The organism is Amycolatopsis sp. NPDC058986 (assembly GCF_042741125.1).
GTDB lineage: Bacteria > Actinomycetota > Actinomycetes > Mycobacteriales > Pseudonocardiaceae > Amycolatopsis.
The window spans coordinates 1-45,117 of the sequence record NZ_JBHYJW010000071.1 but is presented as its reverse complement, the minus strand read 5'-3'; the positions used below and the strand labels follow the sequence as shown (position 1 = coordinate 45,117).

The following is a 45,117-nucleotide window of genomic DNA, read 5'->3' as shown; positions in this document are numbered from 1 at the left end:
TTCAAACAATAAGCTCTACTGGCTTAGTTCACTAGCACACTGTTGAGTTCTCAAGCAACACACTGAATTGCTTCAAGCGATATTCATCAAGCTTTGTATCCCGAGGGCGCACCGTATACCCCGCGAAACTCGCGCTTCTCAAGGGTTTGGATGTGCTCTCCGGTTTGGGACCACCCACTCTACCACTTGCGTGGGAGCTTGGTTCGTGGCCCCGGTGGCCGCCCGGTCTCCCTGGCGACTTGAAGAACTTTACACGCCCTCGGAGGGGCCTGAACAGGGGGGTCCCTTAAGTACGCGCCGACGCGCTGACCTGCGTCGATGTCACGGCTCGGGCTCCCCGTGGGTCGCGACGACGGTGAGACCCACGAGCGCGGCGGCCAGCACCGCGGTCACGTGGATCGGCGCCGGCGTGAACGAGGCCGCGAGCACGAGCACCGCCGTCACCGGGAAGCCGATGGCGATCGGGCGGCATTCGTTGGTCGGGCCGATGTGCAGCAGCCAGACGCTGAGCAGGAACAGCGCGACCGGCACGGTGGTCACCAGAGCGGCGGCGAGTCCGGCGATATGCGTCTGATGGGTGTCGTAGTCGACGGCGACCTCGAGACCGGTGCCGACCGCGGCCGCCGCGGCGAAGATCAGGTAGTGGCCGTAGCCCCAGCTCATCGTCGTCAGCATGCCGGGGTTCCCGCTCAGCCTGCGGTGTCCCGGCTGGTCGAAGTACAGCCACCACAACGAGAACACCAGGACCAGTCCGGCGACGGCCAGTCCCACCAGGTTCCCGACGTGCCCCTCCTTGATCCCCTCCCGGATCGCGTTCGTCGCACTGAGGACCGTCTCGCCGAGCACGATCAGGGTGAACAGGCCGTACCGCTCGGCGATGTGATGCGGGTGCCACGTGGTCCCGGCCCGGCTCTCGGCCAGCATCGGCACGGCCAGTTCCGCAAGCACGATGACGAAGAACGCCGGGAACGCGATCGCGTCGGGCAGTGCGAGGCGCACGACCCACAGCACCTGGCAGATCGTGATCCCGGCGGCGTACCACAGGGCCGTGACCCGGAGCTCGGGCGAGGACCGGGCGGCACGCAGCCATTGGGTGACCAAGGCCAGCCGCATGACCACGTAGCCGATGACCATCACCCGGAAATCGCCGTCGAACGCGCTCTCCACGCCGGCCGCGACGGTCAGCCCGCCGCCGATCTGCACCAGGGTCGTGACGCGGTAGGGCACGTCGTCGGTGTCGAACGCGGACGCGAACCAGCTGAAGTTCAGCCAGGCCCACCAGATCCCGAAGAACACGAGCGCGAAGCTCAGTACCCCGTGCCCGAAGTGTCCCTCGGTGAACGCGTGGTGCAGCTGCGCGCCCGCCTGGCCGACCGCGACCACGAAACAGAGGTCGAACAGCAGCTCCAGCGGGGTGGCGACGCGATGGTGCTCGTCACTGTCCCGTGACCGCATGGGCCGGTACCACACCCTGATCCGGTTACCCGGTCGCGCGGACTCCTCCGACATCGGCGCTCCCTGTGCTCGGGATGATCACGAACACCGCCATCCCAACACGTCCGGGCCGCGGGAGCGAGCGCGACACCGGGAGAAAGGTGAGCGGGCCCGGTTCCCCCTCACCCGGGCCCGCTCCAATGCCTTCGCGCTCACCGATACCCGAAATGGCTCCTCCGAGCTGGCGCCGGACGGTCCCCCGCGGACGCCGACGCGCTTTCTCCGGAGGTGACAGCGGTGTCCATTCCCTCGCACCCCGAACACCCCGTCGCCCAGACCGGTCACCCCATCCCCAGGAGGCCGATCGGGCTGCCACTGTAGGTAATCAAAGTGGCGCACTGAAGGCCCCGTTAGGTCTACCCGGTTGCTCTGAGTAGCACCAGTGGTTCCGGGACGCTGTCACCCGGATGGAGCAGCATGATTATGCGCTGAGTAGTTTAGGCACGCTGAGGTAAGGGACCGGACAGTTCAGCCGCGCTGGATGTCCGCGGCGGAGGTTTCCGCGTCGCGCCGATCCTTGTCACCTTGGGTGAGCACCGCCCTGGCCCGGCGGGCCCGCAGTTCGAGGACGGCGAGGACGAGCGCGGCACACGTGACGACGGCCGCGCAGCACATCGCGACGGACAGGGCGAGCGGGAACCGGCCCGGTGCCGCACCCACCACGGATTCGAAGACCGACGCGAGCACCGCCGTGCCGATCGCGGTGCCGATCCGCTGGCCGGTCTGCAACGCTCCCCCGGCCGCGCCCGCCATGCTGGGCGGCACGCATTCCAGCGTCAGCGTCGTGTTCGGCGAGATCACCATGCCGCCGCCGATACCGGCGAACAGCAGCGGAGCGATGAACACGACGCCGGTCAGCGACGGCGGGACCAGCGTGGCGAGCAGCGCGACCAGGAGCATCCCGGCAGCGACCATGGACAGCCCGGTGACGGTGAGCCGCCGTCCCCAGCGCGGTACCAGCCTGCCCGCCACGGCAGCGGCCACCGCGGAGCCGAGCGCGAACGGCGTCACCGCCAGCCCGGACTGCAGCGGCGTGTAGCCGAGCCCCTTCTGGAAGAACATCGCGAACACGAGCCAGATCCCGGCGAACCCGCAGAAGTAGAGCGTGCCGACCGCGGCGCCCGGCGCGTAGCCCGGAGTGCCGGTGAACAGCCGGATGTCGAGCAGCGGCGGTCTGCCGAGGCGGACCCTCGTGCGTTCCCAGCGGACGAACGCGAAGCCGAACACCACCGCGATGCCGAACAGCCACCACAGCCGGGACAGCCCGCCCTGCTCGGACTCCACCAGGGGCAGCAGCACGCCGAGCACGGCCACGGCGAGCAGCAGGATGCCGACGAAGTCGATCTCGCTGCGCAGCCGTACCTTGCGTGGCGGCGTCTTGGGCAGCAGCCGCAACGCGGCCCCGAACGCGACAACGCCGATCGGCACGTTGACGTAGAACACCCAGCGCCAGCCGTCCGGATCGCCGAACACCGCGAGGATGACGCCGCCGAGCACCGGCCCCACCGCCGTCGAGATCCCGACCACCGCGCCGAACATGCCGAACGCGCGTCCGCGCTCGGCACCCCGGAACAGTTCCTGGATCATGCCGCTGTTCTGCGGGGTGAGCATGCCCGCGGCGCAGCCCTGCAACAGCCGGGCCACGATCAGCGTGGTCTCGTCGGGCGCCGCCCCGGCGAACGCGCTGGTCGCCACGAACGCGGCCAGCGCGAACAGGAACATCCGGCGACGGCCGAGCGCGTCGCCGAGCCGTCCGCCGGAGACCAGGACGAGCCCGAACGTCAGCGCGTAGCCGGAGACCACCCACTGGATGGCGCCGTTGGAGGCGTGCAGGTTCCGCTGGATCGAGGGCAGCGCGGTGTTGACGATGCTGACGTCGAGCAGGCCCATGAACCCGGCCGCGAGGGTGACGGCAAGCGCTTTCCACCGTCGCGGATCGGGTTCGTAAGCCTCCGCCATCAGCTGTTCGCGGTGATCCCGCGGATCCCCTTCAGCTCACCGATGAGCATCGAGGTGACCTTGACCGGATAGTCGTAGAGCGCGAACACCGTCTGCTGCTTCTGCCCGACGAGCTTGAGGTGCACCGGGGTTTCGCCCTTGTGCGCCAGCAATGTCGACTTCAGCTCGCTGACTACCGACTGGTCGATCTTCTCGGCCGCCGCGAGGAGGACCAGCGGTGGCTCGTCCTCGCCGTTGGCGATGTCGGACAGGTCGAGGGTCGCCAGCCCGCCGCCGAACACCGACATCTTGTCCTCGCGCCAGTTCACCCTGCCCTTGACCAGGACGGCGTTGTCCTCGATCAGGTCGGCGGCGAACAACGCGTACGACTTGGGGAAGTAGAGCACCTCGATCGCGGCGTCCATGTCCTCGACCGTGCAGATGGCCCAGGGCTCGCCCTTCTTGTTGACCCGCCGCTCCAGCGACGTGATCAGCCCGGAGATCACCACCTCGCCTTCCTTCGGCGGGTCGGCGAGCAGTGCCGCGATCGGCCTCGGCGCGTGCTTGCGGAGGATGCGTTCGGCGCCGTCGAGCGGATGCGCGGAGACGTAGAGCCCGAGCATTTCCCGCTCGTAGGCGAGCAGCTGCTTGCGCGGGTACTCCTCCTCGCCGAACTTCAGGTGCGCCAGCGGCGACGAGGACGACACGCTCGCGGTGTCCTCGGCCGACTCGTCCCCGAACGACCCGAAGAGGTCGAACTGGCCCATGGCTTCCTGGCGTTTGAGCGGGACGACGGCTTCGACGGCGTCTTCGTGGACCTGGATCATCGACAGGCGAGGGTGGCCCATCGAGTCGAACCCACCGGCCTTGATCAGCGACTCGATGACCCGCTTGTTGCAGGCCACCAGCTCCGATTTGTCCAGGAAGTCGGTGAAGGAGGAGTACTTCCCCTTCTCCTCGCGGGTCTTGATGATCGACTCGACCACGTTCGCACCCACGTTGCGGACGGCACCCAGCCCGAACCGGATGTCGTCCCCGACGGCCGCGAACCGCAGGGCCGACTCGTTGACATCCGGCGGCAGCACCTTGATCCCCAGCCGGCGGCACTCCGACAGATACACCGCCGACTTGTCCTTGTTGTCACCGACCGAGGTGAGCAACGCCGCCATGTACTCCGCGGTGAAATTCGCCTTCAGGTACGCGGTCCAGTACGAGATCAGGCCGTACGCGGCCGCGTGGCTCTTGTTGAACGCGTACCCGGCGAACGGGAGGATCGTGTCCCACAGCGCCTTGATGGCCTCGGAGGAGAACCCACCGGGGACCAGCTCGCTCGCCTTCATCCCGGCCTCGAAGCCCTCGAACTCCTTCTCGAGGACTTCCTGCTTCTTCTTGCCCATCGCGCGGCGGAGCACGTCCGCGCGGCCCATCGAGTACCCGGCCACCTTCTGGCCGATGTGCATGATCTGCTCCTGGTAGACGATCAGGCCGTAGGTGTCGGCCAGGATCTCCCGCAGGGGCTCGTCGAGCTCGGGGTGGATGGGCTTGACCTTCTGCCGTCCGTTCTTGCGGTCGGCGTAGTCGTTGTGCGCGTTCATGCCCATCGGACCGGGGCGGTACAGCGCGCCGACCGCGACGATGTCGTCGAACTGGGTCGGCTGCATGCGCCGCAGCAGGTCCCGCATGGGCCCGCCGTCCAGCTGGAACACACCGAGCGTGTCACCACGGGACAGCAGTTTGTAGGTTTCCTCGTCGGTGACGTCGAGGGTGTCGAGGTCGACGTCGATACCGCGGTTGGCCTTGATGTTGTCGATGGCGTCACCGATGACGGTGAGGTTCCGCAGGCCGAGGAAGTCCATCTTCAGCAGGCCGATGGCCTCGCACGACGGGTAGTCCCAGCCGGTGATGATCGAACCGTCGTCGCGCTGCCACAGCGGGATCGCGTTGGTCAGCGGCTCGCTGGACATGATGACCGCGCAGGCGTGCACACCGGCGTTGCGGATCAGGCCTTCGAGACCGCGGGCGGTCTCGAAGATCGTCTTGCACTCTTCGTCGGTCTCGACCAGCGCGCGGACCTCGGCGGCTTCGCCGTAGCGCTCGTGCTTGGAGTCGACGATGCCGGACAGCGGGATGTCCTTGGCCATGATCGGCGGCGGCAGCGCCTTGGAGATCTTGTCCGCGATCGAATAGCCGGGCTGTCCGAAGTGGACGCGGGCGGAGTCCTTGATCGCCGCCTTCGTCTTAATGGTGCCGAACGTGATGACCTGGGCGACCTTGTCGACGCCGTACTTGTCGGTGGCGTACCGGATCATCTCGCCGCGCCTGCGGTCGTCGAAGTCGATGTCGATATCGGGCATCGAGACGCGCTCGGGGTTGAGGAACCGCTCGAACAGCAGCTTCTGCGGGATCGGGTCCAGGTTGGTGATACCCAGCACGTACGCGACCAGCGAACCGGCGGCGGAACCACGGCCGGGACCGACCCGGATGCCCACCCGGCGCGCGTAGTTGATGAGGTCGGCGACGATGAGGAAGTAGGCGGGGAAGCCCTTGCCGATGATGACGTCGAGCTCGACCTCGATGCGCTCGTGGTATCCCTCGGGCACGCCCTCGGGGAACCGCCACTTCAAGCCGCGCTCGACCTCGGCCCGCAGCCAGGACGGCTGGTCGTAGCCGTCGGGAACCTCGAAGAACGGCAGGCGGTCCTTGTGGGCGTAGACGTCTTCGTAGGACTCGACGCTCTCGGCGATCAGCAGGGTGGAGTCGGCGGCACCGGGGACCTCCTTGTCCCAGTACTCCCGCATCTCCGCCGCCGACTTGAGGTAGTAACCGTCCCCGTCGAACTTGAACCGGGTCGGGTCGTTGAGGGTCTTGCCCGCCTGCACGCACAGCAGCGCGGAGTGGGTGTCGGCCTGGTCCTTGGTTACGTAGTGCGAGTCGTTGGTGGCCAGTGGCTTGAGGTCGAGCAGCCTGCCGACCTCGAGCAGGCCTTCGCGCACGGACCGTTCGATCGGCAGGCCGTGGTCCATCAGCTCGAGGAAGAAGTTGTCGGCGCCGAAGATGTCCTTGTAGTCCGACGCCGCCTGGATGGCCTCCTGGCGCTGGCCCAGCCGGAGCCGGGTCTGCACCTCACCCGAGGGGCACCCCGTCGTCGCGATGATCCCGGAGTGGTTCTCCGAGATCAGCTCACGGTCCATCCGCGGCTTCCGGTAATACCCCTGCATGCTGGCCAGCGACGACAGCTTGAACAGATTCCGCAGCCCGGTGGCGTTCCGCGCCAGCATGGTCATGTGCGTATACGCACCACCACCCGACACGTCACCACCCTCACCGAACTCATCCGAACCCCGCTGATTCGCCTGCCCCCAGAACACCGGCTTCTTGTGAAACCGCGACTCCGGCGCGATATACGCCTCGATCCCGATGATCGGCTTGATGCCATGCTTGCGCGACTGCTGATAGAACTCGTCCCCGCCATACATGTTCCCGTGATCGGTCATCCCCACCGCGGGCATCCCCAACCGCGCCGCCTCCCCGAACAACGGAGCGATCTTCGCCGCACCATCGAGCATCGAATACTCGGTGTGGACATGCAGGTGGACGAAAGAATCGTTCGACACCAGCGAAAACCTCCCCTAAGACGGACGGGTCCCGGCGATCTGCGGCGGCTCGGGCCCTCCACCCTATGCCCTCGCCCGAGGGCCCGCGCAGGGCCTCATTCTGCGCCTCGCGGGCCGCGTTGCCCATCCGACATGCGGACCCGGACCGGCGGGAAATATTTGACTTCCAGTTCCAATATCGGCTAGCTTGCCTCCATGGCCCGCCCCAAGTCCTTCGACCTCGACACCGCCGTACACCAGGCGATGGATGTGTTCTGGACGAACGGGTACGCCGGGACCACACCTCAGCAACTGGTCGACGCGCTCGGAATCGGGCGCGGCAGCCTCTACAACGCCTTCGAGAGCAAGCACGGCCTCTACGAGCGCGCGCTGCGGCGCTACCGGAAGACCGAGACGGCCCGGCTGCTCGAAGCACTCGACGCCCCCGGCCCTGCCCGCGACCGGATCCGGGCGGCACTGCGCCTGGTCGTCGACACCGCACTCGCCGACGATCAGCGTCGCGGCTGCCTCGCCGCCAACGCCGCCGTCGAGTTCGCCGACCGGGACGACACGGTGAACATGCTGGTACGCCGCATCTTCGACGAGCAGGAGCGGGCCTTCCGCGACACGATCAAGGAAGGCCAGCGGGCCGGGGAGATCGCGGCGGACCTCGACGCCGCCGCACTCGCGGCCTTCCTGCTCACGACCATCAACGGGATCCGCGTGCTGGCCAAGGCCGACCCCGATCCCCAGCGGCTCGGCGGCCTCGCCGAAACGGCGCTTCGCGCACTCTGACCGGCTCCTGCCCGGGAGCCGTTTCAGCGCACCCTAGTTTTGTAACTCTAGTTCAAGAAAGTGGGAGAGATCATGGACCTGCGTCTGGCGGGGAAGACCGCGGTGGTCACCGGCGGCAGCAAGGGCATCGGGCTCGCCATCGTCCGCACACTGGCCGCCGAGGGCGTGCGCGTGGTCGCGGCGGCGCGCACCGTCACCCCCGAGCTGGCCGCGCTCGCCCCGGACGTCACCGCCGTGACCGCGGACCTGTCGACCCGCGAGGGCGCGAGGGCGCGAGGACGCTGGGCGCTCGCGCCCTCGACGTGCTGGGCGGCGTCGACATCCTGGTCAACAACCTCGGCGGATCCGGTCCGGGATCGGGCACGACGAGCGGTTCGCCGACATCGACGACGACGCCTGGCAGGAGACGTTCGCGCTGAACCTGTTCAGCGCGGTCCGGGTCACCCGCGCGGTCCTGCCGAGCGTCGTCGAACGCCGGGGTGTGATCATCACGATGTCGTCGATCGGCGCCCGGTTCACGCATCCCCCGATCGAGTAAGGCGCGGGCCAAGGCCGCGCTGACCAACGTCAGCAAGGCACTCGCCGAGGAACTGGGCCGCCACGGCGTCCGCGCGGTGACCGTGAGCCCCGGTCCGACCCGCACCCAGAACTGGTCGGACCCGTCGAGCATGGCCGGCGACCTCGCGAGGGAAGCCGGGCTCGACCTCGACACGTTCCTCGCCGAGCTGCCCGGGCGGATGGGCATCACCACCGGACGGCTCGCCGAGCCCGAGGGAACCGCCGCGCTGGTCGCGTTCCTGGCCTCACCGCACGCGGCGAACATCACCGGCACCGACTACCGCGTCGACGGCGGGGTGATCAAGACCGTGTGACCAGTCCGGACTCTCCGAGTTCCTCGTTCACCTCGTCGGCGCTGAAATGCTCGGGCTCGAACTCGTCGCCGTCGCAGAGACCCATCCAGTCCAGCTGCGACTCGTGGTCCGGATCGTCCGGGTCGGCGAGGGTCGCGGCGAGGTGCTCGTAGCCGCCGATCCCGCCGCAGTCCTCCGGCGGGGCGGCGCGGCGGCCGCCGGTGCAGCGCGGGTAGGTCGCGGCAGGGTCGGCGTCCACCACCTTCTCGACGAGGATCTCGTGCTCCCAGTGGTCACCGAAGTCGTAGAGGTAGCGAAACTTGCTCTTCGCCTCGGGTGCGACCTGTTCGAGAGCCACAGCGCTTTCGTCGCCGAAAGCCAGCTCCGGATCGGGAATCCCGAAATCGCCATACGGGGTCTGGAACACATGCAGATGGCTGTGCTCCCATTCGAAGGCGATCTGGACGATCTCGTGCAGCAGGGAAAGCGTGGTGTCCGCACGCACTTCCAGCCGTCGCCAGATCGGCGGCTTCGCGCCCTTCAGGCTCATCTTGAGCTGGTAAACGGGCGCGGGGCCGTCGGTCTTCTTCCGCTTCGGCGGCAGCTCCGCCGTCTCCACAGGGCCGAGATCGAGAGGCGGCCTGGACGTCAGGTACGACACGCTGTCACCGCAGTCGGCGGGATGTGGCGTCCTGGGCTTGGACGACTCCGGAAGGCCGCGCAGCCTGGCCCGCGTCAGCATGGCGTTCGCGGGGTAGGCGGGCAGCTCCGATTCCTCGTCCAGCTCGTCGTCCAGCAGCAGCGCGGCCAGCGGGTCTTCACCGTGGTCCTCTCGCACGTCCAGTGCGGTCTCGACCTGTCGGCGGAACTCGGCGGGCTCAAGATCTTCCTCGACGAATTCGAGCCCGGCCGCGACGCAATCCTTACGCATGCTGTCGACCATGCTGGACACGTCGCGGCTTTCGAGGACCATGATGTCCCTGGCGGCGCCGCAGTCCGCATTGTCCACATGGATCACCAAGCCGTGTGACCGGTCACCACGCTGGAAGTGGCCGACGAACACCGCGACAAGGCCGAGGGTGTCGCCGAGCCGCTTGCATCCGGAAACCGTCACGGGCTCGCCGAGTTCGGCCGCCCATCGAGGCTCCGGCACCCCCGCGCCCACGAGCCGGGCGGCGGCCGCCGACGCGGCTTCGCCCAGGCTGCCGTCGCCGACCGAGCCGACCGCCAGCAGCAGCGCCAACGCCCCGGGAGACGCCTCGGCTTCGATCGCCGGCAGGAGGCCGTCGAGGAACAGCTCTGCAGTGCCACCGCCGAACTGGCTGTTGGCCACGACGAGTGCTCCCGTCACCTCCGCCTGGAGCGGGTCCTCCTCCGCGCGGAGGTCCTCACCGACCGCGGCCAAGCCCTTGATCAGGGTCTCCGGGTCGATTTCCTCGCCGGTGCACTCCGGGCAGTCGCATTCCTCGACCGGGGGCACGACGGTGAGGGGGAAGCGCTGTGCCTTGGTCTTCTTCTGCTTTTTCGGCTTACGGCCACGGCTGCGAGGGCTCATTCCCCTTAGTGTGCCCGGTCACCCTGGCAGTCAGGAAAGAGGTGCCTGCGGCGGCGCGTCGGCCGGCGCGGTCCCCCAGCCGGTGTTGGGCCGGGTGCCCAGGTCGTAGGTGATCGTGCCGCCGTTCGTCACGAACGCCTCCGACACCCACGGCCGCGGCGTCGGCGAACCGTTGACCCGCACGCCCTGGACGTAGAACGTGCCGGCCGAGGCGCGCGGAGCCTCGACGGTGATCGTGGCGCCGTTGCCGCGGTGTACGACCGCCTTCGGGAACAACGGGCTCGCCAGCACGAGGTCCGCGCGGCTCGGGATCTGCGGGAACATGCCGAGCGCGGCGAAGACGTACCAGGACGACATCGTGCCGAGGTCGTCGTTGCCGGGCAGGCCGCCGGTGCCGGGGCCGTACACGGTGTTCACGATCTGGCGGACCGTTTCCTGCGTCTGCCACGGACGGCCGAGGTAGTCGTACAGCCATGGCGCGTTGATGTCCGGTTCGTTGCCAGGGTTGTAGTGCAGGTCGTCGATGCCGGTCAGCGCCCATTTCCCAGCGCTGTCGTGGAAGAACGCGTCGAGCCGGGTCACCGTGGCCTTGTCGCCGCCGAGCCCGGCGACGAGACCGCGGACGTCGTGCGAGGCCATCCAGGTGTACTGCGCGCTGCTGCCCTCGACGAACCCGGCGTCCGAAGCCGGGTCGAACGGCGTCACCCAGCCGCCGTCCGCGCGGCGGGCCTGGACGTACGGGCCCGCGGCCGTCGCCTTCGGGTTGATCAAGTTCCGCCAGTACGCCGAGCGGGCCAGGAAGTTCGTCTGTTCCGGCGCGCGGCCGAGGCGTGCGGCCCAGTCGGAAAGCGCGTAGTCGGCGACGGAATCCTCGAGTGTTTCCGCCGCCGAACCCCAGCAGTGGCAAGCGTTGTCCGGGGCGTAGTGCAGACGCAGGTACTCACCGAGGCCAGGGCGCTGGCCGACGCACTGCACGGGACAACCCGCGTCGCGCGTGTCGTTCGCGGTGGGCACGGTGGCCGCCCGGACGAGCGAGTCGAAGGCACCGCGCACGTCGAAGTCCTTGGCACCGAAGGCATACATCCCGGCGAGCGCGGGTGCCGAAGGGTCACCGCTCATCACGTGAGTGGGGCCGTTGTTGTGCAGCCACCGGTCCCATTCGCCGCCGTTCTGCCCGGCGAAGTTGGACAACGACTGGGCGTAGTCGCTCGCTCGGCGTGGATCGAGGAACGCGAGAAGCTGGACCTGCGCGCGATAGACGTCCCAGCCGGAGAACGTGCCGTACTGCGCCCGCTGTCCCTTCGCCAGCCGGTGGACCTTGCCGTCGCTGCCGAGGTATTCACCGGTGACGTCGTTGGCCAGGCTCGGCTGCTGGAGTGCGTGGTAGAGCGCGGTGTAGAAGGTCGTGAGCTGCGAACGCGTGCCGCCGCCGAGGACGATCCGGGACAACTCGCCCTGCCACGCGCGCCGGGCGGCACCGCGGACGGCGTCGAAGGACGTGCCCGCCGGGATCTCGGCGTCGGCGTTGCGCCGCGCGTTCGCCGCGCTGACATAGGAAATACCGATCCTCGCGGTGACCGGTCCCTTCGCCGGGTCGAAGGTGACGTAGCCGCCCGAGCCGTGGCCCGGCCGCGCCGCGTCGGTGAAGCCCTCGCCGCCGCTCGCCCGGCTCGTGCCGGGACGCAGCGTGCCGTCGGCCCAAGTGCCCTGGCCGACGACCGGCTTGTCGAACTGGACGCTGAAGTGGAGCGTGTAATAGGAGCGCTGGTTCTCGGCGCCGCCGTCGGTGCGTCCGCAGAAGCCGCCGGAGTCGACCGATCCGGTCACCGTGGCGTGTTCGGCGTCGATACGGATGTCGGCATTTTTGCTGCCGGGCAAGGAATTCGACGTGCGGAACAGCAGGTTCGCGGGTTCGCCCTTCGGGAAGGTGAAGCGGCCGAGCCCGGCTCGGTCGGTGACGGTGAGATCGGCGCTCGTCCCGTTGGCGAGGCCCACGCGGTAGTGACCCGGCTCGGCGGTCTCGTCGGCGTGCGAGAAGTCGCTGGCGAAGATCTCGTCCTTGCTGTCGGCCGAGGGAGACGTCCGGATTTCACCGGGGAACGGCATGATCGGCACGTCCCCGGACGCGCCGGGCGTGCAGCCGGTGCCGTTCAGGTGGGTCAGGCTGAACCCGCGCAGCCGCGTGACGTCGTACTGGTAGCCGCCCGCCGCGCCGCTGCCCGCCTGGTTGCCCTTGGTCGTGGTCGGGCTCCAGGCGATCATCCCGAACGGCTTCGTGGCGCCGGGATAGACGTTGCCCGCGTTGGTGGTGCCGATCATCGGGTCCACAAAGGACACCGGGTCGGCGACCAGCGCGACGGCGGCTTGCGCCGGGGTGATCGTGGTGGCCGCGAGTGTCGCGACGCCGAGCGTGGTGAGGAACGTGCGCAGGGTCCGGTTCGCCATGACCGTCCTTTGACATCGTTGTCAGCCTGACGGTCCGTAACGCTACCGATACGGCCGAATCGGGGTCAACGCGGCGGCGGCGTCCTGTCCCGTTGTCATGGACTGAAGGGGACGTTCGTCTCACGGGATTTGCTGAAGGGGACTTTCCTCGCATGCGACGAGAGGAAAGTCCCCTTCAGCACACGCCGCCGGAGGAAATCACGTTGACGCGAGGAGGTGCGCACGGCAGACTTCAACACTGTTGAAGTTCGAGTGAAGGAGACGGATGAAGATCGACCTGCGAGCCATGAACGAGCGTGTGATCGCCGGCTTCCGCGCGCGTGGCGGGCAGGCTGACGGGCCGCCGATGCTGCTGCTCACCACCACGGGCGCGCGCAGCGGACAACCGCATCTGACGCCGCTGCTGTACCTGCCCGACGGCGAGCGTCAGGTGGTGTTCGCGGCCAACGGCGGCGCCCCGGAACACCCGGACTGGTACCGGAACCTGCGCACGAACCCGGCGGTCACCGTCGAGACCGGCGGCGAGACGTTCCCGGCGCGGGCCACCGAAATCACCGGCGAGGAACGCGACCGGCTGTTCGCCGCGCAGGCGGCCGTGTTCGGCAGGCTGACCGAGCACCAGGCGAAGACCGGCCGCCCGTTCCCGGTCATCGCGCTGACCCGCGCATGACCACGCCGGTCACCGTCGTCCACGCGCACGGCGGCGGATTCACCTCGTACGACCCGGAACTCGGTGCCGCCAGGGCACAGGCGCTGGCCGCGGCCGGGCTCCGGGTCGTCCCGGTGGCGTACCGGCTCGCGCCGGAACACCGCTGTCCCGCGCAGATCGAGGACGTCCTCGACGCGTGCCGCGGAATCGACGGGCCGTTCGTGCTCCTCGGCGAGTCGGCGGGCGGCACGATCGTGTTGTCCGCGGTGGCCCGGCTGATCGACAGCGGCCGCGTGCCGCTGGGCGTCGCGGCGATCTCCCCGGTCACCGACCTGACGCTGCCCGGCGCGTCCTTCACCACCAACGAAGGCAAGGACATCATCGGCCGGGCCGTGCTCGCCGAGTCCGTCCGGGCCTACCTCGGCGGACTCGACCCGGCCGGCCCGCACTCCCCCGCGCACCTGCCGCTGGAAAACCTGCCGCCGCTGTGGCTCGCGGTCGGCACGGGCGAGGTCCTGCTCGACGACGTCACGGCGTTCGCCGGACGTGCCCGCGACGCCGGCGTCCGCACCGAACTCCGGCGTTATCCCGGCGCCCGGCACGGCTTCCAGTTCGGGGAAAGCACCGTCGACGCCGACCTCGCGCAATGGCTCACGAGCCTCATCGCAGCCGTGAACTGACCCACATTCCCGATGATCACCGCAGGTCAGCGACCCGTCCGACGCGCGCCCCCGCCGAGCGGCCAGCCGTCGTCTTGACAATGTGGACGGTCGAACCCGACGATCTCGCCCATGAACCTGTCTGACAGCCAGACAGCCGGACAGGGTCCGCGTCGGGTGAGCGCCATGGAAGCCGTCCTGGCCCATCTCCGGCGTGCCATCGAGCGGGGAGACTACGCGGTCGGCGACAAGCTCCCCTCGGAGGCCAGCCTCGGCAAGGAGTTCGAGGTCAGCCGCTCGGTGATCCGGGAGGCACTGCGCGGGTTGCAGGCGCTCGGGCTGACGATGTCGCACACCGGCAAGGGCACGTTCGTGACCGCGAACGGGCCGGTGGAGAACCCGACCTTCGGGCCGTATTCGGCCCGCGACCTGTTCGAGGTGCGCCGCCACGTGGAGATCCCGGTCGCCGGGTACGCCGCGCTGCGCCGCGGCTCCGACGATCTCGACCTGCTCGGCCATCTGGTCACCCGCATGGACGCGGAGACCGACAACACCGCCTGGGTGGCGCTCGACTCGCTGTTCCACATCACGATCGCGCAGGCATCGGGGAACCCGGTGTTCGGCAAGGTCATCGAGGAGATCCGCGACGCGCTGGCCCGCCAGTCGTCGTTCCTCAACCAGCTCGGCGGACGGCGCGCGCAGTCCAACGTCGAGCACCGCCGGATCGTCACGGCGATCGCCGCCGGTTCGGAGGAGGCGGCCGTGGCCGCGATGACCGCGCATCTGCAGCACGTCGAAAACGCCCTGACCACCATCGTGCGGCCGAGCCACGCGAAAACCCCGGACAAGGACGACTGACACCGTGAGCGAGACCCTCCAAACCACCGAACAGGCCGCCCCGGCGCGGGTCGACGCCGGCGACGCCGGCTACAGCAAATCGCTGAAGTCCCGGCACATCAACATGATCGCCATCGGCGGCGCGATCGGGACGGGCCTGTTCCTCGGCGCGGGCGGCAGGCTCACGCAGGCGGGCCCGGCGCTCGCCATCGTGTACGCGGTGTGCGGGCTGTTCGCCTTCTTCGTGGTGCGTTCGCTCGGCGAACTCATCCTGTACCGGCCGTCCTCGGGTGCGTTCGTCTCCTACGCGCGGGAGTTCATGGGCGAGAAGGGCGCGTACGTCGCGGGCTGGATGCACTTCCTGAACTGGTCGACCACCGGGATCGCCGACATCACCGCGATCGCGCTGTACGCGCACTTCTGGTCGTTCTTCACGCCGATCCCGCAGTGGGTGCTCGCGCTGATCGCGCTCGCGGTCGTGCTGACGCTGAACCTGGTGTCGGTGAAGCTGTTCGGCGAGATGGAGTTCTGGTTCGCCATCATCAAGGTCGCCGCACTGGTGGTCTTCATGGTCGTCGGCATCGTGCTGCTGGTGACGCAGACCCCGATCGACGGCCACGCCCCCGGCCCGCAGCTGATCGCCGACCACGGCGGGATCTTCCCCGCCGGGATCCTGCCGATGGTGCTGATCGTCCAGGGCGTCGTGTTCGCCTACGCCTCGTGCGAACTGGTCGGCGTCGCGGCCGGTGAGACGGAGAACCCGCAGAAGATCATGCCGAAGGCGATCAACTCCATCATGTGGCGGATCGCGGTCTTCTACGTCGGTTCGGTGGTCCTGCTGGCGATGCTGATGCCGTGGAGTTCCTACAGCAAGAACGAAAGCCCGTTCGTCACCGTGCTTTCGCATCTGGGTGTGCCGTCGGCGGGCAGCATCATGAACCTGGTCGTGCTCACCGCCGCCATGTCCAGCCTCAACTCCGGCCTCTACTCCACCGGCCGGATCCTGCGGTCGATGTCGAAGGCGGGGTCGGCACCGAAGTTCACCGGCGTGATGAACAGGAACCAGGTCCCCTACGGCGGGATCCTGCTCACCGCCGCGGTGTGCGTGCTCGGTGTCGGGCTGAACTACCTGGTGCCGAAGGACGCGTTCGAGATCGTGCTGAACTTCGCCGCGGTCGGCATCCTCGGCACCTGGGCCATCATCGTGCTGAGCCATCTTCTGTTCGTGCGCAAGGCGAAACGCGGCGAGGTGACGCGGCCGTCCTACCGGCTGCCGTTCTCGCCCTACACCGAGATCGCGACGCTGGTGTTCCTCGCGGCGGTCGTGGTGCTGATGGGCTTCGACGAGACCGGGCGGATCACGCTGATGGCGCTGCCCGCGATCCTCGTCGCGCTGGTGGTCGGCTGGTTCTGCGTGCGCAAGCGGATCGACATGAGCGTGCTGGAAGCCGCGGAGGAAAAGCTGTGAGAACCACGGTTCCCGCGCACGAACCGCTCGTGCACCTGATGCGCGGCGGCATGGTCGAAGGCGTGCACCACGGTTCGGTAGTGGTGCTCGCGCCGGACGGGTCGACGCTGTTCGCCGCGGGCGATCCCGACGCCGTGATGTACCCGCGTTCGACGGCGAAACCGCTGCAGGCGGCGGCGATGGCGCGGCTCGGGCTGCGCCTGCCGCCCGCCGGGTTCGCGATCGCCGCGGCCAGCCACTCCGGCGAAGGCATCCACCTCGACGCCGCGCGCGCGATCCTGGCGGCGCACGGCCTCACCCCGGAAGCGTTGCGTACCCCGGAGGACTACCCGTTCGACCCGGTCGAGCGGGACGAGTGGGTGGCCGCCGGGCGCGTGCCGAGCAGGCTCGCGCACAACTGCTCGGGCAAGCACGCGGCGATGCTCGCGACCTGCCGCAAGTACGGCTGGTCCGAGCACGACTACCTCGACCCCGGCCATCCGCTGCAACTGGCGATCGCCACCAGCGTCGAGGACCTGACCGGCGCGCCGATCCCGCACGTGAGCGTCGACGGCTGCGGCGCGCCGCTGTTCGCGATGACGCTGCGAGGACTGGCGACCGCGCTTTCGCGGATCGCCACCGCCCCATCGGGCACCCCGGAAGCCCTTGTCGCGCACGGCATCCGGGCGCACTCTGAGCTGGTGGGCGGGTCGCGGCGGGACGTCACGGCGCTGATGCGCGCGGTGCCGGGGCTGATCGCGAAGGACGGTTTCGAGTCCGTTCAGGTCGCGGCGCTGCCGGACGGGACGGCGGTGGCGATCAAGATCGCCGACGGCGCCGACCGGGCCCGGCCGCCGGTGCTGGCCGCCGCGCTCGCACTGTCCGGTGTGGACAGTGCGGCACTCGCACCGTTCGCGGGGACGGACGGACCCGACGGCCTGCGGGTCACCGGGACGCTGGCGCGGCACCTGGCCAGCGCCGCCTAGGGGGGAGAGACATGACACACCGCGTCGAGCACGATCTGCTGGGGGACAAGGAAGTTCCGGCAGGGGCGTACTGGGGCGTGCACACCGCGCGGGCCCGGGAGAACTTCCCGATCACGGGCACCGCGATCTCGGCCTATCCGCACCTGATCGAGGCGCTGGCCGCGGTGAAGGAGGCCGCGGCCCGTGCGAACGCCGAGCTGGGGCTGCTGTCGCCGGCGGACGCCGAAGCGATCTGCGCGGCCTGCAAGGAAATCCGGGCGGGCGCACTGCACGACGAGTTCGTCGTCGACGTCGTCCAGGGCGGCGCCGGTACGTCGACGAACATGAACGCCAACGAGGTGATCGCCAACCGCGCGCTCGAACTGCTCGGGCACGAGAAGGGCGACTACGCCCGGCTGCACCCGAACGAACACGTCAACCTCGGCCAGTCCACCAACGACGCCTACCCGAGCGCGGTGCGGCTCGCGACGATCATCGCGGTACGGGAACTCTCCGAGGCGATGATCGTGCTGGAACGCGCGTACGCGGCGAAGGCCGCCGAGTTCCACGACCTGCTCAAGATGGGCCGCACGCAGTTGCAGGACGCGGTGCCGATGACACTGGGCCAGGAATTCGGGACGTACGCGGTGATGCTCGGCGAGGACCGGCTGCGCCTGACCGAGGCGGTCACGCTGCTGCACGAGATCAACCTCGGCGCGACCGCGATCGGTACCGGGCTCAACGCGGCGCCGGGGTACGCCGAGGCCGCGTGCCGTCACCTGCGCGAGATCACCGGCCTGCCGCTGGTGACCTCGGCGGATCTGGTGGAGGCGACGCAGGACTGCGGCGCTTTCGTGCACCTGTCCGGGGTGCTCAAGCGGATCGCGGTGAAGCTTTCCAAGGGCTGCAACGATCTCCGGCTGCTGTCCTCGGGGCCGAGGGCGGGGCTGAACGAGATCAATCTGCCGCCGGTGCAGGCCGGGTCGTCGATCATGCCTGGCAAGATCAACCCGGTGATCCCCGAGGTGGTCAACCAGATCGCATTCGAGGTCATCGGCAACGACGTCACGGTGACCATGGCCGCCGAAGCCGGGCAGCTGCAGCTCAACGCGTTCGAGCCGATCATCCTGCACGCGTTGTCGGAGAGCATCACGCATCTGCGGTCGGGCTGCCTCGTGCTGGCGCGGCGCTGCGTCGAGGGCATCACCGCCAACGCCGGCGTCATGCGGGGATATGTCGACAACTCGATCGGGCTGGTGACCGCGCTCAACCCGAGCATCGGCTACGCGGCGGCGACCGAGATCGCCAAGGAGGCACTGGCTTCCGGGCGGGGCGTGGCCGAACTGGTCGTCGAAAAGGGACTCCTGCCCGCGGACGAGCTGGCGAAGCTGCTGCGCCCGGAAACCGTCGCGAGGCTGGTCCCGCCCGCGACGGCCTGATCGCTCGAAGTGAACGGCGGCACGGGGACGCGTTCCGCGGGTAGCGTCGGGTGGGAGAGATCACCCGGCGAAAGGCGGATCCGTGCTGGAGCGAGTTGTCGACCGACTGCTGGGCCTGCCTCCTGCCGAAGGCCCGCCGCCGGTGGTGACCAAGGAGCTGCCGATACCGATGCCCGACGGCGTCCGGCTGCTCGCCGACCGCTACGCCCCCGCCGGGACCACGTCGGCGCCGGTCGTGCTGATCCGCACGCCCTACGGCAGGGGCGGGCTGATGGGCAAGATCTTCGGCGCGGCGTTCGCGCGGCACGGCCTGCAGGTGGTCGTGCAGAGCACCCGGGGCACCTTCGGCTCCGGGGGCGAGTTCCGGCCGTTCCACCTGGAGAAGGAGGACGGGCTCGCCACCGCCGCATGGTTGCGGGAGCAGCCGTGGTGTGACGGCAGGCTGGCCATGGCGGGCGGCAGTTACCTCGGGTACACGCAGTGGGCGCTCGGGCCGTACCTCGACCCACCGCTGGAGGCGATGTGCCTCGGGATCACCGCGTCGGAATTCATCTCGACCTTCTACCCCGGCGGGACGCTGGCCGCTGACGACATGGTGTCGTGGTCCACGCTGATCGGGCGACAGGAACAGCGGTTCGCCGCGCTGCCCAACCCGTTCCAGACCCGCCGGACCCGGCGGGCGATGACGACCCTGCCGATCTCCGCCGCCGACGTCGCCGCGATCGGGAAGCCGGTACGGTTCCTGCAGGACGTCACCGCGCACGCCGAGCCGGGCGACCCGTTCTGGTCCATGGTCGACCACCGCGAAGAAGTGGCCGGGCTGAAGACCCCGGTGAGCATGGTGACCGGCTGGTACGACCTGTTCCTCGCCGAACAGCTGCGCGATTTCCGCACGCTGGCCGCGGCGGGCCGGAATCCGCGGATCACCATCGGCCCGTGGGCGCATGGCGAACCCGGCATGCTCCGGGTGCTCGTGCCCGACCAGATCTCGTGGCTGCGCGCGCACCTGCACGGTGACAGCGCCCAGCTGCGGCGGGCCCCGGTGCGGATCTACCTGCAGGGGGCGGGGCGCTGGCTCGACTTCGACCAGTGGCCGCCGGAGGAAACCACCGCGAAACCGCTCCACCTTCAGCCGGTCGGCGGACTCGGCGAGGACGTACCGCGCGATTCGGTGCCCGCGAAGTTCACCTACGATCCGGCCGACCCGACGCCGTCGGTCGGCGGGCCGCTGCTGACCGGGAAGACCAAGCAGCGGGACAACCAGGCCGTCGAAGCGCGGTCGGACGTGCTCGTGTTCACCGGCGCCCCGCTGGCGGCGGATCTCGACCTCATCGGCGAGGTGTCCGCGACCATCCACGTACGCACCGACCTCGGCCACGCCGATGTCTACGTGCGACTGTGCGATGTGGACAGTCGCGGCGTCTCGCTCAACGTCACCGAGGGCATCCTCCGGCTCCGTCCCGGCTTCCCGGAGTCCGATGTGGACGGCGTGGTGCGGGCGTCGATCGAGCTGGAGCCGACCGCGTACCGGTTCCGGCGCGGGCACCGGCTACGGGTCCAGGTCGCGGGCGGCGCCTTCCCCCGGTTCGCCCGTAACCACGGCACCGGGGAACCGCTCGTCTCGGCGGTGGCCGGAAAGCCCTGCCGCTTCGAGATCTTCCACGACCCGGCCCACCCCAGCCACCTGACCCTCCCGGTCTTCCCCGGCTGAGTCCTTTGTGGAGTGTTGGTCCGGCGGGGCTTCGCGCCGTCAGGCGATACCGTCGGCCTGCGCGGGGAAGTCCGAGGGACGCCCTCGGTGCGTTGAGTGCGACGAGGGCGTCCCTCGGTGCGGCGAGCGCACCCAATGCCACATTGGGGCGTTTGAGCCACCCCGGATCAGAGCGGGACGGAGCGCACGTGACTGGTGAGCCGCCCGTCCTCGTGCAGGACGTGGAGCAGGAGCGACGGCGGCCGGTCGTACTCGATCGGCCCGCCGTCGGGCCAGTCGCGGTCACCGCCCGGTTCGGCCGGCAGCAGGGAGCCCGAGACGACACCGGGCGCGACCCGCAATGGCAGCCCGGCGAACGTCGTCGACGCGCCGGTGTGCACGTGCCCGCACAGCAGCGCCACGACGCGGGGGTGCCGCGCGAGCACCGCGGCCAGCCGGTCCTCGCCGGACTGCCGGATCCTGTCCACGGCCGGGACGCCGACCTCGACCGGCGGATGGTGGAACGCGACGAACGCGGGCCCTTCGCCGGAAGCGAGCACCGAGTCCAGCCAGGCCAGCGTCTCGTCGTCGAGAAAACCCGCGCCGCTGCCGGGAATCGTCGAATCGCACATCGCGAACAGCGTCCCGCCCACCTCGTGCGCGCTGTTGATCGGACCGTCCTCCGGCGGCGCGTCCAGCAGCACCTCGCGGAAGGCGGCGCGGACGTCGTGGTTCCCGGGACAGGTCAGGACCGGCGAGGAATGCTTGAGCAGTTCCGCCGCGCGGTGGTACTCCTCGGGCAGGCCGTGGTCGGCGATGTCGCCGGTCACCAGCACCGCGTCGACCGGCCGCGCGAGCCCGCCGAGGTAGGCCATCACCGCCGCCACCCGCGCCTCCGCACGCTCCCCGCCGTCGAGATGGATGTCGCTCAGCTGCGCGAAAACCGCCACGGTCAACCCCTTTCCAGAAACGCCAACGTCTTCACCCAGTTCCGGACGAGCAGGTCGGACGCCGCGGGCAGATCCCCCGCCCGGATCGACGCCGCGATCAGGCGATGCTCGTCGATGCTCTCCGCCGCGCGGTGCGCTCCCCCGAAGTACAGCGTGTCATAGCGGCGCAGCAACGGTTTCGTCTGCTCGATCAGCCGCAGCAGATGGGGATTGCCGCAGCGGGACAGCAACAACGCGTGCCAGCGTTCGTCCGCGTCCAGCAGATCACCGCCGGAATCCAGCACCGAAGCCATCTCCTCCGCGACGACGTCGAGCGCGTCGGGCAGCCCGGCGAGGTCGAACGACGACGTCCAGCGCAGCGCCAGCGACTCCAGCTCCGCCACGAGCGGGTAGAGCCGCCGCGCCTCCTCGGGTTCCAGCGGCGGGACCAGGAAACCCCGTCCCGGCGCCGACACGAGCATCCCGCGATCGGCCAGCCCGATGAGCGCCTCCCGCAGCGGCGTCCGGCTCACGCCGAGCTCCCGCGCGAGGTGCACCTCGTTGATCCGCGCCCCGGCCGCGAGCCGCCCGTCGAGCACACGCGCGGTGATTTCCTGGATGAGATCGCGACGCAAGAGCTCCCTCGGCATGGGAGCAGTATTGCATGCAGCACGGCCGTACTGTATTCAGTCCGTATGACCAGTATTCAGGACCTGGACGTAGAGCGCGCCCGAGCGGAGACGCCCGGCTGCGCCGACGTCGTGCATTTCAACAACGCGGGCTCCGCGCTGCCGCCCGCCGTCGTGCTGGACACCGTGCTCGGACACCTTCGTGAGGAAGCCCACCTCGGCGGCTACGAGGCCACCGCCGCGGTGTCCGAAAAGCTCGACGCCGTCTACGCGTCGGTGGCCCGGCTGCTCAACGCCGAAGCCGACGACATCGCGATCACCGAAAACGCCACGCGGTCCTGGCAAGCGGTCTTCTACTCGTTCCCGTTCGGCCCCGGCGACCGGATCCTGACGTCCCAGGCGGAGTACGCCAGCAACGTCATCTCGTTCCTGCAGCTGAAGCGCCGCACCGGCGTGGAGGTCGAGGTGATCGGCGACGACGAGTCCGGCCAGCTCGACGTCGCGGAGCTGCGCCGCCGCATCGGCGACGACGTCAAGCTCATCGCCGTCAGCCATGTGCCGACCCAGGGCGGACTGGTCAACCCCGCCGAGGAGATCGGCGAGGTCGCCGAGCAGGCCGGGATCCCGTTCCTGCTCGACGCCTGCCAGTCGGCCGGGCAGCTCGACCTCGACGTCCGGCGGCTCAAGTGCGACGCACTCAGCGCGACCGGCCGCAAATACGTCCGCGGCCCGCGCGGCACCGGTTTCCTTTACGTGCACCCGAAACTCCGGGCCCGGCTGGAGCCCGCGATGCTCGACCTGCACTCGGCGAGCTGGACGTCCCCCAGCGAGTACACCGTCGACCCGACCGCCAAGCGATTCGAGGTGTGGGAGCGCAACACCGCGCTGGTGCTCGGGCTCGGCGCGGCTGTCGATTACGCGCTGGAGTGGGGACTGCCCGCCATCGACGCCCGGGTGAGCGCGCTGGCGAACACCCTGCGCGAACGGCTCGGTGAACTCCCCGGGGTCCAGGTGCACGACCAGGGCGCGCGCAAATGCGGCATCGTCACGTTCAGCCTCGAAGGCACCCCCGCCGCCGACGTCAAACGCGCGCTGACCGCGGCGAGGATCAACACCAGCGTGTCGAGCAGCACCTCCGCCCAGTTCGACTTCACCGCGCGGAAGCTGCCCGATCTGGTCCGCGCGTCGGCGCACTACTACAACACCGAGGACGAGATCGACCTCCTCGTGCGCGAGGTCGCGAAACTCTAGCGGCGCGACAACTCCCGCCGGCTCGGTGGTGCGTAAGGAACTCCGGTGTCCTTCGCCCGCCAGGCGAGCATCAGCGCCTCTCCGAGCAGGCTCAGCCCGATCGACAACGGCATCGGGCGGGCCTGCTCGTGCATCCCGTTCGCGACCGCGAGCGTGCCGATCCCGAAGTTGGCCGCGAGCGAAACAGCCCACACCGCGAACGTCCACCCGGTGTAGCGCTGCCAGAGGACACCGTCGCGTTCGAACAGCTTCGTAGTGCGCGCGCGAACCGCGCCGAACCCGATCCCGACCGCCGAGCCGAGTACCAGCCACAGCACGTCCACCGCGGTCAGGTTCTGTTTGAGCAGGCCACTGCCCCCGATGACGATCAAAATGAGCGGTGTCCCGTACACCTCACGCGCCACCAACGGCTCACCGCGCACCCTGCGCACGATTACCACGACCACCCCGGCGCACACGAGCGCCGCGATCACCCAGCCGTTCATGAAGACCCCCCTTTATAGCATCATCGTGCTAAATAAATTAGCAAAGACGTGCTATAAAGGCAAGGTGCCGAAGATCGTCGACCCCGAGGCCCGCCGTCTAGCCATCGCCGAAGCCGTGTTCCGGGTGATCCGCCGCGACGGCCTCGACCAGGCATCCCTGCGCGCGGTCGCGGAGGAGGCCGGGCTGGTGATCGGCTCGGTCCGCCACTACTTCGCCAACCACGAGGAGCTGATCGTCTTCGCGATGCGGACGCTCACGCGGCGCACGGCCGCCCGCATCGCCGCGCGCGCCGACCAACTGCTCGGCGACACCACACCGGGGAGCGAGGCGTCGCTGGACCAGACCACCGAACTGCTCGGCGAACTTCTCCCGCTCGACGAGACCCGCCGCGCCGAGGCCGAGGTGTGGCTCGCCTTTTCCGCCGCCGCGCGGATCCGGCCTGGAATCGCCGCCGAGACCGCTCAGCTGCACGAGGGCACGCGCCTGCTCACCCGCAGATCACTGGCCGAGGCGGAGAAACGGGGCTCACTCGGGGCCGGGCTGGACCTCGATCTCGAGGCCGAGCGATTGGCGGCCCTGCTCGACGGACTGACCCTCGGCGGCATCTCGCACCCGGACCGGGTCACCCCGGACCTGATGCGCGCCGTCGTGCGGCGGCACCTGGAAACGTTGCGCCGCTGAGCATGGCCGAACGGCTTGGCGCGCAGTTACTAATCCGACCAAAAGCAGGCGGACACGGGCCGCAGCCGACCTGCTCGCAGATACCCGTTTCCGCCGTGACAGTGGTCGGATTCGTAACTAACGGCACAGTAGCCTGGCAGGGAGGGGGCAGCCGATCACCGACAGGAGCCGCGGGTGAGCACGTTCTACGACATCGCGACCGCCGACCCCGACCGGATCGCGGTCATCGACCCCGCCGGCCGGCAGGTGAGCTTCGGGCGGCTGGCGGCCAGGGTCAACCAGCTCACGCACGCACTGCGCGCACTCGGTCTCGGTGTCGGCGACGGCGTCACCGTGATCCTCCACAATGGACTCCCCCACTACGAGGTCCAGCTCGCGACGCTCCAGGCGGGGATGTACTTCACCCCGGTCAACTACCGGTCCACGTCCGGCGAAATCGGCTACATCGTCGAAAACAGCGAGTCACGGGTGGTCATCGCGGACGCGGACATCGCCGCGGCCTGCACGTCCACTTTGGACGAACTCGGCATACCGGCCGAACGCCGATTCTCGGTGGGAAACACCGAAAACTGGTCGGACTACGCGAAATGGGGCAGCGAAGAACCGGAAACCGTGCCGGAGAACCGGACTTCCGGGGCGACGATGGTCTACACGTCCGGGACCACCGGACGACCCAAGGGCGTGCGGCGGCCGTTGAGCGGAAAGCCGCCCGCGCTGCACCCGGACTACCAGCACGTGATGGAGCTGCTCGGCGTTTCCCCCGGCACCGGGGTGCACCTGGTGCCGTGCCCGCTGTACCACGCGGCGCCGGGCGCGTACTCGCTCAGCGCGCTGCATCTCGGGCACACAGTGGCGTTGATGTCCCGTTTCGACGCCGAAGAGACGTTGCGGCTGATCGAGCGGTACCGCGTCACCACCACCCACGTGGTGCCGACGATGCTCCACCGCCTGCTGCGCCTGCCCGAAGAAGTCCGCACGCGCTACGACCTGTCCTCGCTCACCAGCGTGATGCACGGCGCGGCGCCGTGCCCGCGCGAGGTCAAGGAACGGATGCTCGCCTGGCTCGGGCCGATCGTCACCGAGTACTACGGCGCTTCGGAGGGCATGGTTTCCGTAGTACAGCCGGACGAATGGCTTGCCGAGCCGGGCACGGTCGGCCGTCCGCTGCCCGGTGTCCGGGTGAAGGTCCTCGGCGAGGACGGCGCGGAGCTGCCGGCAGGCGAGACCGGCACGCTCTACTTCAGCTCCGTGCACACCGATCTCGGCTACCACCGGGACCCGGAGAAGACGGCCGCGAACAGGTCCGGCGAGTTCCTCACCGTCGGCGACGTCGGCTACCTCGACGCCGAGGGCCGGGTGTTCCTGCGTGACCGGCGGACCGACCTGATCCTTTCCGGCGGGGTCAACATCTACCCCGCCGAGATCGAGGCCCGGCTGCTGAGCCATCCCGACGTCGCCGACGTCGCGGTGATCGGCGAACCCGACGAGGAATGGGGACAGCGGGTCGTCGCGATGGTGCAGCCGGGCGAGGGCGTCGCCGCGGACGACGCGCTGGCCGAACGGCTGGCGGCACACTGCCGCGGCGCGCTGGCCGGGTTCAAGACGCCGAGGCGGTTCGAGTTCCGGGATCGGCTGCCCCGCACCGACAGCGGCAAGATGCTCCGGCGCACGCTACGCGCGGAGTGACAGGTCGGCGGCCGGCGCCTGCCGGGGACGGGCTCCCCGCCACACGAGCATGGTTCCCGCCGCGCAGACGGTGGCCAATCCGCCCGCGATCGCCACCGAGGCCGCGGGCCCCAGCAGATCGGCGGCGACCCCCGCCCCTGCCATCGCCAGTCCCTGTGACGTGTAGAGGCACGTGGTGATCCAGCCCATCACCGTCGCGCGCCGCGCGTTGTCGACGACGGACATCACCACGGCCTGGCTGCGCACCATGTACACCGTGCACAGCGCGCCGCAGGCCGCCCACAGCGCGATGGTCCACCCCAGCCCCGGCGCGAACGCGCAAGCGGCCAGTGGCAGGCCGCCCAGCGCCATGGGCAGGATCACCGAACGCGCCCCCGGCGCCGAAGCCCGCCTTCCCGCCCACCACCCGCCGACGACGCTGCCGACGGGGTCGGCCGCCATCAGCAGTCCGACCATGAACGGCTTCGCCCCCGCGGCGTTCGCGTAGGGAGCCGCGAGCGCTTCCGGAACGACGAGCAGGCCCATCAGCGACGACAGGATGACGATCGCCACTATCCGGCGGTCGGGTTTCCCGCGCGGCCGGGCTCCGTCCTTCGACGGCGAGATGTCCCGACGCGCCGCCGGGCGCGCCCGGACACCGAAGAACACCGCCAGCGCGCCGATCAGGAACGTGCCGCCGTTGAACAGCAGTACGGCGCCGGGGCCGACGGCGGTGACGAGCACGCCGCCCAGCCCGAACCCTGCCACCTGCGCGATCTGGATGGTGACCTGCCGGAGCCCGAGGCCCGCCTCGTGACGTCCCGGCGGAAGGACGTCGGGCAGCAGGGCCAGCTGCGCGGCCTTGAACGGCGCGCCCGCCAGGGTGAGCAGCGCGACCAGGCCCCAGAGCGCCCCGAGCGGGAGCCCCGGAATCGCCATGGCCGCGGCCAGGCAGGCCCGGAGGACGTCCGTCACGACGATGACCGTGCGCCGGGGGAACCGGTCCCCCAGCCCGGAAAGCAGCAGCCCGCCCAGCAGCGACGGCAGGAACGTCAGCGCGTAGGTCAGCGCCGTCAGCAGCGCCGAGTCGGTCCGCCCGAACACCAGCAGGGCCAGCGCCACCCGCGCGAGCTGGTCCCCGACCTGGGACAGGGCTTCGGCCAGCCACATCGCCCGGAATTCGGCGCTGGCCAGCGCGCTGGTGAAATGCCGATGCCCCGTTTCGCGCACTCGACACCCTCCCCGGTGGTGAGCCGGACGACGGCTCCCCCTTGCACCGGCCCCCGGAGAACTCCAAGGTATGGCCGGAGTGTGCCCGCGTGGACACAGCAAGCGACGATTCACCCGAACGCACCAGCCGTGCCGCGCGCCGCGTCCACAGTGGACATTCGAGGGGTCAGCCGCCGAACCACCCGGCGACGTCGAAGCCGAACCCGCCCGGCGCCACGACGGCCCGGAGTCCGTCCTCCATCGCCCGCACCCGGTCCGCCCCGATTTCCGCGACCCAGTGCGCACGGAGGTCGTCGAAGACGACGGCCGACCGGGCCAGCGCGTCGAGTCCGCGTGGCGTAAGGCGGACGACCTTGCGGCGGGCGTCCGCGGCATCGTCCGCGCGTTCGGCGTAACCCAGTGCCACCAACCGGTCGACGGTCTTGCCCGCGGCCTGTTTGGACACTCCCAGCCTGCGCCCGAGCTCGGTAGCCGTCACGCCGTGGACGCCGATCGCCTGCATCGCGAACCCGTGCGCGGGGCGGACGTCCGGATGTCCCTGCCGCGCCAGCTCGGCGTGCAGCCGGTCGATGAGCGTGCGAAAGCCGGCGAACAGCAGCAACGGCAGCTCGTACCCGGGCGGACCCTGTTCGGCCATCACTGCCCCTTGCACAAATCGACAACCTGGTTTACGTTTTGGTCAACCACGTTGACTACTTTAGCCGGGAGACACCATGACCGCCTTCCCCGATCACACCCTCGACTCCGCCCCGGCCGCCGCGCGCGCCGCGATGGCCGCGACCGCCCGCCACCGCGGTTACGTGCCCGCGCCGGTCGGCAGACTGGCGACGTCGCCGGAACTGCTCGGCGGTTTCCTCAAGCTGAGCGGCATCTTCGAAACCACGACACTGGCGCCGGTCGAACGCGAGGTCGTCGTCATGACGGTGGCCGCCCGCAACGAATGCCACGTGTGCGTCGCGATGCATTCGGAGATCCTGGCCGCGAAGGAGGCGCCGTCCGCGCTGATCGAGGCGCTCCGCGCCCAGGAGCGGCTGCCCGATGCCCGCCTCGACGGTCTCCGCGTCTTCACGCTCGCGGTCATGGACACCGCGGGCGCCGTTCCGGAGGAGACGTTGCAGGCGTTCCTGGCCCACGGCTTCACCGCCCGCAACGCGCTGGAAGTGGTTCTGGGCGTCGGCACCTACACGTTGTCGACGTTCGCGAACCGGCTCACCGACGCCCCTTTGGATGAGGCACTGGCCCCGTTCGCGTGGCACGCCGCGTGATCATGGCCCACCGGCCGTAGAGTCGGGTCACCTTCGATCCAACGCCGGGGAGTACCGGACGAGTCATGAACTGGTGGGCCGGATACACCGTGGCCGTCATCGGCCTGCCGGTGCTGCTCGCGCTCTGCTGGCTGGCCGTCGACAGCCTGCGTGACCGCCGCCATGCCCGCCACCGCTCGATCCGCCGCAGCGTCACTCGCATCCGCACCCGCCGCTCCCGCTCCACCACCCCCACCGAAATCCCCTGGCCCACCACCGACCAAGACACCGTCCGCCAGTAAAAAGCGAGCGGCAGGCAAAAGGTAAGCAACGGGCTCCACAAGGACGCAAAGCGGAACCGGACTACGAAACGGACCCACCGGGTGGCAGCACGCTCCGCGTGCGACCCACGCTGGTTCAGGAACCGACCGCACCGTGGGGGGTGTGGGGGGCTCGGCCCCCCACGGCGAGACAGGACACCGGGAGTGGTGGCCGCCAGGCCACCCGAACAGGGTGGGCGCAGTAGGGTTCGAACCTACGACCGCTCGGGTGTAAACCGAGTGCTCTCCCGCTGAGCTATGCGCCCTGATCGGCGGCCGCCCCGCCAGGGGACGGCCGCCGGGAAGACTCAGGCCAGTTCGGCCACGGCCTTCTTCCAAGCCTGCTGGTCGCGTGCCTCGCCGGGCGCGTTGACCTCGGCGAACTTGACGACGCCCTCGGTGTCGATGAGGAAGGTGCCGCGGACGGCGAGCCCGGCGTCTTCGTTGAACACGCCGTAGGCCTTGGCGACCTCGCCGTGCGGCCAGAAGTCCGACAGGAGCGGGAACTGGTAGCCCTGCTGCTCGGCCCACGCCTTGAGCGAGAACGGGGTGTCGACGGACACGCCGAGCACCTGGACGCCCTTGCCGTCGTAGTCGGCGAACTCGTCGCGGAGCTGGCACAGCTCACCGGTGCAGATGCCGCTGAACGCGAACGGGTAGAACACCAGCAGCACCGGCTTGTCCCCACGGAACGACGACAGGGTGACAGCCTGCTTGTTGTAGTCGTTGAGCGTGAAGTCAGGGGCCTGCGAACCGACCTCGACGGTCATACCGCGCTTCCTCTCCATGGCGAACACGTGCCTGTGAAGTCAACCCTATCGTGTCGGCTTCCGGCGACCGGGCTCACCGCTTGGACTGCGACTTCGGCGACACCAGCCGTACGCCGATCCAGTCGGATCCGACGCTGACGTTGGCGGTCTGCGCGAGGCCGACCGCGGACACCGCCTCGGCGATCTCGCTCGGCTCGACGTGTCCCGGCTGCCCCGTTTTGGGGGTGAGCACCCAGATCACGCCGTTCTCGTCCAGGGGGGTCCGGACGTCGATGAGGGCGTCGCCGAGGTCACCGTCGTCTTCCCGCCACCAGAGCAGGACGACGTCGATCACCTCCTGGGCTTCCTCGTCGAGGATCTCCCCGCCGATCTGCTCCTCGATCGCCGCGCGAACGTCGTCGTCGACGTCCTCGTCCCAGCCGATCTCCTGGACCACCATGTCGGGCTTGATGCCAAGCCTTTCGGCGACGCTGCGCTGCTCAGCGTCTCCCGCGGCGACCACTGCTTTCACTCCTCCAACTACGACGGAGCGTGGCGGCCCATCCGCTGCGCGGACCTCGCGGCCACCACACTCGGCTACACGGTTGGAGATAGCGAACACTGGCGCGGCGCTGCGCGCAACCGTCCACACCGGATCTTTGGCAACTCGTGTCACGTCGGCACGGCGTGCGACGGGCTTCGGGCGGCCCCGAAGGGACCGCTCTGCCACCCTCGCGGAGCGCCTGTCCTAGGGTGGGGAGGAATAACGCGCGCGCGATACAACGGCGCGCGCGGAGTGGTGAGACCGGGTCGGCGAACGTTACCGACGAGTAGAGGTGACGGGAGCGGAAACGGCGACGACGATAAAAGTCGGAACACCCCACGTACGAGCACGACCCAGCTACAACGTTTCACAAGGAGACCCCTTGGCCCCGCAGAACGACGGCGCCTCCGGCAAGGAGACCCCGGCACGCGTACGCGTCATCCGTGACGGACTCGCGGCGCACCTGCCCGACATCGACCCGGAGGAGACGGCCGAGTGGCTGGACTCCTTCGACGAGGCGCTGGCCAGGGGTGGTCAGCAGCGCGCCCGGTACCTGATGCTGCGCATCCTGGAGCGCGCCAGGGAGCGGCACGTCGGGGTGCCCGCGCTGACGTCGACCGACTACGTCAACACGATCCCGACGGAGAACGAACCCTGGTTCCCCGGTGACGAGGAGATCGAGCGCCGCTACCGCGCGTACATCCGCTGGAACGCCGCGATCATGGTGCACCGCGCGCAGCGGCCCGGCGTCGGCGTCGGCGGCCACATCTCGACGTACGCGTCCTCCGCGGCGCTGTACGAGGTCGGGTTCAACCACTTCTTCCGCGGCAAGGACCATTCCGGCGGCGGCGACCAGATCTTCATCCAGGGCCACGCCTCCCCCGGCGTCTATGCCCGCGCGTTCCTCGAGGGCCGCCTGACCGAGCAGCAGCTCGACGGGTTCCGCCAGGAGTACTCGCACGCCGGCGAGGGCGGCGGCCTGCCGTCGTACCCGCATCCGCGGCTGATGCCGGAGTTCTGGGAGAACCCGACCGTGTCGATGGGCCTCGGCCCGATGAACGCGATCTACCAGGCCCGGTTCAACCGCTACCTGCGCGACCGTGGCATCAAGGACACCAGCGACCAGCACGTCTGGGCGTTCCTCGGCGACGGCGAGATGGACGAGGCGGAGTCGCGGGGCCTGATCCACGTGGCCGCGGGCGAGGGCCTGGACAACCTGACCTTCGTGATCAACTGCAACCTGCAGCGGCTCGACGGACCGGTGCGCGGCAACGGTAAGATCATCCAGGAGCTGGAGTCGTACTTCCGCGGCGCCGGCTGGAACGTGATCAAGGTCATCTGGGGCCGCGAGTGGGACTCGCTGCTGCACGCCGACCGCGACGGCGCGCTGGTCAACCTGATGAACGTCACCCCGGACGGTGACTACCAGACGTACAAGGCCAACGACGGCGCCTTCGTCCGTGAGCACTTCTTCGGCCGCGACCCGCGCACGAAGGACCTCGTCAAGGACCTCTCCGACGCCGACATCTGGAACCTCAAGCGCGGCGGCCACGACTACCGCAAGGTGTACGCGGCCTACAAGTCGGCGCTGGAGCACAACGGCCAGCCGACGGTGATCCTGGCGCACACCATCAAGGGCTACGGCCTCGGCCCGGCGTTCGAGGGCCGCAACGCCACGCACCAGATGAAGAAGCTCACCCTCGACGACCTGAAGCTGTTCCGCGACTCGCAGCGGATCCCGATCAGCGACGAGGAGCTCGAGCGCGACCCGAAGCTGCCGCCGTACTACCACCCCGGCAAGAACTCGCCGGAGATCGAGTACATGCTGGGCCGCCGCAAGGCGCTCGGCGGGTTCCTGCCCGAGCGGCGCCCGAAGGCCGCGAAGGCGCTCGTGCTGCCCGGCGACAAGGTCTACGAGGGCATCCGCAAGGGCTCCGGCAAGCAGGAGGTCGCCACCACGATGGCGTTCGTCCGGCTCATCCGCGAGCTGGCGAAGGACTCCGAGATCGGCCGCCGGATCGTGCCGATCATCCCGGACGAGGCCCGCACGTTCGGCCTCGACTCGATGTTCCCGACGGCGAAGATCTACAACCCGCACGGGCAGACCTACACCTCGGTCGACGCGAGCCTCATGCTGGCGTACAAGGAGTCCGAGAAGGGCGTCATCCTGCACGAGGGCATCAACGAGGCGGGCTCGACCGCGTCGTTCACCGCCGTCGGCACCTCGTACGCCACGCACGGCGAGCCGATGATCCCGATCTACATCTTCTACTCGATGTTCGGGTTCCAGCGCACCGGTGACGGCCTGTACGCCGCGGCCGACCAGATGGCGCGCGGGTTCGTGCTCGGCGCCACCGCGGGCCGGACCACGCTGACCGGTGAGGGTCTCCAGCACGCCGACGGGCATTCGCTGCTGCTGGCCGCGACCAACCCGGCCGTGGTGGCCTACGACGCGGCTTACTCGTTCGAGATCGCGCACATCGTCAAGGACGGCCTGCGCCGGATGTACGGCGAAACCGGGCCGGACGGCAACGGCGAGAACGTGTTCTACTACATGACGATCTACAACGAGCCGTACCAGCAGCCGGCCGAGCCGGAGAACCTCGACGTCGAGGGCCTGCTCAAGGGTCTGTACAAGTACGCCGACGCCCCGGCGGGCGACGGTCCCGAGGCGCAGATCCTGGTCTCCGGCGTCACGATGCCGGACGCGCTCAAGGCCCAGAAGCTGCTGGCCGAGGAGTGGGGCGTGCGGGCCGCGGTGTGGTCGGCGACGTCGTGGACGGAGCTGCGCCGCGAGGCCGTCGAGGTCGACCACGACAACCTGCTCTACCCGGGCAGCTCGCCGCGCGTGCCGTACGTGACGGAGAAGCTGTCCGGCGTGAACGGGCCGGTCGTGGCGGTGTCGGACTGGATGCGCGCGGTGCCGGACCTGATCCGCCCGTGGGTGCCGACCGACATGCTGACGCTGGGCACCGACGGGTTCGGCTTCTCCGACACCCGCCCGGCCGCGCGGCGGAAGTTCCTGGTCGACGCCGAGTCGATCACCGTCGGCGCGCTCACCGCGCTCGCGCGGCGCGGCGAGGTCTCCCGCGACAAGGTGATCGAGGCGACGCGGAAGTACCGCATCGACGACGTCTCGGCCGCGGGTCCGCAGACCTCCGACTCCGGCAACGCGTGACCGAGTGCTAGAAAGGGACCCGGCAGACATCCGATGTCTGCCGGGTCCCTTTGTACATGGAGGTGGTCTTGTGACGAAGCGCCAGCTGCCGCGGCCGAGCGAGTTCAAGCAGATCCTGCGCCCGAAGCCGGTCGTGCTCAACCCCACCGACCGGCGGCTTGCGAACGCGCACACCATCGCCGACCTGCGGATGATCGCCCGCAAGCGCACCCCGCGCGCGGCGTTCGACTACACCGACGGCGCCGCCGAGCTGGAGGACAGCCTCCGCCGTGCCCGACAGGCGTACCGCCGCGTCGAGTTCCAGCCGAACATCCTGCGCGGAGTGTCCGATGTGGACACCAGCAGGGAGATCCTCGGCAAGCGCTCGGCACTGCCGTTCGCGTTCGCGCCCACCGGGTTCACCCGGATGATGCAGCACGAGGGCGAGCGCGCGGTGGGCCGGGTCGCCGAGCGCAACGGCATCCCGATAGGGCTGTCCACGATGGCGACGACGTCGATCGAGGACCTCGCAGAAGCCGCGCCCGGTGCCCGCAAGTGGTTCCAGCTCTACGTCTGGCACGACCACGGCGCGGGCGAAGATCTGATGAATCGGGCCTGGGAGTCGGGCTACGACACGCTGATGCTGACCGTGGACACCCCGGTCGCCGGCGCCCGGCTGCGCGACGTGCGCAACGGGCTCACCATCCCGCCCGCGCTGACGCTCAAGACCGTGCTCGACGGTGCGATGCACCCGGCATGGTGGTTCAACCTGCTCACCACCGAGCCGCTGAGTTTCGCGTCGCTGAACCATTTCGGCGGCACCGTGGCCGAGCTGCTCGACCTGCTCTTCGACCCGAAGCTGAACTTCGACGACCTCGACTGGGTCCGGCAGACCTGGCCGGGCAAGCTCGTCGTCAAGGGCATCCAGAACGTCACGGACGCGCGCGACGTCGTCAAGCACGGTGCCGACGCGGTGCTGTTGTCCAACCACGGCGGCCGCCAGCTCGACCGCGCCCCGACGCCGCTCGAACTGCTGCCCGCGGTGCGCGACGAGATCCAGAGCAGCGCCGAGGTCTGGCTAGACACCGGCATCCTGTCCGGCGGGGACATCGTGGCAGGGATCGCCAGTGGCGCCGACGCTGTGCTCATCGGCCGCGCGTTCCTCTACGGCCTCATGGCGGGCGGCGAGCGCGGCGTCCAGCGCTGCGTCGACATCCTCCGCACCGAAATGGTCCGCACCATGCAGCTGCTCGGCGTCCGCGCCGTCGACGACCTCCGCCCCACCCACGTCATCCTGCGCTGACCCAGCGATCTCGCGTGATCGAACGCGCAACTCACGTGATTGAACGGAGATCTCGCGTGATTGGACCGGTGTCGCGTCCAATCACGCGAGATCGTCAGTTCGAGGGGGCCAGGGCCTTGCCGGTGCGGGCGGCGCGGACCTGCTTCGCCGACCGGTTCCAGCTCCACCAGCCGTGGATCACCAGCCCGGCGAACACGACGTAGATCGCGGCCGAGAAGTACAGGCCCGACGAGATCTGCAGCGGCACGCCGATGGCGTCGACCACCAGCCAGACCAGCCAGAACTCGACGAGCCCGAGGCCCTGCGCGGCGAAGGCGACGAGAGTCCCGATGAACAGGGCGGCGTCCGGCCACGGCGCCCACGAGGCGTGCAGTGCGTCGAGGACCAGCGCCATCGCGGTGGTGCCGACGGCGAACGCGGCGATCATGCTCAGCCGTTCGGCGAGCCTGCCCTTGCGGACCACGATCCCGAACACCGGGTCGTTGTGCCGCGACCACGCCCACCAGCCGTAGATCGAGATCACGAGGATGGCGATCTGACGCGTGGCGAGCCCGCCCAGATGCGCGGAGATGTACACGGCGAAGAGCAGCACGGTGGCGCCGACCTGCACCGGCCACGTCCACAGCGTGCGACGTTGCGCGAGGAAGACCACCGCGAGCGCGAACAGCTGACCGGCCAGCTCCGCGATCGAGATCCACTGGCCGAACACCGTGATCCCGTGGTGCAGCAAGAAGTCCACGAGCGCCCCTTCCGTCTACCGCTCCCAACATGCTCCCCCGCGGCGGCATTCCCCAGAGACTGTGAGGCGCGGAACACCCGGATGAGGGGGGCTCAGCAGGTCACGTGGGCACCGGCACGGATCACGCCACCGCGGACCACCCGCGCGTGCACGCCGAGCATCCGCTCGTTGTGGGTCACGATGGTCTTGAACAGCCCGCGCGCCGGGGGCAGGTCCGCGCAGGGCAGGTCGACCATCACGCAGCGCTGAGCCCGGCGCAGGATCTCCAGCTCGACGTCGCCGATCCGGACGTGATCACCGATCCAGGTCTCCTCTGCGAGGCAGGGCGACGAACCCGTGTCCACCAAGAGGTTGGGCCGGAACCTGCGCTCGTCGATCGGCACGCCCGGCGCGCGCTCCCGCAGCCACGCGAGGGTGGACGTGGTCACCAGGTGCACCGGGGCCTCGTCGTGGTGCGGGATCGAGGCTTCCTTCACGAGTGTCACCGACGGCCGGTCCAGATGGCTGGACAGCAGGCCGTGCACGGCATCGTCGTCGCCGCGTACCGACGCTCCGTCCGGCGGTCGCCGTCGACGCCGCGTTCGCCGAACTTCGCCGCGCGCAACCATTCGCCGCGCATCGACTTCACCGGATACCGCCACAGTGCCGAAACCACCCCTCGTCCCATCGGACCAGCCTATTGACCGACCACTCACCACCCGACAAATTGCGCGGGAAAGCTTGTCGCGCAACGAAAGATGCCGCTACCGTCGCCCGCGCAAGACGGACACCAAGAGTGCCCGCTCGACTGCGCATCGTCCCGGGCGTGCTGTATCGCGACGGCAAGGGAATCGGCCGGACATCGCGGCCGGGACAGGGGCGGTTCACGGTCCCGGCCGAGCCGGGCGCCTACCGGTTGACCACTGAGGCGAGCAGCAGCGGTGCCGCCGGTCTCAGCAGCCGGGTCAGCTCCGCCTGGACGTTCGGCTCCCGGCACACCGACGGCCCGGAGCGGCTCCCCGTCGGCGTCATCCGCTTCACGCCCGATCTCGACGCGGACAACGCCGCGCCGGCGGGACGTCCGTACCTGGTTCCGCTCGCGTACTGGCCACAAGGCTCGAGCACCGGCGAAGCGCCGAAACAACTCACCGTGGAGGTTTCCTACGACGGCGGCGTCGTCTGGACCTTCGCGCCCGTCCTCGCCAACGGGGTCGCGCTGCTGCACCACCCCACCGGTGCGAGCGCGGTGTCCCTGCGCGCCAAGGCCGCCGACCGCTACGGCAACACCGCCGAGCAGACCATCATCAACGCCTACAACCTGAAATGACTTCTGGTGCCCCGTGCGGGCCCGGTGCCTTCCTCGACCACCGGGCCCACACGAGGAGCCTCACTCGTCCAGCCGGTGAATCCCCGCGGGCGGCGTCGGCGTCTCCGAACCGACCGTGGGCTGCTGCTTCGGCTTGCCCACCTGTCCCTGCAGATTCGCCAGCCAGCCGTGCCACCGCTCCTGCGCCGGCTTGATCAGCCCACCACCGAACCCGACCACGATCACGCCACCGATCGTCGCCAGCACCGTGATCAGGATCGGCCCGGTGATCGCCGTCGCGATGTTCACCTGGCCCAGCGCCGCGATGATGCCGAACGCCATGATCAGCCAGTAACTGATCGTGCCCAGCAGCCGCGCGGCGGGCCGCGTCGCCAGCGCACCCGTCACCGCGCCGCGCACCACGTTCGCGATCGCCGCCGCCACGATGATCAGCACCAGCGCCACCACCACCCGCGGCAGGAACGCGATGATCTCGTTGAGCAGCTGACTCACCGGGTTGGTCGGCCCGAACACCCCGAACGCGAGCTGCAGCGCGATCAGCAGAATGAAGTAGTAGACGATTTTGACCAGGATTCCGGCGGCGTCGACGTTCGCCTGCCCCAGCATTCGGGTCAGGCCGGTCTTCTCGATCAGTTTGCTGAAACCGAGTTTCCCGAGCACCAGTTCCAGTGCCTTCGCGATGCCCTTCGCGATGAGCCACCCGATGAACAGGATGATCAGAAAAGCGATCAGTTTCGGAACGAACGTCGCGACCAGGCCCCACGCCTGCCCGAGCCCGTCCTTGAGCTGCTGGCCCACGACAACTCCTTCCCGCCGATTCGTTGCACATTCGCTGCGTGGATCGTTGATCAGCGAGAGGGGCCCGGCAACTCGGGAGTTCCACGATCGAGTGAGTCGGCTAGCGCGAGAAGATCAACGCCATCCATACTTGAGCTACCGGTGGGGACCGGGGAGACGAGGCCGTCCGGCGCAGCGAAAACCGCTCAGCGCCGGGCGGCCTCGATCGTATCTGCGTCTTCTGGGGTCGAACCCCAGACCCCGCCGGGTGGGGGCTTCGCCCCCCGGCCCCCCGTGGTAGTCGCCTTTCGTAGTTCTGTCCCGTTGATCTCGTGGCGTCCCGGCTTATTGGTGAGACGGTTGTGCGTTTGTCGCCTTGTGAAGGTGTTTCGGCTTTTGGTTGTTTTGTTTGCCTGGGGTTTGCGTTTCCCCTCCCCGCGGAGGGTTACCGCGGGGAGGGGAGAGGGGGCGGTGAGGTGCGTGTGGGTGAAGTGCTCCGGGCTGGTCTACTAGGCGGCGCGGAGGGCGTCTCGGAGTTTGACTTTGGCGCCGGTGCGCATCACGGCGTTGCGATAGATGCGCGCGGCCAGCCAGATCAGCGCGGGAATCAGGGCGATCACCAAGGCGATGGAAAGGACGGCCTCCCAGACGGGAACCCCGCCCATCGCCAGGCGGATCGGCATCACCGTCGGCGCGAACACCGGGATGATCGAAAGCACCTCGGCGAAACTGTTCGACGGATCGCTCGGCAGAATCGAGATACCGACCAGATATCCCGCGATCACCAGCATCAGCGCGGGCATCGTCGCCCCGCCCACGTCTTCCTGCCGCGAAACCAGCGCGCCGAGCGCGGCGAACACGATCGCGTACATGAAGAATCCGAGCAGGTACCACACGATCAGCCACACCACGGTCCCGACCGCCGCCGAAACCGACAGGTCCAGTGCCCCGGTCGCCCGGCCGGAAATCACCCCGACCACACCGATCAGCAGCATCTGGACCAGCCCGACCGTGCCGATGCCGAGCACCTTCCCCGCCATCAGCTGCCACGGTTTGATCGTCGACAGCAACAGCTCGACGACCCGTGACGTCTTTTCCTCCACGACGCCCTGCGCGACACTCTGGCCGTTGATCATCAACGACAGATAGATCAGGATCCCCGTGACAATGCCGAGGAACAGTTGCTGGCCGTCGTAGTCGTACGGCTTCTCCATCGGCGAGACGGCCACCGCCGCGCCCGCGACCGCGGCGTTCACCTTCGCCGGGTCCCCGCCGAGACCGGTGATCTGCTGGTTCAGCGCGACCTGCCCGGCGAGCACGTTCAGGACGTTCTTCAGCTTCCCGTTGATGTCCTTCTTGACGACCACCTGGAGCTTGCCGTCCGCCGCGCTCGTGAGCAGCGCGTCCAGCGAGCCGTCGGCCACCTTCGCCCGGCCCGCCGCCTCGTCCGGCACCGGGCTCGTCGCGATCTTCTCGTCCAGCGTCTTCCCGCTCGCCTCCAACGGGGCCGCGAGCGACGAGGTCGCCGGGAGGACACCCACCGTGGCGTCGGCGCCACTGCCGCCGCTGAACAACTTGACGACGATCGTCGCGGCGACGATCAGCAGCAGCATCACGGCCGTACTGACGCGATAGGCCTTGGAACGGAACCGGGTGCCGATCTCGCGTGAGGCCACGAGGCCGACAGCCGACAGCGGACTCATCCGGACATCCGGGCCGGAAACGGGCGCGGTCATGCCGCCACCTCCTGGGTCACCACGGAACGGAACAACTCGGTCAAGGAGGGCTGTTGCCGGGCGAACTCGCGCACCGGGCCGGTCGCCAGCGCCGCCCGCAGCACGGCCTGGTCGTCCGCGCCCTCCCCCAGCTCGACCTCGGTCACGCTGCCTTCCCTGCCCAGCACCTTCACGCCCGGCAGCGCGCCGGCCCAGCCGTCCGGCGCCGCCGGCGCGTCGATCAGCAACCGCACGGCGCCGCCCGCACGCAGCTCGGTCACCGTGCCACTGGCCACCATCTGTCCACTTCGGACGATCCCGACGCGGTCGCAGAGCCGTTCCACCAGATCCAGCTGGTGACTGGAGAACACCACCGGGACGCCCTCGGCCGCCTTCTCCTTGAGCACCTGGCTCATCACGTCCACCGCGACCGGGTCGAGCCCGGAGAACGGCTCGTCCAGCACCAGGATCCGCGGTTCGTGCACGAGCGCCGCGGCGAGCTGGACCCGCTGCTGGTTGCCCAGGCTCAGCTTCTGCACCTCGTCGTCGCGGCGGCCGGCGACACCGAGCCGTTCGGCCCATTTCTCCGTCGACGCGCGAGCGGCGGGAGCGGACATCCCGTGCAGCCGAGCCAGGTAGGTCAGCTGTTCGGCCACCTTCATCTTCGGGTACAGCCCGCGCTCCTCCGGCATGTAGCCGATGTGCCTGCGCGTCTCGTGCGTGACCGGCTCGCCAGCCCAGCGCACCGCGCCGGCGTCGGCGGCCAGCACGCCGAGCGCGATCCGCATCGTCGTGGTCTTGCCCGCGCCGTTGCTGCCGACGAACCCGAAGAGCTCGCCGGGCCGCACGGAAAAGGTCATTTCGCGCAGCGCGACGACGTCGCCATAGCGCTTGGAGATCGCGTCGATCTCCAACCCGGGTTCTCGCACGGTGTTCTCTCCCCACTGTGTCGGCCTGTTTCCCCTGGTTACGGATAGTAGAGAGATCGCGACGGAGCCGCCTACCGACTCCGGTTGCGGATCCGCCGCCGAAAGTTGCGGATGACCGGTCCCCGTAGGATCGACCGGTCATGGCGGAAACGAACACCGGACGCCGGGTGGCGAAACACCACGGCCTGTCCGCGAAGACCCTCAACCGGCTGGAGCACGCCTCCGGGCGGCTCGCCAGCGCGAGCGTCGCGGTGATGGAACAGCGGCTGTCCTGGTTCGCCCGGCTGCCCGCCGACCAGCGCGCCAGCGTGCTGCTGATCACCCAGACCGGCGCGTCCGGGTTCGTCGCCTGGCTGCGCGACGACAAGGAGTCGCTGCGGCTGACCACCGACGCCTTCCGCGACGCGCCCGCCGAGCTCTCGCGCTGGGTCAGCCTGCGCCAGGCCGTGGGCATGGTGCGGCTCGCGATCGAGGTGTTCGAGGAGCAACTGCCCGAGTTCGCCGCGAACGAGACCGAACGCGCCGCCCTGATCGAGGGAATCCTGCGCTACGGCAGGGAAATCGCCTTCGCCGCGGCGAACTCCTACGCCGCGGCCGCCGAGGCGAGGGGCGCGTGGGACGCGCGGCTGGAGGCACTGGTCGTCGACGGGATCGTCCGTGGCGACGCCGAGGAGGCCGTGCTCTCCCGCGCGGCCGCGCTCGGCTGGGACCCGGCCGCCGCGGCGACCGTCCTGGTCGGCAACCCGCCGTCGGAGGATCCGCCGACCGTGGTGTTCGAGGTCCGCAGCCGGGCCGCGCGGGTGGGCCGCCCGGTGCTGCTTTCGGTGCAGGGCTCGCGGCTGGTCGTCGTCGTCGGCGGGCCGACCGAGGGCGGGATCAAGGAACGGGAAATCCTGGCGAAGATGTCGATCGCCTTCGCCGACGGCCCGGTCGTCGCGGGACCGACGGTGCCTTCGCTCGCCGAGGCGCACCACAGCGCGTCCGAGGCGCTTTCCGCGCTGCGCGCGGTGGTCGGCTGGCCCGGCGCGCCCCGTCCGGTCCGTTCCGACGACCTGCTCCCCGAGCGGGCCCTGTCCGGCGATCCCGAGGCCGAGCGGCTGCTCGTGGAGGAGATCGCGCGGCCGCTGGAGGAGGCGGGGCCCGCGCTCCAGCGCACGGTCGAGACGTACCTGGAGAGCGGCGGCGTGCTGGAAACGTGCGCGCGCACCCTGTTCGTGCACCCCAACACCGTCCGGTACCGGCTGCGGAAGGTCGCCGAACTCACCGGCAGGCACGCCACCGACCCGCGCGACGCGCTGGTGCTGCGGATCGCGCTGACCGTCGGCCGCCTCGCCCGCGGCCGCGGCCTGTGGTGACCGAGTTCATAGCGAAAGGTGGTTGAACCCGACAAGGCTTCCGGGTTAAGCGCGGCGATCCTCCCCGTGCCTTTGGAGGTTTCCTCCAATAACGTCGGCCGGACTTGGTGAGCGTCGACATCCCCGCGAAGGGGCACCGGCGTGTTGTCTTGAGGGGTGACAGTCGCAGTCCTCGCTCCCGGCCAGGGGTCACAGGCCCCCGGCATGCTCACGCCCTGGCTCGAACTCGACGGCGCCCGCGCGCTGCTCGAAGACTGGTCCGCCCGCTCCGGGCTCGACCTGATCCGGCTGGGCACCGAAGCCGAGGCCGACGAGATCCAGGACACCGCCGTCGCGCAGCCCCTGATCGTCGCGCTCTCGCTGCTCGCCTTCGACCAGCTGCGGCGCACCGCCCCGGTGCCCGACGACGCCCCGGTCGCCGGGCATTCCGTCGGCGAGCTCGCCGCCGCCGCGATCGCCGGGGTGCTCCCCGAGGCCGACGCGGTCGCGCTGGCCGCGGTGCGCGGAGCGGAGATGGCGAAGGCCTGCGCGCTGGAACCGACCTCGATGGCCGCGGTCATGCTCGGCGATCCCGAGCAGGTCACCGCCTGGCTGGCCGACCACGGGCTGGCCGCCGCGAACCGCAACGGCGCCGGGCAGATCGTCGCCTCCGGTGCGGCCGACGCCATCGAGCGCATCGTCGCCCATCCCCTCGAGGGCACGAAGATCCGCGCGCTCAAGGTGGCCGGTGCCTTCCACACGCACTACATGGCGCCCGCCGAGGAGACCCTGCGGAAGTACGCCGTCGAGCTGAGCCCCGCCGACCCGGCGCGTCCCCTGCTGTCGAACGCCGACGGCACGGTGGTCACCAGCGGCGCGGAGTACCTCGATCGCCTCGTCTCCCAGGTCACCCGCCCGGTGCGCTGGGATCTCACCATGGACGGCCTGGTCTCGCTCGGCGTGACCAGCACCCTCGAACTCGCGCCCGCGGGCACGCTGACCGGTCTGGTCAAGCGGCAGCTCAAGGGCGTCGTGACCACTACCACCGCGCTGAAGTCGCCCGCCGAGCTTGCCGCGGTGCAGCAGCGCCAGGAGGACGCTCAGTGACCGACCCTCGCCCCACCCTGCGCCAGCCACAGAGTGTCACCGGGAGCCGCATCCTCGGTGTGGGGAGCGCGCAGCCCGACAAGATCGTCACCAACGACGACCTGTCGCAGATCATGGACACCAGCGACCAGTGGATCCGTGACCGCGTCGGCATCATCGAGCGCCGCTTCGCCGAGAAGGACGAGCTGCTGGTCGACTTCGCCGTGGCGGCGGGCACGGCCGCGCTGGCCGACGCCGGCGTCGATCCGTCCGAAGTGGACACCGTGATCCTGCCGAACTGCACGATGCCCTCGCTGATCCCGAACGCCTCCGCCCAGGTCGCCGCCCGCATCGGGATCCCCAACCCCGGCGCGTTCGACCTCAACGCCGCGTGCGCCGGGTTCTGCTACGGCCTCGGCGTCGCCTCCGACCTGATCAAGGCCGGTTCGTCGAAGAAGGCGCTGGTGATCGGCGCCGAGAAGCTGACCGACTCGGTGGACCCGACCGACCGCGCGAACGCGATCATCTTCGCCGACGGCGCGGGCGCCGCCGTGGTCGGCGCGGCCGACGAGCCCGGCATCGGCCCGGTCGTCTGGGGCAGCGCCGGTGAACTGGTCGACCTCATCTACATGCGCGACCACAAGTACATCTATCAGGAGGGCCAGTCGGTCTTCCGGTGGGCGACCACGCAGATCGCGCCGATCGCGTTGCAGGCGCTGGCCGCGGCAGGGCTCGATCCGTCCGATGTGGACGTGCTGATCCCGCACCAGGCCAACCTGCGCATCGTCGAGGCGATCGCGAAGAAGCTGCGTGCCAAGGGCGCCCGCGAGGACATGGTCGTCGCCGACGACATCAAGTACTCCGGCAACACCTCGTCGGCCTCGATCCCGCTGGCGCTGGACCACATGCGCAAGGCGGGCACCGCGAAATCCGGCGACCTCGTGCTGGCCGTCGGCTTCGGCGCCGGCCTCTCCTACGCGGGCCAGGCGTTCGTCTGTCCCTAGTGGATACTTTCCCCGCGGGCGCCGTGCCCGCGGGGCACACGAAAGAACACCGAGAAGGGAACAACCCCATGGCTGACAACACTGAGATCCTCGCAGGCCTCGCCGAGATCGTCGAAGAGGTCGCGGGCGTGGCTCAGGACGACGTCACCACCGAGAAGTCGTTCGTGGACGACCTGGACATCGACTCGCTGTCGATGGTCGAGATCGCCGTGCAGGCCGAGGACAAGTTCGGCGTCAAGATCCCGGACGACGAGCTGGCCAACCTGAAGACCGTCGGCGACGCGGTCAACTACGTGTCCGCCAACCAGAACTGAGGCCTTTCGTACCCGGATCGGGGCCCGCCCGGTCCGGAGCCGACCTTGGGGAGTTCTCCATGAGCACCAACGACGTCGTGGTCACCGGCCTGGGGGCCACCACCCCGCTCGGCGGGGACGTCGCGTCCACCTGGGACGGTCTCCTGTCCGGGAAGAGCGGGGTCCGCACGATCGAGGCCGAGTGGGCCGAGAAGATCGACCTGCCGGTCAAGATCGGCGCCCCGCTGGCGGTCGAGCCGTCCGAGATCCTGCCGAGGGTGCAGGCCCGGCGCCTGGACCGCTGTGAGCAGATCGCGCTGATCGCGGCCCGGCAGGCCTGGGCCGACGCCGGTTTCGCGGAACAGACCGACGAGCACACCGACGTCGAGCCCGAGCGGCTCGGCGTGGCGATCGGCACCGGCATCGGCGGCCCGGTCACGCTGCTGCACCAGCACGATCTGCTGAACGAGCACGGCATCCGCAAGGTGTCGCCGCTGACCGTGCCGATGCTGATGCCCAACGGCCCCGCCGCCCACGTGGGCATCGAGCTGAAGGCGCGGGCCGGGGTGCATTCCCCCGCATCCGCGTGTGCTTCGGGTGCCGAGGGCATCGCCGCCGGGGTCGAGATGATCCGGTCCGGCAGGGCCGACGTCGTGGTGGCCGGTGGCGCCGAGGCGTGCATCCACCCGATCACGCTGGCCGGTTTCGCCCAGGCCCGCACGGTGTCCACCCGCAACGACGACCCGGCCGCCGCGTCGCGGCCGTTCGACGCCCACCGGGACGGGTTCGTCCTCGGCGAGGGCGCCGGCGTGGTCGTCCTGGAGCGGGCGGACCGGGCCAGGGCACGCGGCGCGCGGATCTACGCGACGCTGGCCGGGCACGGCATCACCTCCGACGCCTACCACATCACCGGCAACCACCCCGAGGGCATCGGCCAGATCGCGGCCATGCGCGCGGCGATGAGGATGGCCGGGCTCTCGCCCGCCGACATCGGTCACGTCAACGCGCACGCGACGTCGACCGTCGTCGGTGACGTCGGCGAAGCGGCGGCGATCAAGAACGCGGTCGGCGACCACCCGGTGATCACCGCGCCGAAGGGCGCGCTCGGTCACCTCGTCGGCGGGGCAGGCGCGGTCGAGGGCATCGCCACGATCCTGGCGCTGTACCACGGCATCGTGCCCGCGACGCTCAACCTGGCCGATCTCGACCCGAAGGTCCAGCTGGACGTCGTCCAGGGCGAGCCGCGCAAGGTCGAGCTCGGCGCCGCGATCAGCAACTCGTTCGGGTTCGGCGGCCACAACGTCGCCCTCCTGGTCACCCAGGCCTGAGAGAGCTGAAGGGGACTTTCCTCGCAGGACATGCGAGGAAAGTCCCCGTCAGTGCGTCTTT

Annotated in this window: 41 protein-coding genes, 1 tRNA gene and 1 pseudogene; 24 read left to right on the top strand and 19 right to left on the bottom strand. The window is 69.5% G+C overall.

Features of this window, described 5'->3' with window-relative positions:
• Positions 1-321: 321 nt before the first annotated feature.
• The 3 genes from ACFW0G_RS39390 to dnaE all read right to left on the bottom strand — a co-directional run bounded on the left by ACFW0G_RS39390 (position 322) and on the right by dnaE (position 7,046).
• The gene (locus tag ACFW0G_RS39390) at positions 322-1,509 is read right to left on the bottom strand and encodes a low temperature requirement protein A (protein ID WP_378330618.1); all 1,188 of its coding nucleotides are present in this window, start codon (positions 1,507-1,509) and stop codon (positions 322-324) included.
• Positions 1,510-1,962: 453 nt separating this feature from the next.
• Complete coding sequence (locus ACFW0G_RS39385) at positions 1,963-3,453, bottom strand: MFS transporter (protein WP_378330617.1); 1,491 nt, start codon at positions 3,451-3,453, stop codon at positions 1,963-1,965.
• On the bottom strand, positions 3,453-7,046 hold the full coding sequence (gene dnaE, locus ACFW0G_RS39380) for a DNA polymerase III subunit alpha (protein ID WP_378330616.1): 3,594 nt from the start codon (positions 7,044-7,046) through the stop codon (positions 3,453-3,455). Before dnaE ends, ACFW0G_RS39385 begins: the two co-directional genes overlap by 1 nt.
• A 195-nt stretch (positions 7,047-7,241) precedes the next feature.
• On the opposite strand from dnaE, the gene ACFW0G_RS39375 reads away from it, so the two are divergent.
• The 4 genes and pseudogenes from ACFW0G_RS39375 (at position 7,242) to ACFW0G_RS39360 (ending at position 8,692) form a co-directional block, all read left to right on the top strand.
• Positions 7,242-7,820, top strand: a complete 579-nt coding sequence (locus tag ACFW0G_RS39375; protein WP_378330615.1) for a TetR/AcrR family transcriptional regulator — start codon at positions 7,242-7,244, stop codon at positions 7,818-7,820.
• A 72-nt stretch (positions 7,821-7,892) separates the two neighbouring features.
• Positions 7,893-8,027 (top strand): annotated as a pseudogene (locus ACFW0G_RS39370) (SDR family NAD(P)-dependent oxidoreductase); the annotation flags it as partial.
• 136 nt (positions 8,028-8,163) lie between these two features.
• Positions 8,164-8,358 carry an SDR family NAD(P)-dependent oxidoreductase gene (locus ACFW0G_RS39365; protein ID WP_378330623.1) on the top strand — a complete coding sequence of 65 codons (195 nt, stop codon included), beginning with the start codon at positions 8,164-8,166 and terminating at the stop codon, positions 8,356-8,358.
• Complete coding sequence (locus ACFW0G_RS39360) at positions 8,342-8,692, top strand: SDR family oxidoreductase (RefSeq protein ID WP_378330622.1); 351 nt, start codon at positions 8,342-8,344, stop codon at positions 8,690-8,692. The genes ACFW0G_RS39365 and ACFW0G_RS39360 overlap by 17 nt, the downstream gene beginning before the upstream one ends.
• Here ACFW0G_RS39360 and ACFW0G_RS39355 read toward each other — a convergent pair.
• Together ACFW0G_RS39355 and ACFW0G_RS39350 are read right to left on the bottom strand one after the other, a co-directional pair.
• Positions 8,679-10,226, bottom strand: coding sequence for a plasmid pRiA4b ORF-3 family protein (locus ACFW0G_RS39355; protein ID WP_378330614.1), 1,548 nt, complete (start codon positions 10,224-10,226; stop codon positions 8,679-8,681). The two genes, ACFW0G_RS39360 and ACFW0G_RS39355, sit on opposite strands and share 14 nt — an antisense overlap.
• Before the next feature lie 30 nt (positions 10,227-10,256).
• Complete coding sequence (locus tag ACFW0G_RS39350; protein WP_378330613.1) at positions 10,257-12,671, bottom strand: GH92 family glycosyl hydrolase; 2,415 nt, start codon at positions 12,669-12,671, stop codon at positions 10,257-10,259.
• Positions 12,672-12,936: 265 nt separating this feature from the next.
• Here ACFW0G_RS39350 and ACFW0G_RS39345 point away from each other — a divergent pair, with 265 nt between their 5' ends.
• The 7 genes from ACFW0G_RS39345 (at position 12,937) to ACFW0G_RS39315 (ending at position 20,378) form a co-directional block, all read left to right on the top strand.
• Complete coding sequence (locus tag ACFW0G_RS39345) at positions 12,937-13,341, top strand: nitroreductase/quinone reductase family protein (RefSeq protein WP_378330612.1); 405 nt, start codon at positions 12,937-12,939, stop codon at positions 13,339-13,341.
• Positions 13,338-14,000 (top strand): alpha/beta hydrolase fold domain-containing protein, encoded by a 663-nt coding sequence (locus tag ACFW0G_RS39340; protein ID WP_378330611.1) that lies wholly within the window; start codon positions 13,338-13,340, stop codon positions 13,998-14,000. The genes ACFW0G_RS39345 and ACFW0G_RS39340 overlap by 4 nt, the downstream gene beginning before the upstream one ends.
• A gap of 165 nt (positions 14,001-14,165) precedes the next feature.
• Positions 14,166-14,837, top strand: a complete 672-nt coding sequence (locus tag ACFW0G_RS39335) for a FadR/GntR family transcriptional regulator (protein ID WP_378330621.1) — start codon at positions 14,166-14,168, stop codon at positions 14,835-14,837.
• 103 nt (positions 14,838-14,940) lie between these two features.
• Positions 14,941-16,284, top strand: coding sequence for an amino acid permease (locus tag ACFW0G_RS39330; RefSeq protein WP_378330620.1), 1,344 nt, complete (start codon positions 14,941-14,943; stop codon positions 16,282-16,284).
• A gap of 38 nt (positions 16,285-16,322) precedes the next feature.
• A complete protein-coding gene (locus tag ACFW0G_RS39325; RefSeq protein WP_378330619.1) occupies positions 16,323-17,249 on the top strand; it encodes an asparaginase in 927 nt (308 codons plus the stop codon).
• Positions 17,250-17,260: 11 nt separating this feature from the next.
• Complete coding sequence (locus ACFW0G_RS39320) at positions 17,261-18,667, top strand: aspartate ammonia-lyase (protein WP_378330610.1); 1,407 nt, start codon at positions 17,261-17,263, stop codon at positions 18,665-18,667.
• Positions 18,668-18,749: 82 nt separating this feature from the next.
• Complete coding sequence (locus tag ACFW0G_RS39315; RefSeq protein ID WP_378330609.1) at positions 18,750-20,378, top strand: CocE/NonD family hydrolase; 1,629 nt, start codon at positions 18,750-18,752, stop codon at positions 20,376-20,378.
• 167 nt (positions 20,379-20,545) lie between these two features.
• On the opposite strand, the gene ACFW0G_RS39310 is transcribed toward ACFW0G_RS39315, so the two are convergent.
• Positions 20,546-21,307 (bottom strand): metallophosphoesterase, encoded by a 762-nt coding sequence (locus ACFW0G_RS39310; RefSeq protein WP_378330608.1) that lies wholly within the window; start codon positions 21,305-21,307, stop codon positions 20,546-20,548.
• A gap of 2 nt (positions 21,308-21,309) precedes the next feature.
• Positions 21,310-21,936, bottom strand: coding sequence for a GntR family transcriptional regulator (locus ACFW0G_RS39305; protein WP_378330607.1), 627 nt, complete (start codon positions 21,934-21,936; stop codon positions 21,310-21,312).
• A 45-nt stretch (positions 21,937-21,981) separates the two neighbouring features.
• On the opposite strand from ACFW0G_RS39305, the gene ACFW0G_RS39300 reads away from it, so the two are divergent.
• The gene (locus tag ACFW0G_RS39300) at positions 21,982-23,166 is read left to right on the top strand and encodes an aminotransferase class V-fold PLP-dependent enzyme (protein ID WP_378330606.1); all 1,185 of its coding nucleotides are present in this window, start codon (positions 21,982-21,984) and stop codon (positions 23,164-23,166) included.
• Here ACFW0G_RS39300 and ACFW0G_RS39295 read toward each other — a convergent pair.
• On the bottom strand, positions 23,163-23,651 hold the full coding sequence (locus ACFW0G_RS39295; protein WP_378330605.1) for a DUF1453 domain-containing protein: 489 nt from the start codon (positions 23,649-23,651) through the stop codon (positions 23,163-23,165). The genes ACFW0G_RS39300 and ACFW0G_RS39295 overlap by 4 nt on opposite strands.
• Before the next feature lie 64 nt (positions 23,652-23,715).
• Here ACFW0G_RS39295 and ACFW0G_RS39290 point away from each other — a divergent pair, with 64 nt between their 5' ends.
• On the top strand, positions 23,716-24,333 hold the full coding sequence (locus tag ACFW0G_RS39290; RefSeq protein ID WP_378330604.1) for a TetR/AcrR family transcriptional regulator: 618 nt from the start codon (positions 23,716-23,718) through the stop codon (positions 24,331-24,333).
• A gap of 174 nt (positions 24,334-24,507) precedes the next feature.
• On the top strand, positions 24,508-26,019 hold the full coding sequence (locus ACFW0G_RS39285) for an AMP-binding protein (protein WP_378330603.1): 1,512 nt from the start codon (positions 24,508-24,510) through the stop codon (positions 26,017-26,019).
• On the opposite strand, the gene ACFW0G_RS39280 is transcribed toward ACFW0G_RS39285, so the two are convergent.
• Together ACFW0G_RS39280 and ACFW0G_RS39275 are read right to left on the bottom strand one after the other, a co-directional pair.
• Entirely contained in the window at positions 26,005-27,228 is a 1,224-nt protein-coding gene (locus ACFW0G_RS39280; protein ID WP_378330602.1) for an MFS transporter, read from the bottom strand. The two genes, ACFW0G_RS39285 and ACFW0G_RS39280, sit on opposite strands and share 15 nt — an antisense overlap.
• A 166-nt stretch (positions 27,229-27,394) precedes the next feature.
• A complete protein-coding gene (locus ACFW0G_RS39275) occupies positions 27,395-27,865 on the bottom strand; it encodes a MarR family winged helix-turn-helix transcriptional regulator (RefSeq protein ID WP_378330601.1) in 471 nt (156 codons plus the stop codon).
• A 76-nt stretch (positions 27,866-27,941) separates the two neighbouring features.
• On the opposite strand from ACFW0G_RS39275, the gene ACFW0G_RS39270 reads away from it, so the two are divergent.
• The gene (locus ACFW0G_RS39270; RefSeq protein ID WP_378330600.1) at positions 27,942-28,493 is read left to right on the top strand and encodes a carboxymuconolactone decarboxylase family protein; all 552 of its coding nucleotides are present in this window, start codon (positions 27,942-27,944) and stop codon (positions 28,491-28,493) included.
• 65 nt (positions 28,494-28,558) lie between these two features.
• Positions 28,559-28,774 (top strand): hypothetical protein, encoded by a 216-nt coding sequence (locus tag ACFW0G_RS39265; protein ID WP_378330599.1) that lies wholly within the window; start codon positions 28,559-28,561, stop codon positions 28,772-28,774.
• A gap of 212 nt (positions 28,775-28,986) precedes the next feature.
• Here the strand turns inward: ACFW0G_RS39265 and ACFW0G_RS39260 are convergent.
• From ACFW0G_RS39260 to ACFW0G_RS39250, 3 genes are all read right to left on the bottom strand, one after another.
• A tRNA-Val gene (locus ACFW0G_RS39260) sits at positions 28,987-29,058 on the bottom strand.
• Positions 29,059-29,100: 42 nt separating this feature from the next.
• Positions 29,101-29,562, bottom strand: a complete 462-nt coding sequence (locus ACFW0G_RS39255) for a peroxiredoxin (RefSeq protein WP_378330598.1) — start codon at positions 29,560-29,562, stop codon at positions 29,101-29,103.
• A 73-nt stretch (positions 29,563-29,635) separates the two neighbouring features.
• Positions 29,636-30,064: a DUF3052 domain-containing protein gene (locus tag ACFW0G_RS39250; RefSeq protein ID WP_378330597.1), complete on the bottom strand. Its 429-nt coding sequence runs from the start codon at positions 30,062-30,064 to the stop codon at positions 29,636-29,638.
• 403 nt (positions 30,065-30,467) lie between these two features.
• Between ACFW0G_RS39250 and aceE the strand changes: the two genes are divergently transcribed.
• Positions 30,468-33,263, top strand: coding sequence for a pyruvate dehydrogenase (acetyl-transferring), homodimeric type (aceE, locus tag ACFW0G_RS39245; protein ID WP_378330596.1), 2,796 nt, complete (start codon positions 30,468-30,470; stop codon positions 33,261-33,263).
• A gap of 70 nt (positions 33,264-33,333) precedes the next feature.
• A complete protein-coding gene (locus ACFW0G_RS39240) occupies positions 33,334-34,545 on the top strand; it encodes an alpha-hydroxy-acid oxidizing protein (RefSeq protein ID WP_378330595.1) in 1,212 nt (403 codons plus the stop codon).
• 94 nt (positions 34,546-34,639) lie between these two features.
• Here the strand turns inward: ACFW0G_RS39240 and ACFW0G_RS39235 are convergent, their stop codons facing one another.
• The 3 genes from ACFW0G_RS39235 to ACFW0G_RS39225 all read right to left on the bottom strand — a co-directional run bounded on the left by ACFW0G_RS39235 (position 34,640) and on the right by ACFW0G_RS39225 (position 35,951).
• Positions 34,640-35,284: a nicotinamide riboside transporter PnuC gene (locus ACFW0G_RS39235; protein ID WP_378330594.1), complete on the bottom strand. Its 645-nt coding sequence runs from the start codon at positions 35,282-35,284 to the stop codon at positions 34,640-34,642.
• 92 nt (positions 35,285-35,376) lie between these two features.
• Positions 35,377-35,808 carry an MOSC domain-containing protein gene (locus ACFW0G_RS39230; protein WP_378330593.1) on the bottom strand — a complete coding sequence of 144 codons (432 nt, stop codon included), beginning with the start codon at positions 35,806-35,808 and terminating at the stop codon, positions 35,377-35,379.
• Positions 35,766-35,951 (bottom strand): MOSC N-terminal beta barrel domain-containing protein, encoded by a 186-nt coding sequence (locus ACFW0G_RS39225; protein WP_378330592.1) that lies wholly within the window; start codon positions 35,949-35,951, stop codon positions 35,766-35,768. Before ACFW0G_RS39225 ends, ACFW0G_RS39230 begins: the two co-directional genes overlap by 43 nt.
• A 108-nt stretch (positions 35,952-36,059) precedes the next feature.
• On the opposite strand from ACFW0G_RS39225, the gene ACFW0G_RS39220 reads away from it, so the two are divergent.
• Complete coding sequence (locus ACFW0G_RS39220; RefSeq protein WP_378330591.1) at positions 36,060-36,590, top strand: hypothetical protein; 531 nt, start codon at positions 36,060-36,062, stop codon at positions 36,588-36,590.
• A 60-nt stretch (positions 36,591-36,650) separates the two neighbouring features.
• Here ACFW0G_RS39220 and ACFW0G_RS39215 read toward each other — a convergent pair whose 3' ends face one another.
• The 3 genes from ACFW0G_RS39215 to ACFW0G_RS39205 form a co-directional block, all read right to left on the bottom strand.
• Positions 36,651-37,388 (bottom strand): hypothetical protein, encoded by a 738-nt coding sequence (locus tag ACFW0G_RS39215; protein WP_378330590.1) that lies wholly within the window; start codon positions 37,386-37,388, stop codon positions 36,651-36,653.
• A 488-nt stretch (positions 37,389-37,876) separates the two neighbouring features.
• Positions 37,877-39,103 (bottom strand): ABC transporter permease, encoded by a 1,227-nt coding sequence (locus tag ACFW0G_RS39210; RefSeq protein ID WP_378330589.1) that lies wholly within the window; start codon positions 39,101-39,103, stop codon positions 37,877-37,879.
• Positions 39,100-40,011, bottom strand: coding sequence for an ABC transporter ATP-binding protein (locus tag ACFW0G_RS39205; protein WP_378330588.1), 912 nt, complete (start codon positions 40,009-40,011; stop codon positions 39,100-39,102). The genes ACFW0G_RS39210 and ACFW0G_RS39205 overlap by 4 nt, the downstream gene beginning before the upstream one ends.
• Before the next feature lie 140 nt (positions 40,012-40,151).
• On the opposite strand from ACFW0G_RS39205, the gene ACFW0G_RS39200 reads away from it, so the two are divergent.
• The 5 genes from ACFW0G_RS39200 (at position 40,152) to ACFW0G_RS39180 (ending at position 45,056) form a co-directional block, all read left to right on the top strand.
• Positions 40,152-41,366 carry a PucR family transcriptional regulator gene (locus tag ACFW0G_RS39200; RefSeq protein WP_378330587.1) on the top strand — a complete coding sequence of 405 codons (1,215 nt, stop codon included), beginning with the start codon at positions 40,152-40,154 and terminating at the stop codon, positions 41,364-41,366.
• A gap of 156 nt (positions 41,367-41,522) precedes the next feature.
• Entirely contained in the window at positions 41,523-42,452 is a 930-nt protein-coding gene (locus ACFW0G_RS39195; RefSeq protein WP_378330586.1) for an ACP S-malonyltransferase, read from the top strand.
• On the top strand, positions 42,449-43,435 hold the full coding sequence (locus ACFW0G_RS39190) for a beta-ketoacyl-ACP synthase 3 (RefSeq protein WP_378330585.1): 987 nt from the start codon (positions 42,449-42,451) through the stop codon (positions 43,433-43,435). The genes ACFW0G_RS39195 and ACFW0G_RS39190 overlap by 4 nt, the downstream gene beginning before the upstream one ends.
• A gap of 68 nt (positions 43,436-43,503) precedes the next feature.
• Complete coding sequence (locus ACFW0G_RS39185; RefSeq protein WP_378330584.1) at positions 43,504-43,749, top strand: acyl carrier protein; 246 nt, start codon at positions 43,504-43,506, stop codon at positions 43,747-43,749.
• Positions 43,750-43,808: 59 nt separating this feature from the next.
• Positions 43,809-45,056 (top strand): beta-ketoacyl-[acyl-carrier-protein] synthase family protein, encoded by a 1,248-nt coding sequence (locus ACFW0G_RS39180; protein WP_378330583.1) that lies wholly within the window; start codon positions 43,809-43,811, stop codon positions 45,054-45,056.
• Positions 45,057-45,117 lie beyond the last annotated feature (61 nt).

Excerpts from the sequence above, each read along its gene's own strand:
- ACFW0G_RS39385 (WP_378330617.1), bottom strand. The coding sequence starts at position 3,453 with ATGGCGGAGGCTTACGAACCCGATCCGCGACGGTGGAAAGCGCTTGCC.
- ACFW0G_RS39185 (WP_378330584.1), top strand. The coding sequence starts at position 43,504 with ATGGCTGACAACACTGAGATCCTCGCAGGCCTCGCCGAGATCGTCGAA.
- ACFW0G_RS39320 (WP_378330610.1), top strand. The coding sequence starts at position 17,261 with ATGACACACCGCGTCGAGCACGATCTGCTGGGGGACAAGGAAGTTCCG.
- ACFW0G_RS39325 (WP_378330619.1), top strand. The coding sequence starts at position 16,323 with ATGCGCGGCGGCATGGTCGAAGGCGTGCACCACGGTTCGGTAGTGGTG.
- ACFW0G_RS39390 (WP_378330618.1), bottom strand. The coding sequence starts at position 1,509 with ATGTCGGAGGAGTCCGCGCGACCGGGTAACCGGATCAGGGTGTGGTAC.
- ACFW0G_RS39350 (WP_378330613.1), bottom strand. The coding sequence starts at position 12,671 with ATGGCGAACCGGACCCTGCGCACGTTCCTCACCACGCTCGGCGTCGCG.
- ACFW0G_RS39355 (WP_378330614.1), bottom strand. The coding sequence starts at position 10,226 with ATGAGCCCTCGCAGCCGTGGCCGTAAGCCGAAAAAGCAGAAGAAGACC.
- ACFW0G_RS39180 (WP_378330583.1), top strand. The coding sequence starts at position 43,809 with ATGAGCACCAACGACGTCGTGGTCACCGGCCTGGGGGCCACCACCCCG.
- ACFW0G_RS39305 (WP_378330607.1), bottom strand. The coding sequence starts at position 21,936 with ATGCCGAGGGAGCTCTTGCGTCGCGATCTCATCCAGGAAATCACCGCG.
- ACFW0G_RS39300 (WP_378330606.1), top strand. The coding sequence starts at position 21,982 with ATGACCAGTATTCAGGACCTGGACGTAGAGCGCGCCCGAGCGGAGACG.
- ACFW0G_RS39265 (WP_378330599.1), top strand. The coding sequence starts at position 28,559 with ATGAACTGGTGGGCCGGATACACCGTGGCCGTCATCGGCCTGCCGGTG.
- ACFW0G_RS39225 (WP_378330592.1), bottom strand. The coding sequence starts at position 35,951 with ATGGGACGAGGGGTGGTTTCGGCACTGTGGCGGTATCCGGTGAAGTCG.
- ACFW0G_RS39340 (WP_378330611.1), top strand. The coding sequence starts at position 13,338 with ATGACCACGCCGGTCACCGTCGTCCACGCGCACGGCGGCGGATTCACC.
- ACFW0G_RS39255 (WP_378330598.1), bottom strand. The coding sequence starts at position 29,562 with ATGACCGTCGAGGTCGGTTCGCAGGCCCCTGACTTCACGCTCAACGAC.
- ACFW0G_RS39330 (WP_378330620.1), top strand. The coding sequence starts at position 14,941 with ATGATCGCCATCGGCGGCGCGATCGGGACGGGCCTGTTCCTCGGCGCG.
- ACFW0G_RS39375 (WP_378330615.1), top strand. The coding sequence starts at position 7,242 with ATGGCCCGCCCCAAGTCCTTCGACCTCGACACCGCCGTACACCAGGCG.
- ACFW0G_RS39210 (WP_378330589.1), bottom strand. The coding sequence starts at position 39,103 with ATGACCGCGCCCGTTTCCGGCCCGGATGTCCGGATGAGTCCGCTGTCG.
- ACFW0G_RS39200 (WP_378330587.1), top strand. The coding sequence starts at position 40,152 with ATGGCGGAAACGAACACCGGACGCCGGGTGGCGAAACACCACGGCCTG.
- ACFW0G_RS39270 (WP_378330600.1), top strand. The coding sequence starts at position 27,942 with ATGACCGCCTTCCCCGATCACACCCTCGACTCCGCCCCGGCCGCCGCG.
- ACFW0G_RS39275 (WP_378330601.1), bottom strand. The coding sequence starts at position 27,865 with ATGGCCGAACAGGGTCCGCCCGGGTACGAGCTGCCGTTGCTGCTGTTC.
- ACFW0G_RS39345 (WP_378330612.1), top strand. The coding sequence starts at position 12,937 with ATGAAGATCGACCTGCGAGCCATGAACGAGCGTGTGATCGCCGGCTTC.
- ACFW0G_RS39295 (WP_378330605.1), bottom strand. The coding sequence starts at position 23,651 with ATGAACGGCTGGGTGATCGCGGCGCTCGTGTGCGCCGGGGTGGTCGTG.
- ACFW0G_RS39335 (WP_378330621.1), top strand. The coding sequence starts at position 14,166 with ATGGAAGCCGTCCTGGCCCATCTCCGGCGTGCCATCGAGCGGGGAGAC.